This window comes from Paraburkholderia sp. 35.1, from assembly GCF_050436525.1.
Classification (GTDB): Bacteria; Pseudomonadota; Gammaproteobacteria; order Burkholderiales; family Burkholderiaceae; genus Paraburkholderia; species Paraburkholderia tuberum.
The window spans coordinates 2,119,795-2,177,465 of the sequence record NZ_JBNDMJ010000003.1; the positions used below are offsets into that span (position 1 = coordinate 2,119,795).

At 62.5% G+C, this 57,671-nt stretch carries 39 protein-coding genes and 5 pseudogenes (1 of these 44 running past the window's edge); 23 read left to right on the forward strand and 21 right to left on the reverse strand.

The window, feature by feature from the left end; all coding sequences use genetic code 11:
• The 3 genes from OKW27_RS29935 to tnpB (OKW27_RS29945) form a co-directional block, all read left to right on the forward strand.
• Window positions 1-1,289: the 3' portion of a DUF2357 domain-containing protein gene (locus tag OKW27_RS29935; protein WP_429335621.1), read on the forward strand. The gene continues 862 nt to the left of window position 1, outside the view; 1,289 of the gene's 2,151 nt are visible here — the last part of the coding sequence; the start codon falls outside the window, past its left edge; it ends in the stop codon at window positions 1,287-1,289.
• Window positions 1,290-1,741: 452 nt separating this feature from the next.
• Entirely contained in the window at window positions 1,742-2,155 is a 414-nt protein-coding gene (tnpA, locus tag OKW27_RS29940) for an IS66-like element accessory protein TnpA (protein ID WP_429335622.1), read from the forward strand.
• Entirely contained in the window at window positions 2,152-2,319 is a 168-nt protein-coding gene (gene tnpB, locus OKW27_RS29945; protein ID WP_429335623.1) for an IS66 family insertion sequence element accessory protein TnpB, read from the forward strand. The genes tnpA and tnpB (OKW27_RS29945) overlap by 4 nt, the downstream gene beginning before the upstream one ends.
• A gap of 12 nt (window positions 2,320-2,331) precedes the next feature.
• On the opposite strand, the gene OKW27_RS29950 is transcribed toward tnpB (OKW27_RS29945), so the two are convergent.
• The 4 genes from OKW27_RS29950 to OKW27_RS29965 form a co-directional block, all read right to left on the reverse strand.
• Entirely contained in the window at window positions 2,332-2,739 is a 408-nt protein-coding gene (locus OKW27_RS29950; protein ID WP_429335624.1) for a hypothetical protein, read from the reverse strand.
• 190 nt (window positions 2,740-2,929) lie between these two features.
• Window positions 2,930-4,065, reverse strand: a protein-coding gene (locus OKW27_RS29955) for an IS3 family transposase (RefSeq protein WP_429333642.1) whose coding sequence is annotated in 2 segments (ribosomal slippage) — window positions 2,930-3,801 and window positions 3,801-4,065 — 1,137 coding nt in all. Because the reading frame shifts where the segments join, the coding sequence is not laid out codon by codon here.
• A 35-nt stretch (window positions 4,066-4,100) separates the two neighbouring features.
• Window positions 4,101-5,714: a recombinase family protein gene (locus OKW27_RS29960; protein ID WP_429335625.1), complete on the reverse strand. Its 1,614-nt coding sequence runs from the start codon at window positions 5,712-5,714 to the stop codon at window positions 4,101-4,103.
• Complete coding sequence (locus OKW27_RS29965) at window positions 5,692-5,889, reverse strand: hypothetical protein (protein ID WP_429332308.1); 198 nt, start codon at window positions 5,887-5,889, stop codon at window positions 5,692-5,694. The genes OKW27_RS29960 and OKW27_RS29965 overlap by 23 nt, the downstream gene beginning before the upstream one ends.
• A gap of 300 nt (window positions 5,890-6,189) precedes the next feature.
• Here OKW27_RS29965 and tnpB (OKW27_RS29970) point away from each other — a divergent pair, with 300 nt between their 5' ends.
• The 5 genes from tnpB (OKW27_RS29970) to OKW27_RS29990 all read left to right on the forward strand — a co-directional run bounded on the left by tnpB (OKW27_RS29970) (window position 6,190) and on the right by OKW27_RS29990 (window position 18,482).
• The gene (gene tnpB, locus OKW27_RS29970; RefSeq protein ID WP_429335626.1) at window positions 6,190-6,408 is read left to right on the forward strand and encodes an IS66 family insertion sequence element accessory protein TnpB; all 219 of its coding nucleotides are present in this window, start codon (window positions 6,190-6,192) and stop codon (window positions 6,406-6,408) included.
• A 41-nt stretch (window positions 6,409-6,449) separates the two neighbouring features.
• Window positions 6,450-7,991, forward strand: a complete 1,542-nt coding sequence (gene tnpC / locus OKW27_RS29975) for an IS66 family transposase (protein ID WP_429335627.1) — start codon at window positions 6,450-6,452, stop codon at window positions 7,989-7,991.
• A gap of 2 nt (window positions 7,992-7,993) precedes the next feature.
• Window positions 7,994-8,587 carry a plasmid pRiA4b ORF-3 family protein gene (locus tag OKW27_RS29980; RefSeq protein ID WP_429336606.1) on the forward strand — a complete coding sequence of 198 codons (594 nt, stop codon included), beginning with the start codon at window positions 7,994-7,996 and terminating at the stop codon, window positions 8,585-8,587.
• 137 nt (window positions 8,588-8,724) lie between these two features.
• Complete coding sequence (locus OKW27_RS29985; protein ID WP_429335628.1) at window positions 8,725-12,222, forward strand: STY4851/ECs_5259 family protein; 3,498 nt, start codon at window positions 8,725-8,727, stop codon at window positions 12,220-12,222.
• 8 nt (window positions 12,223-12,230) lie between these two features.
• Window positions 12,231-18,482 carry a DEAD/DEAH box helicase gene (locus tag OKW27_RS29990; RefSeq protein WP_429335629.1) on the forward strand — a complete coding sequence of 2,084 codons (6,252 nt, stop codon included), beginning with the start codon at window positions 12,231-12,233 and terminating at the stop codon, window positions 18,480-18,482.
• A gap of 114 nt (window positions 18,483-18,596) precedes the next feature.
• Here the strand turns inward: OKW27_RS29990 and OKW27_RS29995 are convergent.
• Window positions 18,597-18,800 (reverse strand): annotated as a pseudogene (locus OKW27_RS29995) (transposase domain-containing protein); the annotation flags it as partial.
• Between the two features lie 22 nt (window positions 18,801-18,822).
• Between OKW27_RS29995 and OKW27_RS30000 the strand changes: the two are divergent.
• Window positions 18,823-19,029: pseudogene (locus tag OKW27_RS30000) on the forward strand (transposase domain-containing protein); the annotation flags it as partial.
• Window positions 19,030-19,228: 199 nt separating this feature from the next.
• Entirely contained in the window at window positions 19,229-21,190 is a 1,962-nt protein-coding gene (locus OKW27_RS30005) for a hypothetical protein (RefSeq protein ID WP_429335630.1), read from the forward strand.
• Window positions 21,191-22,488: 1,298 nt separating this feature from the next.
• Here OKW27_RS30005 and OKW27_RS30010 read toward each other — a convergent pair.
• The gene (locus tag OKW27_RS30010) at window positions 22,489-23,421 is read right to left on the reverse strand and encodes a restriction endonuclease (RefSeq protein ID WP_429335631.1); all 933 of its coding nucleotides are present in this window, start codon (window positions 23,419-23,421) and stop codon (window positions 22,489-22,491) included.
• Window positions 23,422-23,642: 221 nt separating this feature from the next.
• On the opposite strand from OKW27_RS30010, the pseudogene OKW27_RS30015 reads away from it, so the two are divergent.
• Window positions 23,643-24,106, forward strand: a pseudogene (locus OKW27_RS30015) (recombinase family protein); the annotation flags it as partial.
• A 183-nt stretch (window positions 24,107-24,289) separates the two neighbouring features.
• On the opposite strand, the pseudogene OKW27_RS30020 reads toward OKW27_RS30015, so the two are convergent.
• A pseudogene (locus OKW27_RS30020) lies at window positions 24,290-24,458 on the reverse strand (methyl-accepting chemotaxis protein); the annotation flags it as partial.
• Between OKW27_RS30020 and OKW27_RS30025 the strand changes: the two are divergent.
• The gene (locus tag OKW27_RS30025; RefSeq protein WP_429336651.1) at window positions 24,394-24,534 is read left to right on the forward strand and encodes a hypothetical protein; all 141 of its coding nucleotides are present in this window, start codon (window positions 24,394-24,396) and stop codon (window positions 24,532-24,534) included. The pseudogene OKW27_RS30020 and the gene OKW27_RS30025 sit on opposite strands and share 65 nt — an antisense overlap.
• 299 nt (window positions 24,535-24,833) lie before the next feature.
• Entirely contained in the window at window positions 24,834-25,757 is a 924-nt protein-coding gene (locus OKW27_RS30030; RefSeq protein ID WP_429335632.1) for a helix-turn-helix domain-containing protein, read from the forward strand.
• Between the two features lie 6 nt (window positions 25,758-25,763).
• Here the strand turns inward: OKW27_RS30030 and antC are convergent, their stop codons facing one another.
• Genes antC through antA form a run of 3 tightly spaced genes read right to left on the reverse strand, consistent with a single transcriptional unit; the run spans window position 25,764 to window position 28,684 of the window.
• Entirely contained in the window at window positions 25,764-26,792 is a 1,029-nt protein-coding gene (gene antC / locus OKW27_RS30035; protein ID WP_429335633.1) for an anthranilate 1,2-dioxygenase electron transfer component AntC, read from the reverse strand.
• A gap of 15 nt (window positions 26,793-26,807) precedes the next feature.
• Window positions 26,808-27,296: an anthranilate 1,2-dioxygenase small subunit gene (gene antB / locus OKW27_RS30040; protein WP_184026235.1), complete on the reverse strand. Its 489-nt coding sequence runs from the start codon at window positions 27,294-27,296 to the stop codon at window positions 26,808-26,810.
• Entirely contained in the window at window positions 27,293-28,684 is a 1,392-nt protein-coding gene (gene antA / locus OKW27_RS30045) for an anthranilate 1,2-dioxygenase large subunit (RefSeq protein ID WP_429335634.1), read from the reverse strand. Before antA ends, antB begins: the two co-directional genes overlap by 4 nt.
• Window positions 28,685-29,017: 333 nt before the next feature.
• Here antA and OKW27_RS30050 point away from each other — a divergent pair, with 333 nt between their 5' ends.
• Window positions 29,018-30,550 carry a sensor domain-containing diguanylate cyclase gene (locus tag OKW27_RS30050; protein ID WP_429335635.1) on the forward strand — a complete coding sequence of 511 codons (1,533 nt, stop codon included), beginning with the start codon at window positions 29,018-29,020 and terminating at the stop codon, window positions 30,548-30,550.
• Between the two features lie 149 nt (window positions 30,551-30,699).
• A pseudogene (locus OKW27_RS30055) lies at window positions 30,700-32,008 on the forward strand (solute carrier family 23 protein).
• Window positions 32,009-32,070: 62 nt separating this feature from the next.
• Here the strand turns inward: OKW27_RS30055 and OKW27_RS30060 are convergent.
• Complete coding sequence (locus tag OKW27_RS30060) at window positions 32,071-33,726, reverse strand: Na+/H+ antiporter (RefSeq protein WP_429335636.1); 1,656 nt, start codon at window positions 33,724-33,726, stop codon at window positions 32,071-32,073.
• A 314-nt stretch (window positions 33,727-34,040) separates the two neighbouring features.
• On the opposite strand from OKW27_RS30060, the gene OKW27_RS30065 reads away from it, so the two are divergent.
• Both OKW27_RS30065 and OKW27_RS30070 read left to right on the forward strand, forming a co-directional pair.
• Complete coding sequence (locus OKW27_RS30065) at window positions 34,041-35,327, forward strand: EAL domain-containing protein (protein WP_090802732.1); 1,287 nt, start codon at window positions 34,041-34,043, stop codon at window positions 35,325-35,327.
• A 35-nt stretch (window positions 35,328-35,362) separates the two neighbouring features.
• Window positions 35,363-36,079, forward strand: a complete 717-nt coding sequence (locus OKW27_RS30070; RefSeq protein ID WP_429335637.1) for a copper homeostasis protein CutC — start codon at window positions 35,363-35,365, stop codon at window positions 36,077-36,079.
• Between the two features lie 17 nt (window positions 36,080-36,096).
• On the opposite strand, the gene OKW27_RS30075 is transcribed toward OKW27_RS30070, so the two are convergent.
• From OKW27_RS30075 to OKW27_RS30110, 8 genes are all read right to left on the reverse strand, one after another.
• Window positions 36,097-39,684, reverse strand: coding sequence for an indolepyruvate ferredoxin oxidoreductase family protein (locus tag OKW27_RS30075; RefSeq protein ID WP_429335638.1), 3,588 nt, complete (start codon window positions 39,682-39,684; stop codon window positions 36,097-36,099).
• Window positions 39,685-39,927: 243 nt separating this feature from the next.
• Complete coding sequence (locus OKW27_RS30080; protein WP_090802736.1) at window positions 39,928-40,890, reverse strand: ion channel; 963 nt, start codon at window positions 40,888-40,890, stop codon at window positions 39,928-39,930.
• 226 nt (window positions 40,891-41,116) lie between these two features.
• Window positions 41,117-41,362 (reverse strand): hypothetical protein, encoded by a 246-nt coding sequence (locus OKW27_RS30085; protein ID WP_184051250.1) that lies wholly within the window; start codon window positions 41,360-41,362, stop codon window positions 41,117-41,119.
• Window positions 41,363-41,438: 76 nt separating this feature from the next.
• Window positions 41,439-41,669, reverse strand: coding sequence for a hypothetical protein (locus OKW27_RS30090; protein ID WP_018419210.1), 231 nt, complete (start codon window positions 41,667-41,669; stop codon window positions 41,439-41,441).
• A 153-nt stretch (window positions 41,670-41,822) separates the two neighbouring features.
• Window positions 41,823-42,731 (reverse strand): carbohydrate kinase family protein, encoded by a 909-nt coding sequence (locus tag OKW27_RS30095; RefSeq protein ID WP_429335639.1) that lies wholly within the window; start codon window positions 42,729-42,731, stop codon window positions 41,823-41,825.
• Window positions 42,728-44,029, reverse strand: a complete 1,302-nt coding sequence (locus tag OKW27_RS30100; protein ID WP_429335640.1) for an AGE family epimerase/isomerase — start codon at window positions 44,027-44,029, stop codon at window positions 42,728-42,730. The genes OKW27_RS30095 and OKW27_RS30100 overlap by 4 nt, the downstream gene beginning before the upstream one ends.
• Window positions 44,026-45,012, reverse strand: a complete 987-nt coding sequence (locus tag OKW27_RS30105; RefSeq protein WP_429335641.1) for a LacI family DNA-binding transcriptional regulator — start codon at window positions 45,010-45,012, stop codon at window positions 44,026-44,028. Before OKW27_RS30105 ends, OKW27_RS30100 begins: the two co-directional genes overlap by 4 nt.
• Window positions 45,013-45,381: 369 nt before the next feature.
• The gene (locus OKW27_RS30110) at window positions 45,382-46,407 is read right to left on the reverse strand and encodes a bile acid:sodium symporter family protein (protein WP_429335642.1); all 1,026 of its coding nucleotides are present in this window, start codon (window positions 46,405-46,407) and stop codon (window positions 45,382-45,384) included.
• Between the two features lie 554 nt (window positions 46,408-46,961).
• On the opposite strand from OKW27_RS30110, the gene OKW27_RS30115 reads away from it, so the two are divergent.
• The 4 genes from OKW27_RS30115 (at window position 46,962) to icmF (ending at window position 53,671) form a co-directional block, all read left to right on the forward strand.
• A complete protein-coding gene (locus tag OKW27_RS30115; RefSeq protein ID WP_429335643.1) occupies window positions 46,962-47,498 on the forward strand; it encodes a hypothetical protein in 537 nt (178 codons plus the stop codon).
• Window positions 47,499-48,002: 504 nt separating this feature from the next.
• On the forward strand, window positions 48,003-49,088 hold the full coding sequence (locus tag OKW27_RS30120; protein ID WP_429335644.1) for a porin: 1,086 nt from the start codon (window positions 48,003-48,005) through the stop codon (window positions 49,086-49,088).
• Between the two features lie 151 nt (window positions 49,089-49,239).
• Entirely contained in the window at window positions 49,240-50,172 is a 933-nt protein-coding gene (locus OKW27_RS30125; protein WP_429335645.1) for a LysR family transcriptional regulator, read from the forward strand.
• Window positions 50,173-50,290: 118 nt separating this feature from the next.
• The gene (gene icmF / locus OKW27_RS30130) at window positions 50,291-53,671 is read left to right on the forward strand and encodes a fused isobutyryl-CoA mutase/GTPase IcmF (RefSeq protein ID WP_429335646.1); all 3,381 of its coding nucleotides are present in this window, start codon (window positions 50,291-50,293) and stop codon (window positions 53,669-53,671) included.
• A gap of 38 nt (window positions 53,672-53,709) precedes the next feature.
• On the opposite strand, the gene OKW27_RS30135 is transcribed toward icmF, so the two are convergent.
• Window positions 53,710-54,669 carry an NAD(P)H-dependent flavin oxidoreductase gene (locus OKW27_RS30135; RefSeq protein ID WP_429335647.1) on the reverse strand — a complete coding sequence of 320 codons (960 nt, stop codon included), beginning with the start codon at window positions 54,667-54,669 and terminating at the stop codon, window positions 53,710-53,712.
• Window positions 54,670-54,954: 285 nt separating this feature from the next.
• Between OKW27_RS30135 and OKW27_RS30140 the strand changes: the two genes are divergently transcribed.
• Window positions 54,955-55,845, forward strand: coding sequence for an alpha/beta fold hydrolase (locus OKW27_RS30140; protein ID WP_429335648.1), 891 nt, complete (start codon window positions 54,955-54,957; stop codon window positions 55,843-55,845).
• A 49-nt stretch (window positions 55,846-55,894) separates the two neighbouring features.
• On the opposite strand, the gene OKW27_RS30145 is transcribed toward OKW27_RS30140, so the two are convergent.
• Entirely contained in the window at window positions 55,895-56,365 is a 471-nt protein-coding gene (locus OKW27_RS30145; protein WP_184026307.1) for an Lrp/AsnC family transcriptional regulator, read from the reverse strand.
• Window positions 56,366-56,477: 112 nt separating this feature from the next.
• Here OKW27_RS30145 and OKW27_RS30150 point away from each other — a divergent pair, with 112 nt between their 5' ends.
• Window positions 56,478-57,416, forward strand: a complete 939-nt coding sequence (locus tag OKW27_RS30150; protein WP_429335649.1) for a DMT family transporter — start codon at window positions 56,478-56,480, stop codon at window positions 57,414-57,416.
• Window positions 57,417-57,671: the final 255 nt, after the last annotated feature.

Sequence of the window (57,671 nt, forward strand, 5' to 3'; positions counted from 1 at the left end):
GCGAGGGCTACAGAGATATCTTTAAAGCCTATGTTGAGACCGAGTTTGCGGCTCGTCTTTCCTGGCAGTCTTCGCCTGAGGATTTTGGCGCGGGCCAGCGCGATGTCGCAACGCTCTACGAATACTGGGCATTCATTCAGCTGTCGCAATTAGTGGGTGAGTTGGTTGGACAGACGTTTGATATGAGCCCGCTGGTGCGATCTCGGCCGGACGGTCTGACAGTTGGAATCCGAACCGGTGTGGAAACGGTTCTAACTGGGACAGTCGAACGCTTCGACCGGCGCATGACAGTAGAGCTTTGCTTCAATCGAACCTATCGCCGCGGTACATCGCGCAATGCATCATGGAGTAAGCCAATGCGTCCGGACTATTCTCTATTGATCAGCCCGGCTAACGGAGAACCCGCCACATTCGAACCAATTGCGCTGCATTTTGATGCGAAGTATCGGGTGGATTTCGTCAAAGAGATATTTGGCTCGGATGACTATGAGGGGGTCGTTGACCCCGTCCGGACACCGGAGAGACTAGAGCGTGGGGGGGCCTTGAGGGCGGACTTACTGAAGATGCATGCTTACCGTGATGCGATTCATCGAACGGCAGGTGCGTATGTGCTGTATCCCGGGGGTGACAAGGAAGAGAGCGGTCTCCAGTATCCGGAATACCATGAGCTTCTCCCAGGGTTAGGAGCCTTCGTATTGCGACCGACTGAGACCGGTCTCGCGAGCGGTGCGTTGTCGCTAAGGCGATTCATCAGCAACGTGCTGGATCATGTTGCGACCCGCCTGACGAAGCATGAGCGCAGCCGGTACTGGCTAGAAGATGCATATGGACAGTTGCTTCCTGGTCAACCGACTCGTGCGCTTGCACCATTGCCAGATACAACCGTACTCTTGGCATTTGTGAAGAGCCGCGAGCACTGGAATTGGATTCGTGATCGTAAGGTATACAACGTCAGAGCCGAAGGAAGACGTGGTGGCGTTCACGCTGGTGCGGCACTGCTGCAAAGCCAATTGCTACTCCTCTATTGTCCGGCCTTGGGTGAGGTTGGACTTGCGCGCATTGTCTCCGATGCAGAAGAAATTTCGACAGCTGGGATGGCTGCGATGGATTATCCGGAGCCGCGTGGAAACTACTGGTGCGTGCAGTTGCAGTGGTTTGAGCAGGCTCCGTGGACACGAGGACTCTCTCCATACTCGATTGACGCGTATGTTCGGAGTCTCGGGTTGGCGTACGGCGAACCCGCCAGCGCGTTATGGGGCGAGGTGCGGTCGCTTACTCACGGTGAGTGATTGTTTTGACATGCTTGATTTTCTCTCACTCATGGACGAGCCTGCGCAATATGGATCAATTTCGACACCCAGGTCGCGCAGGCTATCGCATGGCCGAGGGGACAGGCTTCCCCAACAGGTCGGCATTATGTTGAGAGATGAGAAACAGGCCGACCCGTTGATGCAGCGGAATCGGGGTCCACGGCAGATCGACGTGGATCAGTGCGCTGCATTGCTCCTGAAGGTCGATACCCTCGCCAACCGTTGAGCTGAACTGGATTTGCTCCGGATAGATTGCTTTATACAGAGCGACCCAAATCCGATTTGCGCCGGCAACCGGTTGCGAAGTGCGTGTACGATTTTGTGACCGTGCCTGTGGCAGTATGGTAAGCGTCATTTCGAGGCCGCATCGACAGGGTACTCGCGTGAGTCCAAAGTGATGTCCATCACTTCGAGTAGTGGGGACCACTTTGATGACAGAAATCGACAGTGCCGGGAGCCGCAAGGGGCGACCGAATTACGCACCTGAATTCCGGCGTGAAGTTGCGATAGCCGCGTGCGAGCCGGGCATCTCGGTGGCGAAGCTCGCGCAGTCGCACGGTCTGAATCAGAACATGGTGTTCAAGTGGCGCAGGCAGTACCGGGCCGGTCTGCTGGACAACAGGACGGCGAGCGAGACGGCCGTGTTCGTTCCGGTGTCGATATCGCCGGATGATCCGATGGCGGTTTCGTCACTACCGGGGCCGACAGCGCAATTGCCATTGCGCGCGCAGGAAGCCGTGACTTCAGGGATCGAGATCGAGCTCAATGGCGCACGCGTGCGCGTGAACGGGAAGGTAGACGCGGCCCAGTTGCGTCTGGTGCTGCATTGCCTGAGGCCGGCATGATTGCGCTACCGACCGGCACCCGCATCTGGCTCGCTGCAGGCGTCACCGACATGCGCCGTGGCATGGATGGTCTGGCTGCACTGGCGCAGATGGCGCTTGAGCAAGACCCGTTCTCGGGCCACGTGTTCGCCTTCCGTGGTCGCCGGGGGAGTCTCGTGACATAGTGCATCCTTTGGTTAAAAGCCGGGCAGTTTGAGTGACTTATCTGCTTCCTGTCGGGCCTTGAAGTGAGGTGGGCGCCGTTCCTTGATAGCCCGTACACCTTCCCTGACGGCTTCGGAATCGAGTGCAGCAACAGGAACCTGCCAGGGCGCCGAGGGCATGAGCTGGGTCGCCGGCAGTATTCCCTCACGTATCAGGCGGTGGATCGAGCTCCCGTAGATTCCCAGTCGTCGTGAGGCCTCTTCCACGCTGATCGTCTCCACATGCGATGCCCTCGGATCGAATGGCGCAATTCCTAGCCGTTCGCGCAGTTCGGTAACACGGACCGTGGTCCAGGTCTTGCCGTCTGGCGATTTGCATCGCATGCGGTTCATGGTCACCGCAAGCTCCCTGTCCGGCCACTGCCCACCGAGCTTGCGCATGACCTCAACAGCACTGAAGTGTTGGCTGGATGGATATCGACCAACATTTACCCGTGCGACGCGCAGCTCAGTGTGCCGACCACCCGTCCAATGAACGGTTGCGACCGCTTCATTCGTGATGTCGTCCAGAGAGGTGGCCTCGTTCGTTCAGACAGGATCTGCGAGTTTTTAAGTGGAATCGCTGAGGCAGTCAAGCTGCCGATTTTATCGCTGGCAGCGTCGCGAAGTATGCTTCATCCGGTGTCTGGTCGGCGAGCTTCGAATGAGGCCGGTTCTGGTTATACCAGTTCAGGTAATTGCCGATTGAGCGGCGGGCGTGGCTGACCGAGTCATATGCTTTCAGATAAACCTCTTCATATTTGACGCTGCGCCACACCCGTTCGACGAACACATTGTCACGCCAGGCACCCTTTCCATCCATGGACAGAAGAACGTTCCGGCTGAGTACCGCGTCGGTGAATTCGGTTGCGGTGAACTGGCTGCCTTGATCCGTGTTGACGATCTCAGGCAGCCCGTATTTCGCAAACGCTTCCTCCAGCGCCTCGACAGCATGGCAACTCTCCAGTGTGATCGCCACCCGGTGTGCCAGCACCCGACGGCTCGCCCAGTCCACTACGGCTGTCAGATAAACGAAGCCGCGCGCCATCGGGATGTAGCTCGTATCGAGTGCCCAGACCTGATTGGCCCGATCGATCTTCCTGTTGCGCAGCAGGTACGGCCAGATCCTGTGGGCCGCATGCTTGCGGCTCGTGTTGGGCTTGCGATACAACGCCTCGATGCCCATGCGCTTCATCAGGGTGCCGACGTGCCTGCGTCCGACCTTGATGCCTTCGCGACGCAGCAGCCGTGCCAGCATTCGCGCCCCTGCAAATGGATGCTCAAGGTGAAGCTCGTCAATCCGGCGCATCAATTTCAGATCCGCTTCGCTGACGCCACGCGATCGGTAATAGACGCTCGACCGGCTGATGCCTACCAGCCGGGCCTGCTGTGTCATCGGCAGGGCGTGATCACGATCGATCATCGCCTTACGCCCAGCAGTCCCGCCTTGCTGAGCGCGCTTTCTAAAAAATCGTTCTCCAGCGTCAACTGCCCAATCTTCGCGTGCAGCACCTTCACGTCAACGGGCGGTGCCGCCGACGCCGCGTTGCCCGCTTCGAACACATCGGCAACCCGCTCCTGCAGTTGCTTCTTCCAGTCCGTGATCTGGTTTGGATGGACATCAAACTGCTGGGCCAGTTCTGCCAGCGTCTTGTCGCCCTTAAGCGCCGCGAGTGCCACCTTTGCCTTGAACGCCGGTGAGTGTGTCCGTCGGTTTCGTTTCGTCATCTTCTGGTTCCTTGTCGCCGGCCATTATGACCGACTCACGCCCCAGCTTTTCCACTCAACGAACTGTCCGAATTCTCGGCGCCACCTCTCAGATCAATCACGACTTCCTGAATGAGAATACGCGTCAGCCGCTGCTTTGTCCGCATGTCGGTGCCTGGCGCATTCCACGTCGCTGGAAGATCGTGCGCAAGCGTCATCAGCTGTGCCTGGTCGATCGCGGGTCGGCCTGCAACTTCGCGGTCCAGAAGCGCTGCGCGCTCCTCAAGGTGGGCGACACGCTCAAGGGCCGCGTTCCAGCGCGCTTCAAGCTCGCGTGCGACCAGCCGCTTCGTCGGATCTACAACCTCATACCGGCGTGCGGCGAGAGATGCATCGTAGCGCGCTTCCTCGAGCTCGCAGGCCAACGCGCGACGCACATCGTCATCTGCGCGCGATGTTTGCTGTGCAGCACGAATGGCCGCTTCCACCGCGTGCTCCGAAACCACTTCGAGAATTGCGGCCGCCACTGCTTTGTCGACACGTACTCCACCGATTCCGATACAGAGAATCGCTCCGACATGTGCCTCGTCGCCGCGGCAATAGTAGCGATGCGCGTGACCGGCTCTCATACCGTAGTTGACTCGCATCATTCGACCGCATCGGCCACATCGCGCAAGGCCAGTCAGCAAGGCCCGCCCGCCGCGCGAAGATCGGCGGGAGGCCCGCTTCTTCATGTGTGTGTTCTCGGCAATCATCCTTTGATGTTCCTCGAACTGATCCCACGTGATATACCCGGGGTGATGGTCCCGCAACAGGACGCTCCATTCCTTCATCGGCTTGGAGTGGCCTTCAGTCTTACGAGCCCGTCCGTCGACGACGGCAGTGCGTTGGGTCGTCCTTCCAAACACATAGGCCCCAGCATAGACCGGATGTTCCAGGATCTGGACTACCGTGTGATATGCAGGCCGGCTCCATTCGATCCGGATGCCAGCAGGGCCGTGCCGTGTTACGGGCAGCTTCACGTCGGATTGTATGGCCCATAGCAGCACCTGACGGGCACTGCCGAGTTCGCGAAACTTACGGAATAGCACCCGGATGGACTCGGCAACCCGTTCGTCTGGATCCATCTCTATCTGCCCGAGCTCGTTCCAGCAATAGCCGGGAGGTAGCGCAAAGCGCAATTCCCCACGCCGGGCCTTCGAATCCCGGGCGGCAATGCCGCGCTGCCGCAGCAGACTGAGTTCGTACTCCGACATCGTTCCTTTGAGTCCAAGCAGGAGTCGATCGTTGACCAGCCTGGGGTCATAAATACCGTCGTGATCAACCACGACCGTGCCGACCAGTGCGCAAAGATCAATGAGATGGTGCCAATCGCGGCCGTTGCGTGCAAGTCGTGAAGCCTCGAGACAGAACACGGCGCCGACGGATCCTGCGCACACTGACGCGACCAGCTTCTGGAAACCAGGCCGCTCGACACTGCCGGACCCCGAACGTCCAAGATCATCGTCGATGGTTGTTACTGGAGCAAAGCCCATGGCTCGCGCAGATTCGGCGAGCGCGTACTGACGATTCTGGCTCTCCGTGTGCTCCACCACCTGGCTCATGGTTGACTGCCGGACATAAACGACTGCACCGCGGCAAAGATGCTCAGCGGAAATCTTCTGGCTCATCGCGATCTCCTGGGTCGTTTGTGCTTACCGGTCTGCCCAGCGCTTCCAGCAGAAGTGCTGCGAGCGCTTCGATCACTTCCTCCCGTCGATTCCCCACGATGGCTGCGTTGAAGGTTGGATCCAGGTGCAGTTCCAGCGGAAGTTGTACGCCCGGTTCTCTTTGCGGTCGTTTCATCAGAATTGCCCTCCGTTGACAGAGGTTTCGATGATCCTCCTGTGGCGGAGTGACGCCTTCGATCAGACAGGATGCTGCACAGGAGCGCGAGCGCTTCTGCGCTCACTTGCGGCTTGCCGAGCGACATTGCCGAGCATATCGACGCATCGAGCATCCACGCTGGCAATTCGCGTGAGATCTGTTGCGGAACGTCGAGGTGGACCATCTGATTTCCGCGGCGCCCCGTACGACGGACCAGCCGATATTCCTGGGCATAGGCCGGGTGCCAGCGGTATGCGATCACAACGATTTGCGATCGGTATGTTGAATGTCGTGCGGCTTGGCGATCTGGTCAAGCTGCTGTGGTGGAGTGGCGATGGAATGAACCTGTACGTCAAGCGCCTGGAGCGAGGCCGTTTTATCTGGCCGCAGGCCGACGCGGGATCCATCCATCTGTCGGCGGCACAACTGTCGATGCTGCTCGAAGGCATCGACTGGCGACGCCCCGAACGGACGTGGAATCCCACATGCGCCGCGTAAATTTGCTCCCACTTCTGAATGTGCCTGGTAAACTCCCAGACATGCCAGTCAACCGACTCCCCGACGACATCGACACACTCAAGCGCATGCTTGTTTCGCGCGAAGAAACCATCGCGCGCCTGCTCGCCGAGATCTCGCGTCTGAAGCGCTGGCAGTACGGGCGCTCGTCGGAACGCATGGCAGAACTGACGGGACAATTGCAGCTCGCACTGGGTGACGGGACACTGCCGCCACAGGGTGCCGTGCCGGCATCGGCGCCAGAAGCGGCGTCGGATGAATCCGCAGACACGACAGCGCGGGTGGTTCCACTGCGCCGCCGCTCGCGCGAATTCCCTGCGCACGTGCCACGCGAGGTGGTGGAGCACAGGCCACAGGGCTGCGACTGCCCCGAATGCGGTGGCCGACTGCGCAAGCTGGGTGAAGACGCCTCCGAGATGCTGGACTACGTGCCGGGGTACTTCCGGGTGATCCGCCATGTGCGCCCCAGGCTGAGCTGCAGCCGTTGTGCGAAGGTCGTCCAGGAGGCGGCGCCGTCGCGCCCGATCGCACGCGGCATGGCCGCAGCCGGCCTGCTGGCACAGGTGATGGTCGCCAAGTACGCTGACCATATGCCGTTATACCGGCAGGCAGGAATCTATCGCCGTGCCGGCATTGAACTCGACCGTGCCACGCTGGCCTCGTGGGTTCGCGAGTGCGCCGCACTGCTGCAGCCGCTGGCGGATGCCGTTGGCCGGTATGTGCGTGAGGCGCAGAAAATCCATACGGATGACACGCCCGTCCCGGTGCTGGAACCCGGACGCGGCAAGACACGTACGGCACGCTTGTGGACGTATGTACGCGATGACCGGCCGGCGGGCAGCCGGGCACCCCCGGCAGTCTGGTACCAGTACTCGCCCGACCGCAAGGGAGAGCGACCTCGTACGCATCTGCAGGGCTGGTCGGGCATCCTGCAGGCAGATGCCTTTAGTGGCTACGATGCGCTGTACCGCGATGGCACGATCATCGAGGCAGCATGCTGGGCGCATGTGCGGCGCAAGTTCTACGACCTGTACGAACTGGAGCGTTCGCCAGTGGCGCAGGAGGCACTCAGCCGTATCGCGGCCCTGTATGCCATCGAGCGCGAGGTGCGCGGCCGCAAGCCGGAGGTCCGGCAGTCCGTGCGCATGGCGCGGGCATTGCCGCTCGCAGGCACACTGAAGGACTGGCTGGAACATACGTTCGCGCAGGTCTCGGCGAAGTCGGGCCTTGGCAAGGCCATCCGGTATGCGCTGGGGAACTGGCACGCGCTGGTGCGCTACTGTGAAGACGGGCGCATCGAGATAGATAACAACACCGCGGAGCGATCGATCAGGCCGCTGGTTCTGGGCAGGCGCAACTATCTGTTCGCAGGTTCTGATGGCGGTGGACAGAGTGCCGCGGTCATCTACAGTTTGATCGGTACGGCACGCCTGAATGGCATCGAACCGTATGCATACCTGCGCACGGTGTTCGAGCGCATCGCCGAACATCCCATCAACCGGATCGACGAGTTGCTGCCGTGGCGTTTGATGCCGATGGAGCAACCGGTCCAGCAGGCGGCATGACGATGGCATCGACTCGCAAACCCGCGTTGCGCGCGGTCAATTCACCGGTACCGGTCTACCAGCTGCACATCGAGCTGAAGTATCTGAAGCCGGCGGTCTGGAGACGGGTGCTGGTCCCTGCCTCTATCAAGCTGCCGAAGCTGCATGGCGTGCTGCTGTGGGCGATGGGCTGGGATGGCGGCCACCTGCACGAATTCGTGTTCGGCGACATCAACTACGGTGTGCCCGATCCGGACTTCCCGAGTGACCCGCCGATGCTCAACGAAGCACGGGTGACCCTGGGCCGTGCGCTCGGTGCACTGAAGTCATTCACCTATATCTACGATTACGGTGACAACTGGCAGCATCGTGTGAAGCTCGAGAAGGTCCTGCCGCCTGATCCCGAGTTGCGCTCGCCCATCTGCCTGGACGGCCGCAATGCCTGTCCGCCGGAAGATGTTGGCGGCGTACCCGGCTACGTCGAGTTCCTCGACGCGATCATCGATCCTGCTCATGAAGAACACCAGCGGTTACTCGACTGGTGTGGCGGCAGTTTCGATCCCTCTGCCTTTGACCTTCCGGACGTCAACGAACGCCTCTTCGAGATCAAATTCTGATCGTCAAGACGGCCGCCAAATGTCGCTTACGCAGTATGTAGCGAATATGAACACACGGAATGCCCGCGCGCCACTGGCAAAACGCGTCGTACAATATCAGTGAATGAAGGTCATGGGCACGCTGATGCAGCGGGCATATGGCCGCGTTGAGCTGTCGCAGTATGCGTGCTGCATGCGGGCAAACCTCCGCACGCGTAACGAGCAAAACGCTGCTCGCGACGTCAGAGAAAGACAATATCCGCATATTTGGTTTTCACGACCACAAGAGCGGGAGGAAACGAGGGGTCGAAGGTATGTCGCAGATATCGAGAGCAGTGTCACCCATTCGAGCGTGGCTGACGGAATTTCTGTTCGTCCGGGAGATTTTAAGGGAGCCTCCCGGTTGGCCGTTATACCGCTACCAGGTCACGCCTGATGAGTATCGCGAGCTTGAGAAAATCCTGCGCGACCACCGGTCGCATGCCGTGCACCCAACGTACGGCCTTTCGTGGGCAGCAGCATTTTGCCTCTTTGTGGCCGAAAGTTTCCGGCGTGAGTACGACGCGAAAGACGGCGGATGGGCCTGGGCCCGTTTCGAAAACCGTCTGAACTGCAGGTTTACGCCCCAGCAGCACGGCGAACTGGCGCGACAGGGGCTTAGCCATTACTGGAAACGCCCGATTCGACAATATCTGGGTGGCAGGGACAACCTCCTCGGCTCCCTGTTCACGGAGGGCGGACTACCATGGCCCCTAGTGCAAAGCGAGTCCCACGGTTTCGGTCGCGTCGTTCGAAAGGGCCTCAAGTTCTTTTACCGGACGGAAGGCGGGCTCCGTACGACTGCCGATGTGCTGGCTGACTTCGAGCACGAGCTTCCGCAGACATTCCGCACCCTTGAGGCGCGGCAGCTCCTCGCCGGTATCGTCGAGCAGCTGATGTTTCTGGCCACGCAGTATGAGCTCCGGGGAAAAGCCGACCCCGCGCAATATCTGGACGAGGTCGCACCGCACTGGTGGCGCGACTTTCCGCTGCCTCTGGACGAGGATAACGCGCGCCGCCTGATTAGCGACTGGCTCCGCGACGCAAGCCGTCGCCGGGCGGAACGCGAGGCTGAACGCGCAGAGGCTGGCACATTCTCGTGCGCACACCGCCTGGTCGAGCAGTTGCATAGCTGGCGTATCCGCACCGAGGTAACAATTCCGCGCGAGGCACAGTTTCCCGTCGACTCCCTTATCGCCAATACGACACGCTTTGAACTGGTCTTTTTCGAGGGCGAACGGCTCCTCGCAAGAGCCGGCAGCGCGTATGGCCACCAAAGCATTGACCAGTCCGCCCTGTCGGTACGCTTCCTTCGCACCCAGCTTTCAATTGACCGGTCGCGGCCATGCGACGAGCTCACACTGCGGCTGCTTGCAAACGGCAGGTCCGCCTACATCGTCCGCTTTGAGCAAGGCGCGCTCGACGAGCAGGAACTTCCCCTCGTCTTCGAATGCATTGGCGATGAATGGTGGTTCATTGCCAGCGCGTCGTGTTCAACCACCAGCGGCCGCGTGCGCGTACACCTTCCGGGACGATTCAGTTATTCGTGTGATGGCGCCGTCAACGTTCAGAGGAGCGCAGAGGGCACACTCTGGCTTGAAACATCCGATAACCTGCAGCTCACTTCAGATACGGGCGACCGCTACACAATCAGGCTGAGAACCAACCCGGAGCGAAACGGTCAGCCGGTCCTGAAGGGCAACATAGCGTATTTTGTGTCGGTACCGCAGGTGGTGTACCTGGGCTGGCCCCGGCTGGACGCCTCTGCGGATGCCGCGGAATCCCGGGCGCGAATCCGGGAGGTTGCAAATCGCCAGCCGCTCTCGCGCATAAATGGCGGTGAACCGCTGGGTGGTATCCGTTATATCGCAAGAAATGCACTTGGTGAGGTTCTGCTCCAGCGACGCTTTGGCGTGCTTCCCGCCGGTTTCGCGATTCAGGCTTTTCCCGCCTCACCCAGCAAACCCGCCCGCCTTGTGTTGAAGAACGCGCGTCCGCTCGGCCTGCAGGTTATTGATAGCACAATCAAGAGCCGTGTCGAGGTCGGCGACCAGGACACCGTTATCACGCTCGAACCATTGGGTAATGAGCCACCGTCATTCCTGACGCTTGAAGTCAGGGGACGCACAAGTTCCGGAAGCGACCCGATTCAGCTCAGGCTGGCGTATCCGTACCAGGGCGCCCGGCTACTGGGTTCCGATGGTGCAGCAATTTCTCGGCGCAACTTTACGCTTGCAGAACTTCTGGGCCTTCGCATTGCACTGGGCACTTCGGCGTCGAATGGTACCGAATTCTGCCTGCGCCTTGAACTGGCGAGCCGGGAAGGTCGATGTGCCCGCCACTATTTTGTCACGGCCGGCAACACGCCAGTGCTACTCAGCCTCTTCAGCTATCAGGCGGACATGCTACAGATACTCGGCGCGGTCGACGACCAGGATGCCTATCTGCGCGTCACGGTGGAGACGAATCAACCACTCCTGCGCTTCGACGTCCGGCGCTATAACGGCGCCATTCGATGGGAAGACAAGGACACGTTCAGCCTGATGAACCCGACTGGTGGCCCGCTGCATACGGAGGTGACCGTCGAGGCGATGCTCCTCACCGACCCGAAACAGGCACACGTCGACATTTCTGAAATGACCAGTGAAGGAGCAGGTACCGGACGGTTCCGGACGCCACTATCGATGCACCGCGACGGACCGTGGCTCATCTATCCCGCAACCGGCTCATCAACGCAGTTCCGCCCCGTACTCTACGTACCTGAACAGATGTCCGGCACCGACATCCCAGCCGAAATCCACTCACTCCATACCGCTGCGCGTGTTTTTCACCCCGTAAGCCAGCCAGATGCCATCAATCGGCAGATAGCCGATATGGCAACGGACTTGGACCACAGCGGCTGGCAGTATCTCGCCGACCTCCGGCAGCACTACCGTCATCTTCCCCTTTCCGTGTTCGAATCCTGGCTGGCGCTGTCACGCAACCCGTCAGCACTTGCAACTGCTGTATTCCGACTCGAGTTCGACGAAGTGTTCTGCGAGCGCATCCGTGACGAGCTCGCGGTGATATGGGAATGCATCCCGCTGCCAGGTTGGGCAACCGCCTATGCCCGGTTTCGCGATTGGCTCGTTCGGCAGGGTGTTCCCGAAATTCTGCTGGATAGTTTGCTCAGGAATCGCCGGGCCATGCTCCCTGCCGTCGTGTCGGGCTTCAAGGAAGTCGGCAATTATCTGGAAACCGCTGACCCGACCAGCCTGCCCAGGCTTCCGGTTGAATTCATCCTGCCGGACTGGTACCAGCAACTGCGCCGAACCCACGAGGGCAACAACCGCTGGCCAATTGACCTGGGTTTTCCGCTCAAGGAATGGATAAGGAAGCAGCCGCTACCAAACCAGATAATCAACCTATCGATGGTCGAATTTACAGACGCCGTGACCTACCTACCAATATTCATGGCCCACGTCACGGCCGGGATGGCACATATCGAAGAGCTCAAGGAGAGACGTTCATATGTGAAGTTCGCCATCAAGATGGTTTCCGATTTTGACCGGAGCAACTGGTATACCCCGGTTCACGGAATGATGGTCTCCTATCTACTCGCATCTGCACGGGCCTGAGGAAGCGAATGAAGTATTTTACCAACCTTATTGAACAAAGTCTGAATCGTACCCGGGAGGCCACGCTGAGCGTTCTCGGTATCAACGACGAGAATCTGCGACGGCATCTTGGCACCCAGATGAACGGCGAGCTTGGCTCCGACGGGTGTTTTCTGGCACCGCCCGTTTTCGAACATACCTTTGGATGGCAGGAAGTCGAGGAAACGACGCTGAATGACCTGAGGGGAAATCTGCTGTCCGCAAGTCTGCTCGATACGCTCCATACTGCAGAGGGGACCTACCGCTTCGCAGCGAACGCTCATCCTTACGTCCATCAGTTGAAGGCATGGGAAACACTTCTGGCACCCACACCCAAATCCGCAGTTATCACGAGCGGGACGGGCTCCGGAAAGACAGAGTGCTTCATGGTGCCCATACTAGAGGACCTAGTCCGTGAACGCGAAAGGACAGGACAACCACTCGTTGGCGTACGCGCGCTTTTCCTCTACCCACTAAACGCCCTTATCAATTCGCAGCGCGAGCGCCTCCACGCCTGGACGCGGCCATCCGGCTCCGACATCCGCTTTTGCCTCTATAACGGCAAAACCGTGGAAAGTGCCAGTGAAGTACGCAAGCTGCAGCATGAACGGCCCAACGAAGTCTTGTCACGTGAGGAACTGCGCAGACAGCCGGCGCCTGTGCTGATGACCAACGCGACCATGCTTGAATACATGCTGGTCAGACAAGTTGACGCGCCGATTCTCGAACTGTCACGACAACAGCAGTCCCTGCGCTGGATAGTCCTGGATGAGGCGCACACCTATGTCGGCTCCCAGGCGGCTGAACTCGCACTGCTGCTGCGACGCGTGGTTCAGGCGTTCGGAAAGCGCCCCGAAGAAATCCGCTTTGTCGCGACCTCGGCCACCATTGCCGACAGCAATGCAAATGAACGGCTTCAGCAGTATCTCGCAAGTCTGGCCGGGGTGCGCCCGGAACAGGTAGTCGTGGTGGGAGGCTCACGCAAGGTACCAGACGTCGTGTGCACCGGGACACCCGACCCACGAAGCTATGAAGCGGCATGCTCAGTTGACGCCGGCCAGGAAATATCGGAGGCCCGCTTTTCCGTACTCGCCCATCATCCAGTGGCCAGCACGCTTCGCCACGGCATTGTGAGCAAAGGGCGCCCGCTTGGCCTGAACGAGCTCGTTGACATCGTCGGCAACAGGCTGATGGGCGAGACTCTCGCTGAGCGGCAACAGGAGGTGCTTGGGTGGCTCGACCTGATGAGCGGGACACGGCGTGTGGCCGACGAGCCACCGTTCATCAAGCTGCGCATACATCTATTCCAGCGCATGCTGCATGGCCTGTGGGCCTGCATCGACGCCCGTTGCAGCGCCAAACCGGTGGGGCTTGAAGCGTGGCCATTTGGTAATGTCTATGTCACGCAACGCTCTCGTTGTGAGTGTCATGCTCCGGTGTACGAGCTTGCCTTCTGTGACGAGTGCAAGACCCCGCACCTCCTCGCGGAAGACCAGGCCGGGCAACTGCTGCAACGCAGTCCGTACGCAAGCGATGAATTCTCGCTCAGCTACGAAAGCCCGGCTGAAGACGAACCGGATGTCGACCTGTCGTCCAGTCATTCGAACCGACAATCCGTCGAGAAATTTGTCATTGCGCCGGCAGTGACCCAACGGGAACCCTATTTCCCGCTGCAGGTCGACCTCTCGACGCTCAACGTGGGCGCCCTCCCATCATCGCACACAAGAGAGCTCATCGTTGCTCCGGAGTCTCTGGCCACCTGCAGCGGGTGTGAAACAAGCTTCGCCGGCTCTCCCGGGCCGCTTCGCAAGGCCTATCTCGGCGCACCGTTCTATGTGGCGAACGCGGTGCCCACGGTCCTCGAATTCTGCCCTGACCCAATGCCTGAAGATTCCGAGGGAAAGTCACCGGAGGAACTTCCCGGACGAGGCCGCAAGCTCATCACGTTCACCGATAGCCGTCAGGGGACCGCCCGCATGGCAGTGCGGATGCAACAGGAAGCCGAACGCTCCCGGCTTCGCGGACTCGTATTCGAAATACTGCGTAACGCCCAGGCGAAGCTCGATGTCAAACCCAAGGATATTCCTACGGTCGGCTACGAGGAGCTCACCGAACAGGCAAGACGCCTTCAGGCTATGGGCATGAACGAAATGGCCACGCAGCTGTTCCAGAAGGCGGAGGCGGCCAGGTCTGGGGTATCCACAAACGGGACCAGCGAACTTTCCTGGTCCGACATGGTCACGGAACTTGCAACCTCAAGAGACATCTCGCTATCGATTCGCGACTACAACAAGTACGCGAATCCTGAACTCTTCGAGGGACAGGAAGGTGCCATTCCAATGGCCCGTCTGCTGCTTGCCCGCGAATATGCGCGGCGCCCCAAGAACCAGAACAGCACGGAAACGTTAGGCCTAGTCCGCGTGGGCTACCGGGGTCTCAACGGCATCACTTCGGCTCCAGCTTTGTGGCTTGACCGAAAGGCTGCGGCCCTCCCGGGCGAGACCGTCTCCGGTAATCTGACGCTCCAGGACTGGCGGGATTTTCTCAAGGTAGCGCTCGACTTTCACGTTCGCGAAAATACGTTCATCCGCCTCGACCCCACGATGCAGCGATGGATGGGTGCACGGTTTACCTCGAAAGTCCTCATGCCATCAAAGCGGGAAGCCGCGGAGAGCGCCACTTTCAAGAAGTGGCCGCAGTTCAGGCAAGGCCGGGGGCATCGGCTCGTTAAATTGCTCGAGCAGGGGTGCAATCTTGACCGGAGCCGCCCCGATGACCAGGACATCATCAACCATCTTCTCGAGCAGGCATGGAACGCCCTGGTGGGCGCGACGATACTCGAGCAGTTTGAGGGGGGGTACGCACTCAACCTCAACACCTTGACCTTCTCGCTGCCCACTACCGCCTGGGTGTGTCCGCTCACTCACCGCATGTTCGATACGGTGTTTCGTGCGCTTACGCCCTATATGCCGGACCGTTTTCGTGAGGGTGATTACCGATGCCGAAAGGTGCAGCTACCCACCTTCTCGCTGCTGTCCCCGGGGGGCGATCCCGAGGCTGCGCGGGTTCAGGTTCGCCGGCTCATCGCGGACAATCCGCAGGTCCAGCAGCTAAGGTCACAGAACCTCTGGACCGACCTTTGCGACCGGACTGCGGAGGGTGGATTCTATTACCGCACGGCCGAGCACTCGGCGCAGCAGTCCTCGACCCGGCTGGAAACCTATGAGGACATGTTCAAGCGCGGCAAAATCAACGTGCTGAACTGCTCGACCACAATGGAAATGGGGGTCGACATCGGTGGTATCTCGGCCGTCGTGATGAACAATGTCCCTCCGCATCCGGCCAACTACCTGCAGCGCGCCGGGCGCGCCGGACGCCGCAATGAAGCCCGTTCAATCGCGTACACCCTGTGCAAGGCCGACCCGCACAACCAGCGGGCATTCCGGGAACCAAAATGGCCGTTCATCACGGCCATTCCCGCGCCCGGCATCACGCTCAGTTCGGAGCGAATCGTACAGCGGCACGTCAACGCTGCGCTGCTCGGCCGGTTCCTGCGAACATTGGGCAATACTGGAACGGACCGGACGAAACTCACGTTGAACTGGTTCTTTGGTGGCGCCCCGTCCGCCTGCACGCGTTTCATCGACTGGATGCAAGGTAACCCCGAGGGCCTAGACCAAAGCATCGCTGATATCACGCGTGGCACCAGCCTGGCGGCACGCTCGCTGAACTCTCTCATTGACAATGCCGTCGCGAGCCTTCTGCCAATCGAGTCCCGATGGTGCTCCGAGCATCACAAGCTGGTTGAGCTCCTGGCCTGCGCCGTGGACGCACCATACCGGAAAGCACTCGGGTTCGAGCTCAAGCGTCATGAGGACGAGTACCTGCTGCGCGACCTCGCTGCGCGAGCCTTCCTGCCCGGTTACGGTTTTCCGACCGACGTCGTGAATCTGAATACCTATAACGTTGAGGATTTCAAGGAGCGCAGCCGGCAACGCGAAGAAAGGAGTCGCGAAGATAACATCTTCACGTCCAAGGAGCAGCCCACTCGCGGGCTGAGCATCGCGATTCGTGAATACGCGCCCGGCGCCCAAATCGTGATTGATGGCCGGGTGTATCGCTCTGCCGGCATTGGGCTGCACTGGCACTCGGGCGGGGCGAGGCACGAGGCGCAGAAATTCGACATCGCCTGGCGATGCCGTCATTGCGGAACGGCCGGAGTCACTGAAAACGCGTACTCCAATAGCGACAACATTCGCTGCACGCGATGCGACCATCTGGTTCCCGTGACCGAACGGAAGCTCATCCTGCGTCCGTCAGGTTTTGTGACGGACTTCTACGAATCGACAACGAACGACATCAGCACACAGAAGTTCATCAGGGTGGCAGCACCCCGAATCCAGCTCGACGGGGAAATGCTGGCACTGCCGGACAGCCGCTGCGGGTACCTGCACTTTGGCCACAATGGCAGCGTCTTTTATCATTCGTCTGGCGAGCATGAAAGCGGATATGCCGTGTGTCTCGCCTGTGGTCGTGCGGAATCCATGACGCACGACGGCGAAATTCCCGCGTCGCTCCGGCCGGACAAATTCCATCGCCCGGTCGGAGGAGCGACGGGCAGCCAACGGGAGAGGACCTGCTCAGGCGCAGCAGTGAAGCCCAACATTCATCTCGGCTATCATACCGCGACCGACGTCCTCGAGCTTGTCCTGAGGAGCCCGACGACCGGCGAATGGCTTGGGGACTCCCCGGAAGAATCTATCGTCGCAACCACCCTGGCCGTGGCTTTGCGCGACGCCATCGCGGACGAGATTGGCGTCGCGAGCACGGAGATGGGTTTCGGAAGCCGGCTCGACAGGGATACGGCAACCGGAAAAGTCAGGACGATCATCCAGCTTTTCGACCAGGTCAGTGGAGGAGCCGGATTTGTATTGGCCGCATTGCCGCAGGTGATAAATCTGCTTGCTCAGGCTGCCCGCAAGCTCGATTGTCCTCAGGAATGTGAAAACGTCTGTTCTTCGTGTCTTGCAAGCCGCGACAGCCGTGTCGAACAGGAAGAACTTGACAGGCATGCCGCAAAGCGATGGCTCGACGACAACGAATTCCTGAACCACCTTGAGTTACCGGGCCAGTTTCGGAACATTCCCGGCGCTACTTACTGTTCGTTCAGTCCCGAACGCTTCATTCGCGAAAGCATTAACAGAGGGGCAACGGGAATCCAGCTGATACTGAAAGGCGACCCGAGGGAGTGGGACCTCGACCATCCGTCGTTCCGCGACAGGGTCCTGACCTGGAAAGTGAAGGACTCGCTTGACGTGCGTCTTGTCGTGCAATCGGTTAAGGCTCTCACAGCGGAGAACCGGCGCAGTCTGAGCTTCCTGGGAAAACTCGGTGTGCGTGTGTGTCAGCATGATGCCGCAGCCGATGCCTTTGGAGTTGCGGCCATCGTGCAGGTTTGCAGTGGTGAAACCGCGCAGACACTTTTTACGGGTGCAGAGGTCGCAGGTCTTCCGGGGGAAAACTGGCTAGGGACGAGCGATAGAAGCATCTGGGTGTCCACCGGTCAGGTCAACACTTTTCCGCTCACTCCAATTGACGTTACTGGCTGGGATATCCGTGAATCAGGCGTCACGGTCCTCGAGGTTGTGACGGAACTCAACGGACCGGTGTCATCTTTGGCAGCGCGACTGCGCGGACTAATCAGTGAAAAGATACCCGCACTCGCGAACCTGATGGCACACGACCATGCAACCGAAGTGATTTATAGCGACCGGTATCTCAAGTCGCCGTGGTCGCTCTTGCTGGTCGGTGGCTTCCTTTCAATATTCAAGAATAGCGAACTCCGACGCCTCGAAATAGCGACTCTCCGCCCTCAGGCCACCCAGGTGAGCAACCACATCAAACATGATTGGAGTCGTCAGGAAGACATGCGCGAATTGATGAGCGCATGGCTGCAGACCATGGTTTCTGTCGAACCTCAAGTCACGATGGTTGAGAAGCCCTATGATTTGCAGCATAGCCGCGTCGTCTCCGTGTCCTGGGCATCAGGCAGGAAGACAAAACTTATTCTGGACCAGGGTGTTGGCTACTGGCAGCCGAAGACGGCATATCGGGACCAGACATACTTCGATTTCAACGAGAGCGTCGAGGCGCAGGGCAGCCGCATGGTGGAACAGTACAAGCTTGCCAATATGGTTAATGGCGGAACGTGGCCGACATTCCTGTCCATTGTCTCGGAATAGCCATCGCCCCGGTGAACTGGTGATGTTCCCAGTGCGGATATCGCCAGCACCGGATATTTTCGGTTCCGTTCGCAAGGCGGTGAGCGGCCAGCAAACCCGCGTCGACGGATTGGTTTAACCGATGGTCACAGTCGGTTGCCAGCGATGAGGCAGCAATGCCTCTATGTCGGAGGCCCTGTGGATCGGCAGTCGCGTGAGCATGTCCTTCAGATAGGCGTGAGGGTCGAGTCCGTTGAGTTGAGCGGAGCGTATCGGGCTCATGATAGCGGCTGCACGTTGGCCAGCGCGCAATGATCCGGCGAATAACCAGTTGGACCTGTTATGCCGAGATCAGCATAATCGACATAACTATCTGTTTACTGGACCTGACTCCGGCGGCGAACGTACCGCTATAATTGGTAGCCTCGTTGGCACCGCAAAACTCAACGGCATCGATCCTGATGCGTATCTGCGCTTCGTGATCGCACGCATCGCCGGCCACGCGATTAACCGTATCGACGAACTCGCACCGTGGGTCGTCGCCGATCAGCTCCGCACCGCAGTCTGAAGATCGCGATCTCCAGTGAAGACGTCGCTAGCGCCACGCTTACGCTCTATCGAGCCACGCCGCAAATGCCGAAAAAAAGCATCAGCTTGTGGAAGGCATTTTCCCGTATGCTGGTGTGGCTACCTCACCGTCGAGCCATGCGTAACGGCCGTGTTGTCTAAACCCGCCTCACCATCCTGCTTTCAGATCCGGAGCGATCATGCTGACTACGCCCGTGTTTCGTCCATGGCGCCCGATCTGGGACGTCACACTCAGCAATAAAACGCAGGGGCTCGACGAACTAGCTCAACGTCGAAACAAAGGTCGACACATTCCACCGCCGGTGGGTGACCCCGAGGATGCATGGCGAATAGTGAAGGCATTACGCCTTGGCTCTGGTGCGGAATCCTCGTTTGACTTTCTGAATCGAAAAGTAAAACCACTGCTCAAAGCATGCGTGTGGCCACGCTGGCTTCTTCTTGAGTCCGCCCTTGACCACGCGGCCATCGCCGGCGACCTGTCCTTAAGCGCCATCGTTCTGAGAACTCAAATCGAGGAACTCGATGTCTTAAAGGTTGCGACGACGATACTTTCGCATCAACGAGACGACACGTGGGACGACGATGCCATGGCCTTCGCCATCGACGTTTTACTGGATCGCGTGCTTCCTCGACTGCAAACGAAAACCGCTGAGGATTTACGCCTTCGGGCATCAGACAGTCGGTTAGCGAGAAATCGCTTCGAACCATTGCAGCAAGCATATGACCAACTGAGCGAGTTCGTCCATCCCAATTACGGAAGCCACGTTCTGTCAATACGGCCTTACACCGTTGAGGTGGCGGAGGTCTTTTCAACGGCTTTCGTCACTGTGTACGAAGCCTTCCTTTCCTTGCCGTGGGCAAATGAAAAAGGCACGCACCGCGAATCTAAAGCGCTGCAATCGCCCGCCCCACAACCGTCAGTCAATCCATTTCTCGTCTTGACCGACAAAACTGCTCCCGGCCTGGAATCATCCTCATTCCTTGCTAACGCTGAAAGATGGAGCAAAGCCGTCGAAGTTTTTACGCAATGTGCTCAGTCGGAAGAAAGCTGGGACTTTTCGGACGATCAGCTATCGAACAATGTTGAAGCCATTGCAGCACTGACAACCCATGGCATTCTTTTCGACGATGGGCCGAAGGCATTCACGAGCACCTCGAAAAGAAACCGGTATGCGTTTCTGGTCACTCAGGAGCATCAATTGGCAACCGATGCGTCGCAATTGCCCATCGAAACCCGGCCAGATACCGACGGCGAACGACTCCCCCTGCTGGTCTCGGCGCTGAGTTTTTCGATTAGCCTCGCGGAATACAAACTTGACTCGCTTGCACGCCACGCGGCTCACTTGCTAAACGACACGAACGTACTAGGAGCGGCCCTGTCCGTCCGCTCCATGCTTGAACATCACGCCATTGCAATTGCTTTGGGTAACAAATTGCAAGAGTTGTGGGCGCACGCAGAACAACATGCGCCGAATGAGCCGAAAGTCAACGCGACGTTCAAGGAAGCGGAAAAGCAAGTCGCCCGGGTCCTCGCAGGGAGTTCAAATTCGTCAGGCGTCTCGTCGGCGTGGCGTGAACTCTGGCATGAAACGGTTCGAGGGCCCTACAACGTCCTCGAGCCGATAAAAAAAATGGACGAGGTAGAACCTGGGTTCCTTCAGACCTACGATTTCCTCTCTCACCTCACGCATGGAAGCGTTGGCACGGGCGGCGATCTCCTCGGGCTTGGCGGAGCGACGTGGAAAACAGGACATCAAACACTGGCTGCCCAAGTGACCCTTATCCTCTCGGACCTGTGCGGCTTTGATCGGATGATGGATCGGCACGCTAGAACCATGGCCGCCGCGCATCGACTTCACGTCGTACAAGGCTCATCGGAAAAACCTGGGGAACGTATCAAGACGATGCGACTTCAACCCAAACAAATGCTCAAGCAGGGGCGAGACATCTTCGGATCAGGAACCGAAGAGGACCCGTTTCGTTTCCGCGACGGCCTCCTTTACCACTCCGCCTATCGACACTACCTTGAACAAGAAATGATCTCGGTCGCTAAACGGGAGCTTGCGCGACTGGGACAAGGTATCGGCGACCGTGTTGAAGCAGAAGACGGTCGAACTCTATTTTTCCTTGATCGACAGTAGCGTAATCCAGTGAGTGAATTCAGGATCACTTGGCGCCGAGAGCGCAGCCATTCTGGCAGAAGATGGTTCACCGCTCAGTACAGGGCGTCGGCGCAACGTCACTTCCTTGACCGTCGGCTCGACAACTTACGATGGGCGATGTATTCCGCCGCCTTTCGCGACAGTCGCGGATCCGTTCCTTGGTCACGATTTCCTCGTTATGCGGCAACATCACTTTGTCCACGATACGCGACAAAATGTTTGTTCTAAATCGACGCCTCGACACGAACACTCACCCCCACGTATCTCGCACCTCGCGACGCATAGCCGTGCTCGGAGCGGCATTGGATTAGGCGCGACGGATTGCGACTGAAACAACGGCGCCGCGCAGCCGGGCTTAGGTACCTTATGCGCTGCCTGGTCCACGGTAGAGAAGCCAAGATCGAATGGAGGATTGGCGGGGCACTTTGCGTGCATCGTGTCCTTGGCCTCGTGCGTTCTCGGTATCGGCGGTTTCGACGCGCAGTTTTGGTTTCGTGAGAAAAGCCGATAATATGCCGGCGCGCCGATCACGATCTGGTTGCGTGTGGATCCGAAGCGGAGATTGGAGTACGCTTTTTGTAGCGATGACTGCGGCACCGCGGCAATGGCAGGCGGCGCAACTGTCGACCCGGTCGGAATGGTCGTGAGTTTGATTGCCCGTTTCAGTGAGTTCGCGCCAAGCCCTCCCGTGGGGGCATTTCTGGAGTCACTGCGAGCCTCTCTGCCGCGCCCGGTGTGCCTTAGCGAAATTATTCGATCCTCCTCCTCAATTCGCAATCGCCTGCATCTTAACTGGCGAGGCAGTGCACTATGGGCGCGCATGTTTGGTCTGATCACTGCTGCGGGCGCAGTGAGTTTTGCACTCAATCCAGCATCCGGTGTGATCGCGTTAGCGTCCCTCATTCATTTCACCCCGTGTCGTAGTGCACCCTCTCTCAAGATCTAAATCAATTCGAGGCTGATTTCAGGCGGCGGCGCACGGCGTTCCAGCTGGAAGCCGAGTGTTGCCGCACTGCGCTACTGTTGCTGTTCTTCATAGAGCGGCTACCCCTGTTGTGTCCGGATTCATTCTGACGGTCGTGGCGCCGCCGTGGATAGCGGTTCCCGTCAAACTAAGCGACGCAAGTGTGGACAATCGGCAGACGCCGGCTTACACAGCCGGCTCACGCTCCGTCTGGTAAAGATAGCAGTACCATTCGGGACGTCACTTGAGAATCGAGGTCAGGCTGCAGTCTGGCGCAAATCTTATCATCGAGGTGACCCAGCCCGCGAATTCATCAAAGCGCTTCGCCCTCAAAGTAATCCGAGTCAATCTTCTTGATCTCGAAGCTGGTGAGGGGAGAGACACCTACGTTGTGATCTGTCATCAGTTTGACCAGTTGCGTGCCATCGACGAGGATGACCCTCGTCGAGATTAGCCCCGCATATTCCCTGGCTTCGCGGCTGAATGTGGCCGTCGTAATAAATACGCCTTTGTGGGCACGCTGTCCCTGTAAGGCACCCGCGAATTTCTGGATCTCAGGCCGGCCGACGGTGCCATCCCATTTCTTCGCTTGCACATAGATAACGTCGAGGCCAAGCTTATCTTCCTTGATGGTACCGTCGATGCCACCATCCCCACTACGTCCGAGTACCTGTCCGGCGTCGGCGCGAGAACCACCGTATCCCATCGCGACCAAAAGGTCGATAACGAGTCTCTCGAAAAAGCTAGGCGTACAGGATCTGACCTGTGACAGCAATTCAGCTTCAAGATTCGCCCGCAACCTTTCGTACGCTTGTGCGAACGATTCCTCGGGCGTTGCCTCGCCGACAATCGTTGAATTGGCGAGTTGCGTGCCGTTTGCGGTCGCCGATGTATCCGTGACCTTTCTTTGACGGAAGGCGGCGAATTCCGGGTAACGGTCAAGAGTACCGTTGTCGATCCGTGAGGGATTTTGCGCAAGGAGGTCCCTGCCGCGATCAGTGATACTGAAAAAGCCACGCCTTTTCGACTCGACCACGCCGGCTTGCTTGAGATAGGTGCGAGCCCAACCGACCCTGTTGTCGAAAAGGGGGGCCGTCCCGCTCGGAAGGCGGGTCGCCCGCTCGTTGTCAGTAAGTTTGTATTCACCGGCCAACGCCTCGACGACGTCCCGAAAGCGATGTTCTTGACCATCGGCAGCAATACGTAGAACTGGCAGCATCAGGGTCTGGTAGTCGGGAATCGGCATCGGCGGTGGACCATGTGTTCATGCTTATGCGCCATGCTACAGGACACCAGGTGGAATTTCATTGTTTGCCGCTCTGGCAGCGCGAGCTCGTACGAAACCGGTCGGCAACGTACATCTCGAAAAGGGCTGCACGAAAAATTGCCTTGAAATGTTTGGTACATGACCGACCACTCGTACATGGTCTTTGTACACCATCCATCTACGTTTGAGGGAGTCCCATCATATCTACGGTCTTTGCATACTGCCGCGTCGGCGCGCACGACCAGAGGATCGGGAATCAGCGCCGCGAGATCGAGGCCGCTGGCTTCGCGCTGGACAAGCCCCGCATCGTGGAGGACTCTGTCAGTGGGGCAGTCGCCGTAAAAGACCGGCCCGGTTTCGCCAAAATGGAGGACCGGATGGAGGACGGCGATGTCTTGGTGGTGACCAAGTTGGAGCGTTTGGGCCGCAACGCAATGGACGTGCGGGCGACCGCTGAGCGGCTGCCGGGCATTGGTTTACGTGTCCAATGCCTAGCCTCGGCGGGGTCGATCTAACATCGCCCGCGGGCCGTATGAAGATGCAGGTCTTGTCGGCGGCGGAGTTCGAGCGCGACCTCTTGATCGAGCGCACGCAGGCAGGACTGGCTCGTGTGAAGGCGGAAAGCAAGGCGCCAGGTCGCAAGCCGGCACTCACGGCGGTGCAGTAATTCGAGCCCCGCGCGCGCTTTGCGCAGGGTGACTCATCTTCAAAAAGCAAAAAAAACCGCCTCACGCCGTCGCCTCACACCGGTTTTCGTTTTTTCTACATCGAGAAACGCACGTCGTTATTGCCCCGATGCACGCGTTGACCGCACGACGCGCCGCCCGGAGCAGCAGACGCGACGCGCCACGGCGAAACCGCGTCCCTGCTCGCCGGCGCGCGCCACTTCGACGGCCGCGTCCAGCGCGCTGAGGTTGGTCTGGAACGCAATGCCTTCGATGATCCCCCGTGATGTCCCCGATCTTCGTCGAGCTGTCGGTGATGTCCTGCATCGTGCTGACGACCTGGCCGGTTACCGCGCCGCTTTTCTGCCCAACCAACTACGCAATGGCCGAAGAAAATAGAAGCTTGCACGGCTTTGCGCGCACGTAATTGCGTGATGATTGGCTTTGCATTTCCTTTTAATTTTAGCTCCATTTCAGTGGGCAGCGATTCTCCATGCCAGCACAGCGGTGCTTTACCGGAGGACAATGTTTTATTCATCCACCCGGAGCGACCACGGTTGAGGTAGGCTTAGCCAATCCCCTTATGTCCCCCGTTCTGCGCCCTGATGGACTGTCTGCCCTCGGGACGCGCACCTCAATAGCTCGTCTCCAGGTATGTCAACTCCGGACCCCAACAACCGCGATCTCCGTGCCGCCTTAAGCGACCTAGACGGCGCCCGCAACTGGATGGCGTCCATCTGCGGCCCCCACGGCCTGCAGGTCAGTCATCCAGAGCGCTTGCGCTTCCACCAGTCCGGCACCGTACTTCGTTCGATGGCGACGACGATAGGCTACGTCGAATACGGCACCGACGTGACGGTCGCGGTGAGCAAGAGCAGTCCGCTGAACTGCTACAGCGTGAGCCTGCCGATGGTCGGTCAGCAGGAGCTCGCAGCACACGGCAAGAGGTGGTTGTCGGATCAGGATTGCGGTCTGATCGTCAGTCCGCAGGAATCGCAGGATCTCGCGATCACCGGCAATTGCCGCAAGCTGCACGTCGCGATTCCGCGCTCCGCGCTCCAACAGGTACTGCAGACGATGCTGCAACGCCCCGTCGAAGCGCCGCTCGTGTTCCAGCCCGACATGGATGCGGCCGCCGGCGATCAGGCATCGTGGTGGCGCATGGTCAAGTTCCTGGCCGGCGAGATGGAGCGCTCGGGACCGTCGCTGGGGCAGCTTTACATGTCCAGCGAGTTCGAACTGACGTTGCTGAAGGGGCTGCTGCTGTCACAGCCGCATAACTATTCGGAACAGTTGGCCAACGCGTCCGCGCCGACGCCACCGCATTATCTGACCCGCGCGCGCCAGTTCATTCACGACAACGCGCGCGAGCCGATCACGCTCGAAGACATCGAGCGCGCGTCGGGTGTGTCGCGCTTCAAGCTGTTCGACGGCTTCCGTCAATATTTCGGCTGTGCGCCGATCGCGTATCTGAAACGCTACCGGCTCGAATCGGCGCGGCGCGATATTCTCGACGACCGCTCGGTGCGCAATATCTCGTCGGTGGCGCTGGGCTGGGGGATGTCGCATCTCGGCCGTTTCTCGACCGAGTACAAGGCATTGTTCGGCGAGTCGCCATCCGAGACGCTGAAGCGCGCGGCGCGGCGTTAGAACGTCCTATCGCGCGTTGCTTTCGCCGAACTTCTCGTAAAACAGCCGGTAATCCTGAATTCCCTGCTCGGTGAGCCAGGTCTTGATCGCTTCGACCATCGGCGGCGGTCCGCACACGTACATGTCGAAGCCATTCGATTCGAGAAACGAGCGGTCGAAATGCTCGGGAATCATCCCGGTCTTGCCCGACCATTCCGGCGCCGGATTCATCACCACCGTCTCGACCGCGAATCCTTCGATGCTCGCCTTGTAGCCGTCGATGCGCCCGGTCTCGCACAGATCGGCTGCATTCGTGACGCCGTAGTACAGATGCACCGGATGCGCGACATTGCGTTTCGCCGAGATGTCGTCGAGCATGCCGAGGAAGGCAGAGAGTCCCGTGCCGCCCGCCACCATCACGAGCGGACGCTCGGCCTGGCGCAGATAGAACGCGCCGAGCGGCGCCTCGAACTCGACCGTATCACCGGCCTTGCAACGTTCGCGCAGATAGTTGCTCATCATGCCGTCGGGCAGCAGACGGATCAGGAATTGCAACTCGTTGCGCGCGTTCGGATGATTCGCGAACGAGTACGAACGCCATTCTTCGGTGCCGGGCACCTTCACGCGCGCATACTGGCCCGGCAGAAAATCGAGCTGACGCACATGCGCGCTCGCATCGACACGCAGAATCGCGGTCGTCGCCGACACCAGCTCGACGCCGACCACGCTCGCGCACACGGTGCTCGTGCCGGCGCCTTCGCACAGCGTCGAGTCGAAGTCGAAATAGAACGACGCATCCGACTTCACGCGCGTCTGGCACGAGAGGATCTTGCGCTGCGCGAGGTCCTCTTCGCTGAGCGTTTCCTCGTCGACGTAATCGAGCGTGTAGTCGCCCGATTCGCAGCGCCCATGGCAGGTGCCGCACACGCCTTCGCGGCAGTCGAGCGGAATGTTCACGCCGTTCTTCAGCGCCGCGTCGAGCAGCAACTCGTTCGGGCTCACATCGAAGAACGCGGTTTTGCCATCGGCGAAGCTCAACGCGACCTTATGTTTCATCGTCGTGCTCCCGGCTTACAGATGGTAGAAATCCAGCACCGCGTTGATGTGGTCGTTCAGCAGCAGCACGTGCTTGCGCTTGATCTTCCAGCTATCGCCCGACGCTTGCAGGTCGTACACCGCGCGGCCGTAGAAGTAGTCGGTCGAGCCGTGACGCGTGTACAGCGTCGACCAGTTCACGTTCGCTTCGACGCTCGAATCTTCGCGCTCGCTCAGGCGCACGTTGCTGATCTGATGCATCGTGCGCGGCAGCGGCGTCGACGCGGCTGACTTGCCGGTGCGCAGCCGGAACACGCGGTCTTCGAGACCGGCGCGATCCGAGTAGTAAATCAGCGACATGCCTTGCTTCGGATCGGTCGTGTACACATGCTCGGAATCCCACTGCGGCACATGAAACACGCTCTGCGGATCGAATAAATCGAGGTATTCGTCCCATTGCTGTTTGTCGCACAGATCGGCCTTCAGATACAGAAACTGCTCGACGGAGTGTTGGAGTTGGCTCATGCCTGCTCTCCCTGCGATTCGATGGATTTGTCGAGACCCTTGAGGATCGTGTCGCGCCAGGTGCCGTGCTGGTTCACGTAAAGCCCTTCGTGGGTCAGCTCGGTGCCGGTCAGATTCGGCTCGATGCCGAGCAGCGTGGTGTTCGCGGTCGCGCCGCTGGCCCACTTGTGATGCCCGCGCGAGATGTCGCTCCAGCGTTCGAGGCGCGCCTGGAAGCCGCGCTGCTGCTCGCGGAACTCGACGAGATCGTCGGGCGTGCCCATGCCGGACACGTTGAAGAAATCTTCGAACTGACGGATGCGGTTTTCGCGATCCTTCGCCGACTCGCCCTTCACGCCGATGCACTGGCTGATGACCTCGGTCTTGTTCCACGCGAGCGGCCGCACGATGCGCAGTTGCGAACTGATCTGGTCCATGAAGAACAGGCTCGGGTAGACATTCAGATTGCGCAGCCGGTGCATCATCCATTCGGCCTTGTCCTGGCCATAGGCTTCGACAAGCCGCGGCATCACGCTCTCGTAGCCGGGACGCACTTGCGGATTCGGCATGTCGCTGAACAGCACGCTGTGGCCATTCCTGAACGCGAACCAGCCGTCGTCGGTTTCGCTGTCGCCGGCGCCGAGCTTGCTGTAGTCGAGCGTGCCGCCTGGGTTATCCCCTTTCTTCGCATTCGATTCGATGCGGTGCTGCACGGTCGCCACGTAGTTGTAGTGCACGGTGCTCACGTGATAGCCGTCGAGACCGTTCTCGTTCTGCAGCTTCCAGTTGCCGTCGAACGTGTAGGTCGACTTGCCGGGCAGCACTTCGAGCTCGCCGGTCGGCGACTGCGCGACCATCATGTCGAAGAAGATGCGCGCGTCGCCGAGATAGTCTTCGAGCGTGTCGATGCCGTCGACGTCGAGGCTCACGAACACGAAGCCCTTGTAGCTCGCGATGCGCGCTTTCTTCAGGCCGCGCACCGATTTGTCGAAGTCGTCGCAGTATTCGCCCGGCGCCTTCACCTTCACGAGCCGGCCGTCGTTCTTGTAGCACCATGCATGGAACGGACACGTGAAGGTCGACTGGTTGCCCTTGGTCATACGCGTGAGTGTCGCACCGCGGTGCTGGCACGCGTTGATCATCGCGTTCAGGTTGCCGGCGCCGTCGCGCGAGATGATCAGCGGCTGGCGGCCCGCGCGCATCGTCAGGAAATCGTTCTTGTTGGGGATCTCGCTTTCGTGGCACGCATAGATCCAGGCCTTCTCGAAGATGTGCTCCATCTCGAGCGAGAACAGCTCGGGCTCCGTGAACATTTCGCGGGCAATCCGGTACACGCCTTCCGCGGGGCGGAAGTCCAGACAGCCGCTGACGAATTCGCGCCATTCCGAGGCGCTGCGCTTCTCGCTCATGATGTCTCTCTCTCCTTGTGTTCAATCGTTTGAACGTGACAGGCTCGATTGAATACCCAAGTGGCGAGGCCAACTATCCAGCCAATTCGCATTTGCTATCCGAATAATTGGACGGCGCCTGGATAATCTGGCGATCGGGCGCAACCCCCGCCGGACGGGACTTCTGGCGTGCCCTTCTGGCGCAAGCGGGCAAAAACCCGGCTACGCAAACGTTTGCCTGTGCGCCATGTCTGCTACGCTCACGTTTTCGTAGGTCGCGTTTTTGACGGTGATTGCCGAGACGCGGCCGCTTCTTCACGCGCGACGTTCAGCGCATGTCAGAACCAAAAACGCATGGTGACGCGCCGACCGAACAACGTGATTGCGATCAGTGTCTTACTGGCTGGCGCGATCCTCGCGATCGCCGTGTCGCTGCTCGCACAGATGCGCGAAGATGCGTTGCGGCGCGCGCAGGACTCCATCGCCAACATATCCCTGCTGGTCCAGCGCGACGTGTCGCGCAATCTCGAGATCTACGACCTGTCGCTGCGCGCGGCGATCGACGGACTGAAGCAGCCGGGCGTGCTCGATCTGCCGCCGGAGATCCGCCAGATGGTGCTGTTCGACGGCTCGATCAGCGCAAAGGACATGGGCTCGGTATTCGTGCTCGACGAGAACGGCAACGTGCGCTTCGATTCACGCGCGTGGCCGCCGCGCGCAAGTAACCATGCGGACCGCGATTACTTCAAGGCGCAGCGCGCTTCGCCCGACGTCGGCCTGTACATCAGCCATCCGTTCAGCCCGAGCGGCACCGACGACGACCTGCGCATCGCGCTGAGCCGGCGCATCTCGAGGCCGGACGGCAGCTTCGGCGGCGTGGTAGTCGGCACGCTGCGCCTCACGTATTTCCATCGGCTGTTCGACGGCATGAAGCTCGGGCCGAGCGGCTCGATGGCATTGATGCTCAGCGACGGCACGATGTTGATGCGCCGTCCTTACGATTCGAAAACGATCGGCATCAACCTGACCGGCTCGGCCAACTTCTCGCGCTTCATCAAGCAGCCGAGCGGCGACTTCTTCGGCACGGCGGCGATCGATCGCGTCGAGCGCTGGTATGCGTTCCGCCATATCGACGGCTTTCCGCTGATCCTCGACGTCGCGCTCTCGACGCGCGACGTCTACGTCGAGTGGCGGCGGCGCGCATGGATCATCGGCACGCTGATCGGCGCGCTCGACGTGACGATCATCGCGCTCGCGATCCTGTTCTCACGCCAGTTGCGTCTGCGCCGCGCGGCCGAGGAAGAGTTGCGCGAACTGGCGCGCACGGACGGGCTGACCGGCCTGAACAACCGCCGCGCCTTCGAGGAGCACGTGAACGACGAATGGCGACGCGCGCAGCGCACCGGCCGGCCGCTGTCGCTGCTGCTGATCGATGTCGACAACTTCAAGGGCTTCAACGACCTGTACGGCCATTCGGCCGGCGACGAAGCGCTGATCGGCGTCGCGCGCTGTATCGCGCAGAACGTGCGACGTCCGGGCGATACGGCCGCGCGCTTCGGCGGCGAGGAGTTCGCGGTGCTGCTGCCGGACACCGACGCGACGGGCGCGCAGCGGATCGCCGAGCAGATCCGCGCGGCGGTGCAGGCGCTGCAATGCCGCCATGTGGCCAGCACGCATCACGTGCTGACGGTGAGCGCAGGCGCTGCGACCGCGCAGGGCGCGGCGCTCGCGACGAGCCGCGCGCTCGTCGACGCCGCCGACGAAGCGCTGTATCGCGCGAAGGATGCCGGCCGCAACCGGGTGATGCTGTACGGCGCGCCGACGGACCACTCCGCGCGGGACGGCGCCGCGGTGACGCCGGACCCCGACCCGCGCCGCGCGAATTGACGCGCTTCCAGGGCTCGTTTCCCGAGCCACTTGTCGGCCCGCTTGCCAGCCCTTATTGCTCTCCGTAAACTCGCGCGTAACTTTTGCCGGACCCACGCCGCAGCGCGTGATCGGCACACACCACGCCGACCCTGAGGAGAATCCCCGCGATGGCCGCATCCTATTTCCCCCGCTGGCGCCGCCAGCCTGCCGGCGCCGAAGGCGGCATCGTCGGCATCGACGAACGGCTCGGGTGGCCGCAGATGTTCGCGATGGGCGTCCAGCACGTCGTCGCGATGTTCGGCTCGACCGTGCTCGCGCCGCTGCTGATGGGCTTCGATCCGAACCTGGCCATTTTCATGTCGGGGATCGGCACGCTGCTGTTCTTCGTGCTCGTCGGCGGGCGCGTGCCGAGCTATCTCGGTTCGAGCTTTGCGTTCATCGGCCTCGTGATCGCGGTGACCGGCTACGGCGGACACGGCGCGAACCCGAATATTGCGGTCGCGTTGGGCGGCATCATCGCGTGCGGCGTCGCGTACGGGGTGATCGGCCTGATCGTGGCGGCGGTCGGCACGGGCTGGATCGAAACGCTGATGCCGCCGGTCGTGACCGGCGCGATCGTCTGCGTGATCGGTCTGAACCTCGCGCCGATCGCCGTGCATGGCGTGAGCGGAAGCAATTTCGAGTCGTGGATGGCGCTCGTCACGGTGCTGTGTGTCGGCGCGGTCGCGGTGTTCACGCGCGGCATGCTCCAGCGTCTGCTGATCCTGGTCGGCCTGCTGCTCGCCTACGTCATTTACGCGATCGTCACGAACGGCCTCGGCATGGGCAAGCCGATCGATTTCTCGATCGTCGCGAACGCCGCGTGGTTCGGCATGCCGCACTTCATGTCGCCGGTTTTCGACCCGCACGCGATGACGCTGCTCGCGCCGATCGCGGTGATCCTCGTCGCCGAAAACCTCGGCCACATCAAGGCCGTCAGCGCGATGACGGGCCAGAACCTCGACCGCTATATCGGCCGCGCGTTTCTCGGCGATGCGCTCGCGACGGTCGTGTCCGGCTTCGCGGGCGGTACCGGCGTGACCACGTACGCGGAGAACATCGGCGTGATGGCGGTCACGAAGATCTATTCGACGCTGGTGTTCGTGATCGCCGCGTTGATCGCCCTCGTGCTCGGCTTTTCGCCGAAGTTCGGCGCGGTGATCCAGACGATTCCGGGACCGGTGCTGGGCGGTGTGTCGATCGTCGTATTCGGGCTGATCGCGGTGACGGGCGCGCGCATCTGGGTCGTCAACAAGGTCGACTTCTCCGACAACCGCAATCTGATCGTCGCGGCCGTCACGCTCGTGCTCGGCGCCGGCGACTTCTCGCTGAAGCTCGGCAGCTTCGGGCTCGGGTGGCATCGGCACCGCGACGTTCGGCGCGATCATCCTGTACGCGCTGCTGAGAAGAAAGCCGACGCAAGGGCCGGTGGCCTGAGCGTCTTTTATCGGCACTGGCATTGCAAGCGCCGGTGCCGATGCCGATGCGGCAGCCAACTCCTACCTTTTGCGCGCGGTCAGCGCCGTTTCCGACAGATCCACCTCGCGCATCAGCTTGTACAGCGTCTCGTCGTTGATGCGCTGGGTGTCGCGCAGGTCGAGCAGCGTCTTGCGCTCGGCGCGCATCGCCGCGAGCTTCATGCGGAATTCGAGCGCATCGGCACGCCGCGCGAGTTCGCGTGGCGCCTGTTCGTCGTCGAGCGTCGCGAGGCGGCGGCGGTACAGGTCCATTACCCGCGCGGTTACATCGGTCGCGTACGCCTGAGCCGATTCCTCGAGGTCCGCGCATTCCGTGTCGTGCAGATGATCGATCGCGCGAATCGCCGACTGCGCGGCGAGCGTACGCGCGAGTGCTTCCTCGGCGGCATGCGGGTCCTTGCCGCGCCGCCAGCCGCGCAGCAGCAGCGGCAACCCGGCCACCGCCACCAGCAGCGACACCAGGATCACCCCCGACGCGATGAAGATCGCGAGATCGCGTCCCGGCAGCGGCGTGCCGTTCGGCAGCACCTCCGGCAGCGACAGCACGCCCGCGAGCGTCACCGCGCCGCGCACGCCGGCCACCGTCGTCACCGACACCATGCGCAACCCGGGCACTGCGTTCGCGACGCCGTGCTTTGTCGCGCCGCGGCTCGCGAACCAGCGCAGCAGCCACACCCACGCGAAGCGCATCGCGTACAGCGCGAGCGCCACCGCAACGATATAGCCGATCAGCAGCGCGACCTGCGCGTCGTTGGTTTCGTGCGCGTCGAGCAGCGCGCGGCCGAGGATGCGCGGAAACTGCAGGCCGAGCATGATGAACACCATGCCGTTGAACACGAACTCGATCATCGTCCACGTGCTCGAGGCCCGCACGCGCGAGGCGACCTGCCATTTTTCCGTGATGCTCGCGTAGTTCATCATCATGCCGGCGGAGACCGCGGCGAGAACGCCCGACAGCTCGAAGCGCTCGGCGGTCAGATAGGCGGCGAACGGGATCAGCAGGGTCATCACGACGCCCGGCGCGGGATCGCCTTCTTCGGTGAGATTCAGGAAGCGCGCGGACACGAAGCTGAACACCGCGCTCACCGCCGCGCCGACCGCGAGGCCGCCCACCGCGATGATCACGAAGCTCACCGACGCGTCACGCAGCGAGAACGCGCCGGTCAGCGCGGCGGCGATCGCGAACTTCAGCGCGACGAGGCCTGACGCGTCGTTCATCAGCGCCTCGCCTTCGAGGATATGCATCAGCTGCACCGGAATCTTGCCCTTGCCGGCGATGCCGGACAGCGCGACCGCGTCGGTCGGCGACAACACGGCGGCGAGCGCGAATGCGACCGGCAGCGAGATCTGCGGCACCAGCGCGTGCACGAAGTGACCGACCACCAGCACCGTCATGAACACGAGGCCTAGCGCGAGCATCAGGATCGCGCGGCGCGCCATGAAGAACTCGCGCTTCGGGATGCGCCAGCCGTCCGCGAACAGCAGCGGCGGAATGAACAGCAGCATGAAGATTTCCGGATCGAACGCGACGTGCAATTCGAGGCGCGGCCACGCGAGCATCGCGCCGATCGCGATCTGCACGAGCGGCAGCGGCAGCTTGAACGGCAGCGCGCGGGTCAGCATGCCGGACGCGGCGACCGCGAGTAGCAGGATCAGGACGGTAAAGACAATTTCCATCGTGTTGTTTCGGGGGATGCAGGGGTTGTCCCGGGAGAGGGCGCGATGCGCAGGGTCGAGTGTAGCCCGGCGGCGCGCGCCGTTGCCGCGAGCTTCGCCGCGACGCGGCCTGCGGATCGGTGCACCGCAACGGTGCGCGCGACGCCCACGGGCGGCGCACGAGCGCTGTCGCCGGTGCAATGTTTCGGCCGAGTTACAGCGCAGTGTGCGCCAGCGTGCGCATGGACCTTGCTTAACCGGTAACGATGACGCACATTTTGAGAGCTCGTTGCCGGTCGCGTTCGGACCGGCCGGCTCTCGCGTGAGAGGATTGCATGACGATTGCGCAACAGGACAGGGCGGCGAGCGTGCCGCACGGCTTCGAGGTCGAGGTGAGCTCGGGCCTTCAACGCTATTCGGTGCAGCACGGCGAACTGACGCTTACCAGCGTGTTCCAGCCGATTTTCAGTCTGTCGCACCTGCGCGCGGTCGGCTATGAGGGCTTGCTGCGCGCGCACGACGCGCTCGATCGCGCGGTGTCGCCGCTCGATGTGTTCGGCGAGGCCGCGCGCCTCGGCGACGCGCTGCAGATCGACCGGCTGGCGCAGACGCTGCATCTGGAGAACTTCAAGGTGCTCGGCGCCGAGCGCGAATGGTTGTTCCTGAACGTGCACCCGGGCGTGCTGACCGACCCGTATCTCGCGGCCGCTTTGCTCGCCAATCTGCGGCGGCTCGATCTGTCGCCGCGGCGCGTCGTGCTCGAAGTGCTCGAGCAGAGCGCCGAAGATCTCGATCGACTCGCCGACGCGGTGCGCGAGTTTCGCGAGCGCGGCTTCCTGATCGCGCTCGATGATTTCGGCGCCGGCCATTCGAACATCGAGCGGATCTGGCAACTGAATCCCGACATCGTGAAGCTCGACCGCGTCATGCTGTCGCATGCCGCGCATCGCGCCGACATGGCGACGATCCTGCCGGGGCTCGTGGCGATGCTGCATGAAGCGGGCAAGCTCGTGCTGATCGAGGGCATCGAAACCGAGCACGAAGCGCAGATGGCGCTCGCCTGCAATGCCGACTTCGTGCAGGGCTTTTTCTTTGGCCGGCCGAATCCGGGTGTTGCCGATCCGATCCACGCGGCGGTTTGCATCGGCGAAGTCACCGAGCGTTATCGTGAGCAGGCCGAGGCACGCGAGCGGCGCAGCGCGAGTCGGCTCGCACCGTATCTGCGCGCGTTCGAGCGCGCCGCGGAGCGTCTCGCCGCCGGTGAGCCGCTCGACGAGGTGTGCTGGAATTTCCTCGCGCTCGATCACGTGGCGCGCTGTTTTCTGCTCGACGCGAAGGGGCGCCAGGCCGGCCGCAACGTCGTGCTGCGCGCCGATCGCGCGGCGCACGAAACGCGCTTTCTGCCGCTCGCCGACGCGCAGGGCGCGAACTGGCTGCGTCGTCCGTACTTCAGCGTCGCGATCAATGCGCCGGAGCGGGTACACGTGACGCGGCCGTACCTGTCGATCAACGAGGCGTTGCCGTGCGTGACGCTGTCGGTGGCAACGCGCGTCGGCAGCGAGACCTGCGTGCTGTGCGGCGATATCGACTGGGTCGAAGACGAACGCGACGCGCGCATCTGACATGATGTCGTTTTCAACGACACCAGGTTGCGCTCATGTCCGTGCTGCTCGAAGTGATTGCCACGACCGTCGCCGATGCGCGCGCTGCCGCGCAGGCTGGTGCCGACCGTCTCGAACTCGTGACCGCGATGGGCGAGGGCGGATTGACGCCGAGTGTGGGGTTGATCGAGGCGGTGGTTTCAGCGGTCAGCGTCCGGGCAGCCGGCGTACCCGTGAACGTGATCGTGCGGCCGCATAGCCGCGCGTTCGTCTACGACGCCGACGACTACGCGGTGATGCTGCGCGACATCCGGGCCGTCAAGGCGGCCGGCGCGAACGGCATCGTGATCGGCATGCTCGATGCCGAGCGGGCGATCGACCGCGAAGGTCTCGCGCGCGCGTGCGAAGCTGCCGATGGACTCGCGATCACGTTTCATCGCGCGTTCGACGAGGCGCGCGATCTGCGCGAAGCGCTCGACGTATTGCTCGGTTTCGAGGCGGTGACGAATGTGCTGACGTCGGGCGGACAGCCGTCGGCGCTGCGGGCGCAAGCGACGATCGGCGAATTGCTGCGGCAGGCTGCCGGCTCGCATTGCACGGTGCTCGCCGGTGCCGGCTTGACGGTCGATGCGGTCGCGGAGTTCGTGAGCAAAACGCACGTCGAGGCCGTGCATTTCGGCTCCGGCGTGCGCGTGAACGGTAACGGACTCGCGCCAGTCGATCCGGCGAAGGTGATGCAGGTGAGGGCGCTGCTCGACGCAATGCAACGGTGAGCAGCGCAACGAACCACTTACTTCGCGACCACCACCGGAATGCCGCGCAACTGCCCGGCGCCCTTCATCTCCTCGAGCGACTTCTTCACCGCGACACCCGTCGCCGCATCGATGCCGAGGCGCGCGGCGAGGTCACGCTCACCACGCTTGACCCCCGCCAGATTCGCCAGCTTCACGTGCCCATACCCGCGCACGCGCGCATGCAGCTCAGCGAGTTTCGCGACGTCGTCGAGATGGCCCGCGTCGAGTTTCGCTAGCGCACAGTGCAGCGTGGCTTCGTAATCGCTCGCGAGCTCGCGCTCCATCTTGCGCTCGAGCGTGCGGCCGAACGGATCGAGCGCAGAGCCACGCAGACCGCGCCATTTCGCGAGCAGGCCGAGCACGGGCCACATCCACTGACCATAGGTTTTCTTCGTCGGCACGGCGCCGGGCTGCGCACGCGTGAGCGTCGGCGGCGCGAGGTTGAAGCGGATCGTGAAGTCCTTGCCGGCGACGCCCTCGAACTGCGCTTCGAGCGCATCGCGGAACGCGGTATCCGTATGCAGACGCGCAACTTCGTATTCATCCTTTACCGCGAGCAGCCGATAGAACGTGCTCGCGACCGCTCGCGTCACGCGCTCGCTCGCCGCATCGACGGCGGTTTCCGCGCGCCGTGCCGCATCGACGAGCGAGCGATATCGCTTCACATAAGCCGCGCCGCCATACGCGAGCAGCCGTGCTTCGCGATGGGCGATCAGCTCGTCGAGCGTATCGACCCGCACGCTCGGCTTCGGTGCATGACGCGACTGCCACAGCGATTCGAGCGCGGCGGGATCAGCCGCGGCCATGCGCCCGATCGAGAACGCGAGCTGGTTCATCTGCACGGCGACGTTGTTCAGTTCGATCGCGCGCATCATCGCGGCGAACGACACCGGCACGAGACCGAGTTGCCACGCGAAACCGAGCATCAGAATGTTCGCGCCGATCGTATCGCCGAGAAAACGCGTTGCGAGCGCTTGCGCGTCGCACGTCGACATACGCTCTTCCCCGGCCGCGTGACGCATCTTGTCGATCAGCGCGTCGGCATGCAGCGTCGCATCCGGGTTCTGCACGAAGCTCGCGTTCGGAATCGCATGCGTGTTGACGACGATGCGCGTGCGGCCATGTCGCACCGTCTGCAGTGCATCGGCACTCGCGCCGACCACCATGTCACAGGCGAGCAGCACGTCGGCCTGCTGCGTGTCGATGCGAACCTGGTTCAGCCATTCGTCGCGGGCGGCAAAGCGCACGAACGACAGCACCGCGCCGCCCTTCTGCGCGAAGCCCATGAAGTCGAGCACCGACGCGCTCTTGCCTTCGAGGTGCGCGGCCATGCTGATCAAGGCGCCGACCGTCACGACGCCGGTGCCGCCGACGCCCGTGATGAGGATGTCGTACGGCGCGGCATCGAGTTGCGTCGCGGGAATCGGCAACGCGTCGACGTGCGTGGCGAGCGCCTGCGGATCGAACGCGTCGCCCGCGGCTTTTTTCAGCGTACCGCCTTCGATGGTGACGAAGCTCGGGCAAAAGCCGTTCACGCACGAGTAGTCCTTGTTGCACGACGACTGATCGATGCGGCGCTTGCGACCGAGCGCGGTTTCCACCGGTTCCACCGACAAACAGTTCGACTGCACGCCGCAATCGCCGCAGCCTTCGCAGACTTCCTCGTTGATGAAGAGCCGTTTGTTCGGGTCGGGGAATTCGCCCTTCTTGCGGCGCCGGCGTTTTTCGGCCGCACAGGTCTGGTCGTAGATCAGCACGGTCACGCCGTCGGTGTCGCGCAACTGGCGCTGCACCGCGTCCATCTCGCTGCGATGGTGAAACGTCGTGCCCTGCGGAAACTGGCCGTGATGGCCGTCGTATTTCTCCGGCTCGTCGCTGACCACGACGAAGCGCGACACGCCCTCGGCTTCGACCTGTCGCGCGATCTGCGGCACCGAGATGCTGCCGTCGACCGGCTGGCCGCCCGTCATCGCGACCGCGTCGTTATAGAGGATCTTGTAGGTGATCGTCGCGTTCGCGGCGACCGCCTGGCGGATCGCGAGAATGCCGGAGTGAAAGTAGGTGCCGTCGCCGAGATTCTGGAATACGTGGCGGGTTTTCGTGAACATCGAATGCGCGGCCCAGTCGACGCCTTCGCCGCCCATCTGAATCAGCCCGGTCGTGTCGCGCTCCATCCACGACGCCATGAAATGACAGCCGATGCCTGCCTGCGCGATCGAGCCGTCCGGCACTTTCGTCGACGTGTTGTGCGGGCAGCCGGAGCAGAAGTACGGCGTGCGCTTCACGCTGTCCGCCGCATTCGACAGGATCTGCGGCGCGACCAGATCGACGACGCGTTCACGGCGATCGAGCGCCGGCTTGTGCTTCGCGAGCCAGTTCGCGAACACCGGGAGAATGCGCGACGGCCGCAATTCGCCGAGCGACGACAGCAGCAACGTGCCATCTTCGGCGTGCTTGCCGACCACGACCGGCCGTGTGCCTTGTGTGCGGTTGTACAGATAGTCCTTGATCTGTTGCTCGATGACCGGGCCTTTCTCTTCGATCACGAGCACTTCGGACAGACCCGACACGAACGCGTCGATGCGCGTCATCTCCAGCGGAAACGACAGCCCGACCTTGTAGATGCGCACGCCGGCCGCGTCGAGATCGGCGACCGTCAGATCGAGCCGGCGCAGCGCTTCCATCAGATCGAGATGCGCCTTGCCGCAGGTGACGATGCCGACATTGGCGTGCGGGCTCGGCGCGATCCATTTGTCGATGCTGTTCATGCGCGCAAAATGGCGCACCGCGTCGAGCTTCGCGTGCAGACGCGCTTCGATCGTCAGGCTCGGCAGATCGGGCCAGCGGTTGTGCAGACCGCCGGCTGGTGCTTCGAATTCCGGTGGCGGTGTCCATTCGGTTTGCAGCGCGTCGAGATCGACGGTCGAGCCCGATTCGACGGTCTCCGAAATGGCCTTGTAGCCGACCCACGCACCGGAGAAGCGCGACAACGCCCAGCCATACAGGCCGAATTCGAGCATGTCCGCGATGTTCGACGGATTCACGACCGGCATGTGCCAGCCGATCAACGCGAAGTCGCTCTGATGCGGCATCGACGACGACACGCAGCCGTGATCGTCGCCCGCGACCACCAGCACGCCGCCGTGCGGCGACGAGCCGTACGCGTTGCCGTGCTTCAAGGCATCGCCCGCGCGGTCGACGCCCGGGCCTTTGCCGTACCACATCGCGAATACGCCATCGACGGTGCGCTCGGGATCGGCTTCGACGCGCTGCGTGCCGAGCACGGCGGTGCCGCCGAGTTCTTCGTTGATCGCGGGCAGAAAGCGGATGTCGCTCGCGGCGAGCAGTTTTTTCGCCTTCCACAACTGCTGATCGACCATGCCGAGCGGCGAGCCGCGATAGCCGCTGATGAAGCCGGCCGTGTTCAGGTTGCGGGTCTTGTCGAGCGCGCGCTGCATCAGCGCGAGGCGCACGAGCGCCTGCGTGCCGGTCAGAAAGATCCGGCCGCGCGTCGCGGTGAGATTGTCGGAAAGCTTGTAGTCGGCGAGTGCGGGCGTGCCGTCGATGGGCAGGCGAGCGGTCATGGGGGAGTCTCCAAGGTTCTGGCTTCGCGCGCGGGCGGTGGGGTCACGCATGCCGCGCAGCGAAAGAGACTCTATTTTTTAGCGCTCGAGAGAGTGAATTATTTCTTCTTTAATCGGGCGTGCGCGAATGGGCGCGACGAGTCGCGCGTTTCGGCCCGCTTTTGAGCCGGATTTGCCACGCGGCGGCGCGCTTCGGGTATGCCCTGGGGTATCGTGAGGCGGCGAATGGGACGATGGCTGTTGCTATTGCGCCGTGTTCGCCGCGATGTCCGGTTGGAGCGGTGCCGCATCGAGCGGCACGATTTCGTCGAAGTGCGCGTAGTCGATGTGGCTCACGCCGTCGCGCTCACTCATGATGTCGACGAACCGGTGCTGCCAGACGATCTGGTCGCAGGTCCACATGTGGCGCGCCTGCATGGTTTGCGACGTCGATTCGTCGATGCCTTCGAGCGTGAGCAGCAGCGAAACGTCGCGGCCTTTCAACGATTCGGCGTTTTCGCCGAACAGCGGGCTCGCTTCGTCGATGATGTGCATCAGCGTCCAGCCGAGCTTGAAGACCGGGTGCTGGTCGCGCACCAGCGCGAGGTCGTAGAGCTTGCGCAGCGTAAAGCCTTCGATCGAGGTCTCCAGGCGCATGATGCGCAGCCGCGCGCGTGCCTCGGCGATCACGTTCTGACGCGCGTTGGCCGAACGCACCATCAACGTCATGCGGCCGTCGATCGGCCGGATCACCGCGTAGCGCGCGAACATGATCTTCGCGTGCGGCCGCGAAAAGCGCGCGAAGATCAGCCCGGTCGCCAACGCGATGCTCGACATGCCGATGAAGATTTCGAGCGTCGCGATCCAGTGCGCGTAGACGGTTTGCGGATGCATGTCGCCGTAGCCGACCGTCGCGAGGGTTTCGACGCTAAAGAAGAACGCGCCGGCGAAGCCCTTCGGAAACTGATTCGCGATCGGAGCGTCGCCGAGCATGTAGAGCATGGCGAACACGATGTTGAGCAGCAGGAACAGCAGCGCGAGCGACACGAAGAACCCCGGCCAGCGCACGCCGAGCGCGCGGTGATACAGGTCTTGCCACAGCGGCGTCGGCATGCCGTGCGCGATCACCACGCGATCGTCGAGACGCATTTCGCGACTGCCGCGCGCGCGGCGCCTCGCGTCGGTGTCGCCGAGCGTGGAAAAACGGTCTGACGGTTCGCTTGCCATCACGCGCTCGTGGGAATGAAGACGTGGACAGCGTAGCATGGCGCGCTGCGCGAGTTCCCGCGCGGTGCGAAGGCGGCGCGGCGCGATGTATCGCCAGGGTGCGAGGTTGCGCCATGCCGTCGTTGAAATGCTTTCGGGCGCGTCCCGGAATTCAGGCTGGGTCAGGTCGCATCACGCGCGGCGAGCGGGTCGGGCGCAGCCGCGCACCACACCCACCCACCCGCCGTCACGGAAACACGTGCGGCTTCGGAATTCCCGCGCCATGCTCGATATCGTCGACGGCCTGCCGATGCGCACTTTCCACCGCTTCGGCCTGCTCGGCATAACCCGCGTCGCCGCCGACCGTGGTCCACGCCTTGACGGCCTTCTCGCGATGACGGATTTCGTATTCCGCGTCCCAGCGCGCGCCACTGAGTTCGAGCGGACGAACGTGAATCGAATACACGCCGTATTGGAACAGCTGTTCAGCCATGATCGCCTCCAGCCGGCCGATCCGGCAGCGGCGCGCCGATGCGCGAGGACGCGCGACGCGCTGCCCCTGGTTCGGCCTACAGTTCGATTTCCCCGAGGATACGATGTGCGAGCGCTTTGGCTTCTTCGAGCGCTTCTCCCGGCGTCGACGACGTCGAGTCGACTTCGTAGAGCGTGGTTTCCTGATCGGCGCTGGGTTCGCCTTCGTCGCGCGCAAGGGTGACGACACCTTGCCAGGCGTCATGTGCGACTTCTCTTATCGACGCGGTGGCCGTGTAGAGCCCTTTGGTGTAGGTGACGTCCTCCATGGCCTCGCTCCTTTTCGCAAAGGTTTCGATGTTTTCATCCTAGCACGGCGTGGCGGGATCGGTTCCCGCCCGGGGCAGCTTCGCGCCGCGCGACGTGCTCGACATCCGTTACGCTACGCGCGCCCCAAGGCAGCAGAATTACAGCGCCGCGTGTTATAGCAGCGCGACCACCTCGTCGAGCGTCGGCGCGTGCGCACCGGCGTGGCCGCAAGCCGCCGCGCCGGCCGCGAGCGCGAACGCGAGATGCTCGGGCCACCCGCGTTGCGGCGCGCTCATCAGGCTGAACAGCAGACCGCCGATCGACGCATCGCCCGCGCCGACCGTATCGACCACTTCGACGCGCGGCGGCTTCGCCTCGATCACCGCGGCGCCGTTTAGCAGCATCGCCGCTTCGGGGCCGCGCGTGACGAGCACGGTGGCGGCGGGATTCATCGCGCGCAATTGCGCGAGCGCGGCGGCTTCGTCGCTGGTCTTGAAGATCATGCGCAGGTCTTCGTCCGATACCTTGATCAGATCCGCGAGCGCCGCCATCTTGCGCAGCGTCGGCTCGTAGCCGTGCTCCATCTGGTTGCGATAGTTCGGATCGAAGCTGATCTTCACGCCGTGCGAACGCAACTCGGCGGCGAGTTTCGCCAGTGTGTCGCCGAGCGGCTGACGCACGAGGCTGATGCAGCCGAAGTGCGCCCACTTCACCCCGTTCATCCAACCGGCGGGCAGCTTCGCCGGCTCGAACGCGAGGTCGGCGCTGTTCTCGCCCATGAAGAAGTACGCGGGCGGATGCGTCTGATGCACGATCGCGAGCAGCGGCGGGCGCTCGACGCGCTGCAGGAAGCGCATGTCGAGGCCGGCCGCGACGCTCGCGTCCCACAGCTCGTCGGAAAAGTTATCGACGCCGAGCGAGCCCGCGCACGCGGTCGGCAGGCCGAGCCGCGCGACGCAGCGCGCGGCGTTCCAGCCCGCGCCGCCCGGACGCGACAGCCAGTGCGATGCGCCGGTGCGCACGAGATCGGTCAGGATGTCGCCGGCGGATACGAAAACGGGGAGGTTGGTCGCCGCGCTCATTGTGCTTTCTCCGCGGAAGCCGCTGCGGCGGGAGCGGCTGATTCAGCCGCAGCGTTTTCGCCGAGCGCGTGGGCGAGCACTTCGTAGCACGCGCCCATCGTGTGATAGTCGGTCTTGCCGGCCGGGCTCTTTTCGTCGCTGTACTTGCGGTTGTCGCAGGTGAGGATGCGATACCAGGCGCCGTACTTGTGGTCCACGAAGTGCGTCCAGCCATAGCGCCAGATCTCGTCGTACCAGTCCCAGAAGCGCTCGTTGCCGGTGCGCTTGCCGAGCAGCGCGGCGGTCGCGAACGTTTCGGCCTGCACCCAGAAGTACTTGTCGTGATCGCACACGGTGCCGTCGGGGCCGAAGCCGTAGTAGAGGCCGCCGTGGTCTTCGTCCCACGCGTGCGTCATCGCGGCGTCGAACAGTTCGATCGCGCGCGGCAGCAGCCACGGCAGCGGACGGAAGCGTTCGAGAATCAGCAGCAGCTTCGCCCATTCGGTCTGATGACCGGGCTGGAAGCCCCACGGACGGAAGATGTTCGAGCTGTCCTCTTCGTTGTAGTGCCAGTCGACCGACCAGTCCGCGTGAAAGTGCTCCCACACGAGCCCTTGCGACAGCTTCGCCTGGCGCAGCGTGATATTCGAGGCCACGCGCTCGGCGCGATCGAGATACACCAGATGACCGGTCGCTTCGTGCGCGGCGAGCAGCGCCTCGGTGGTATGCATGTTCGCGTTCTGCCCGCGATACGTGCTGACACGCCAGTCGGCCGACGCGTCGTCGGCATAGAGGCCGGCGGCGGCGTCCCAGAAGCGGTGCTCCATCAGCTCGAAGGTCGCGCCGATCATCGGCTTCGCTTCCTCGATGCCGGCCATCGCCGCGTGCGAGTACGCGAGCAGCACGAACGCGAGGCCGTAGCAGTGGCGCGTCGCGTCGAGGGTGCGCTGTTTGCCGTCGCGCCATTCGATTTCCCAGTCGTAGCCCTCGTGCTGCGAGTCCCAGTGCGCGTCGCGCAGAAAGCGCAGGCCGTGGCGCGTGTATTCGAGGTGCTTCGGGTCGCCGAACTGCCGGTACGCCATCGCGTAGTTGAACACGTAGCGGCAACTGCTGACCAGGTGGCGCGTGGTGCGGTTGTAGATCGAACCGTCGTCGCGCAAGAAGTGGTAGAAGCCGCCGCTCGGGTCGAGCACGTTCGGCGCATAGAAGCGCAGCGTGTCTTCGATGTGCGCGAGCAGAAACTCGCGCTTGCGGAAGCTGGCGAACGGCGGCGCTTTCGCGGCGTCGCTGGAAAGTTGAAGCGGATCGGTTAGCGTCATGGCGTTTTCACCAAAGTACTGGCACGGGCAACGAGTTGAACGGGCAAGCGGACTTCGAGTTCGGGGGGCGAGTCTTCGAGCAGCAGTTCGACGCCGCGTCGGCCGAGCGCTTCCTTGTCGACCGCGATCGTCGATAGCGGCGGGGTAGCGTGGGCGGCGGCGGGGATGTCGTCGAAACCGATGATCGCGATGTCGTCGGGCACGCTGAAGCCGCGCGCGAGACACACGCGCAGCGCGGCAAGCGCGGCGGCGTCGTTGAACGCGAATACGGCGTCGGGGCGCGGGCCCGGCGCGTCGAGCAGGCGCTGCATCGCGCGCGCGGCGCCGGTGTCGGGATCGAGCCCGGCGTCGATGTTCACTTCGAGCGACGGATCGAACAGCAGCCCCGCTTCGAAGAACGCGCGCCGGTAGCCGAGCGCGCGCTCGGCGATGCTGAAGTGCGCGAGCGAGCCGCCGATGAACGCGACGCGCTTGCGCTGCTGCGCGAACAGATGGCGCATTGCGAGCGTGGCGCCGCCGGCGTTGTCGAGATTGACCGAGCGCAAGCCCGGCGACCATAGATCGATCAGCACCAGCGGGCGTTGCATCGCGACCAGCGTGGCGAGCGTTTCGGGCTCGACGAAGCCGGCGATCGCGACGGCGTCGGGCGCGTGCAGGCGCATCTGGTGAATTACGTCCTCGGTCGGCCCGGCAGTCAGCACCGACGGCACGATGCCGCGCTCGCGGCACGCGTCTTCGACACCGTGCAGCACGTGCGAGAAGAACGGGCTCGCGGCGAAGTTGTTGTGCTGACGATGCAGCAGGAAAGTTAGCCGGCGGATGCGCGGACGCAGCTGCGCCGAGTCGTAGCCGAGCTGGCGCGCCGCTTCGACGACGCGTTCGCGCGTGGCCTCGGAAAGGCCCGGCTGATTCTTGAGCGCGCGCGACACGGTGCCGATCGAAACGCTGGCGGCGCGGGCGACGTCGCGGATGGTTGTGGCCATCGAATGAAGCTGCCGCGCGAGGCGAGGCAGCACGGGTTCAGGTCGGGCGATTGTATAGTAAAACGCAGCTAAAGCCGCTCGCAAAACACCAGCATGACACCAGTAAATACCCGTATTTTATGGACTTGTTGGAAATTAAGTTGTTTAGTAAAAATGCCTAAACAGTAGGCGGGCCGCCGTTTTCGACGGTTCGAGAATCGTCCTATGCCATCCGGCCGAGGCGACAGCGAGAGCGTTTGCGCGTGAAATAACGACAAGGGCCAGTGAAGAGCCAAAAAGAAAAGCCGCCCGAAGGCGGCTTGCTTCACACGATCAAAACGACGCTCAGGGAGGGCGCTTATGAATGTCCTGTTTGCATTGCGTGTGTTTTCAACGGCGCGCGACGGCGGCGGTGGGTCGCCGCGCCGCGGCATTGCTCTCGCCGCTGAGGTCGCGCGCGCCCCAGCGTTGCGCGAGCGCGGCGCAGACCATCAACTGGATCTGGTGGAACAGCATCAGCGGCAGCACCACGGCGCCGACCGCATGCGACGCGAAGATCACCTTGGCCATCGGCACGCCGGCGGCGAGGCTCTTCTTCGAGCCGCAGAAGATGATCGTGATCTGGTCCGCGCGGCTGAAGCCGAGCCGCTTGCTCGCGAAGATCGTCGCGGCCAGCGCGAGCGCGAGCAGCACGGCGTTTACCACGACGAGGCCGCCGAGCGCGGACAGCGGAATCGTGTGCCACAGGCCTTCGGTGACGGCCTCGCTGAACGCGCCGTAGACGACGAGCAGGATCGAGCCCTGGTCGACGAACTTCAGCACGCCGCGATTCTTCTCGATCCACTTGCCGATCAGCGGGCGCAGCAGTTGGCCGGCAACGAACGGCACGAGCAGTTGCAGCACGATGTTGCCGATCGTATGCCACGGCGACGCACCGCCGCTCGCGGCCTGATTCGCCACGATGACGCTGACGAGTGCTGGAGTGACGAAGATGCCGAGCAGGCTCGAGGCGGACGCGCTGCATACCGCGGCCGGCACGTTGCCTTTGGCAATGGACGTGAACGCGATCGACGACTGGACCGTCGACGGCAGCGTGCAGAGGAAGAGGACGCCGGCGTAGAGCGACGGCGTGACCAGCGGCGAAAGGACCGGTTTAAGCGCGAGGCCGAGCAGCGGAAACAGCGCGAACGTGCTCAGCAGCACCACGAGGTGAAGGCGCCAGTGCGTCGCGCCCGCAATGATCGCCTCGCGTGACAGCTTGGCGCCGTGCAGGAAGAACAGCAGGCCGACCGCGATGTTCGTCACCCAGTTGAACCCCACGGCGGCCTGTCCATGAACGGGCAGGAAGCTGGCGAGGATCACGGTGCCGACGAGGCACAGGGTGAAGTTATCGGGCAGGAATTTCGGGCGGGCCATGTCGCAATCTCGATTCAATGACGCGGTGTAAGCATTGGACGGGTCTGTCAGGCGTGGTCCATGCCAATGGAAAGCGGCTATTGTTGTCGAAAGCCGATTGAAAACGCAAATTCATTTGCCGAATCGATTAATGAAGTTTGCGCATTGACTCCCCAATCAGGCCGAGCCCATTCGTGCGACGCGCCAGGTTTCAGTATTGGCGAGGTGCTTTCTCGCGACAAACCGTTTAACCATTGACGTTGCAAGCGGCGTTTATTTGCAACAAACGGCGCCCGCGCGGGCTAGGCGAAAACGCCGGCCAGCAGCCGCCGAGGCGCGTCCGCACGAGGCCTCCGGCGCGGAAAAACACCGCAGTAACAGGGTGTTACATCCACCGACGAGACCTAACACTTTTTGGCTCGACACCCTCTGCCCCCGACCATAAATTACTCGTTCAAAGGCCGCAGGGATGCCCTGCGCCGCGACAGGAACGCGGCGCTTTTCTCCTCCCGCAACAGGTCCATCGCAGCTCGAACGGTGGATTTCAGGCAAGTCTTCGGGCGTGAGAGTCACAGGTGGACGGGTTGTCGAGAACGAGGCACTGGGCGTGGGGCGCGGTCATCGCCGTGCTGTGCTCGTTCGCCTATGCGAAGGAGCCGGGTGGGCCGCATGGCGGCGGTGCCGCCGCGGGCGGCGCTTATTCGCGCGACACTGCCGGGCGCGCGCCGCGCATGGAGATGCGTGGTGTCGGCCGTTATGCCGGTGCGGGCGGCGCACCTGCTCCGGGCGGCTCGCGCAATGCGATGGCTTCTCGTGACGCACGCGCGCAGCGCGGCAACCCGAATATCGCGGACGCCAATTTCGGTTATGGCCTCGGCAGCTACGAGTCCGGCATGCGCCGTGTCGGCGATCCGTCCGGCTATGCGGGCGCGATCACGCCGGTCAGCGCGGAGTCGCGTCCGGTGCCGCATCCCCCGTCCAACATGCCGATGCGCAACGGCTCGATCCGCGCCGACGTCGCCCGCTACAACGAAGAGCGTGGCGCAGCGCGCCCGATGCAACGCCCAGCCGACGATCCGCGTCAGCCGGGCGGTTCACCGTACCGGAATTAGCTGAGCGCGATTTCGCAAACCACCGCACCGCCCCAACCGCAGTCCCGAAACCCGTCTTCCAGATCCTTCCCGCGATCCCTCGCGCGGCTTCGCGCGCCTTCGTCTGCGCCATAGCCCCGAATCTGACGTTTCGACGCCACACTTTTTTGAAAACACCCGGCATCGAATTACCGGTCAGCGTCAAATCTTGGCATTCTGCCGCGTCGCGTCATCGGCCCGTCATTTAAGGCGTTCACTCCCGCTGTGGCGCGCGGTTCGCCGCATGCCGCATTGCGTCCAGGGGGCGGCGCTAGTCCGCTCTGAAGCGTCATATCAAGCCGATAACCAACCAAACTAATCAGACCGATATACCCGCAATAAGCAGCGATATTTTTGTTTATAAAAATGGTCCGCAAAGATGGGACCCGCCCAGATTGACTCGACGATCGAACGGATAACAACGACGTTTCGTGCGAGCGCCCCCTTTCGCACAGCCACACCCTTTTGACAAAGAATGGAGAATCCATGAACACAAGCCTCAGCAGCGCGCTGAAGACTACTCTCAAGGCCACTGCATGCGTCGCCGCGCTGGCGGGCGCGTCGTCGGCGTTCGCGCAATCGAGCGTGCAGCTCTACGGCCAGGTCGACGAATGGGTCGGCTCGCAGAAGTTTCCGGGCGGCCAGACCGCGGTGGTCGTGTCGGGCGGCGGCATGTCGACGTCGTACTGGGGCTTCAAGGGGACCGAGGATCTGGGCAACGGCTACAAGGCGATCTTCACTATCGAAGGCTTCTTCCGCGCGCAAACCGGCGAGTACGGCCGCTTCACCGGCGACACGACGTTCTCGCGCAATGCGTACGTCGGCATCGAATCGCCGTACGGCACGGTGACCGCCGGCCGCCTGACGACGCCGCTGTTCGTGTCGACGATCCTGTTCAACCCGTTCGTCGATTCGTACGTGTTCTCGCCGATGGTCTATCACGTGTACCTCGGCCTCGGCACCTTCCCGACCTACACGACCGACCAGGGCGTGACCGGCGACTCGGGCTGGAACAATGCGGTGTCGTATACGTCGCCGAACTTCAACGGCCTTTCGGCGACCGCGATGTACGCGCTCGGCAACACGACCCAGAACGGCGCGAAGAAGTGGAGCGGCCAGGTGCTGTACTTCCATGGCCCGTTCGCGGCGACGGCGGTGTACCAGTACGTGAACTTCAACAACGTGCCGGGCGACCTCGGCAGCTTCGAAACGTCGGGCGTGCCGGGACTGCGCAGCCAGAGCGTCGCGCAGGCGGGCGTGTCGTACGACCTGAAGTTCGTCAAGCTGTACGGCCAGTACATGTACACGTACAACGACCAGCAGGTCACGAGCTGGCACGTGAACACGGGACAGGGCGGCGTCACGGTGCCGTTCGGGCCTGGCTCGGTGATGGCTTCGTATGCGTATTCGCGTAACGGCGGCGGTTCGAACCAGACGCGCCAGACTGCGGCGGTCGGCTACGACTATCCGCTGTCCAAGCGCACCGATGTCTATGCCGCGTACCTGTATGACCACATCACCGGTCAGTCGAGCGGCAATACATATGGCGCGGGGTTGCGCGCGAAGTTCTGATCTCGGCCCACGGTGTCACCGCAAAGCCCGCGTTCCGCCCGGAACGCGGGCTTTGTCGTTTTCGGGTGCCGCCGAATACGAGCGTTTGCTGCCGTCCTTTTGATAAACCCGGCAAAATGACGTCGATTGATTCCTGAAGCGAGCGACTGAGATGGACACCCTCGTCAGCATGAAAGTGTTTCGCCACGTGGTCGAAGCCGGCAGTTTCGTCGGCGCGGCGGACAAGATGGAGATGTCGGCGGCGATGGCGAGCAAGCATGTGATGCATCTGGAGCAGCAGCTCGGCGCGCGGCTCCTGAACCGCACCACGCGCCGCGTCGCGCCGACCGAGGCAGGCCGCGAGTACTACGAGCGGCTGAGTCAGGCGCTCACCGAGCTCGACGAAGCCGGCCAGGCGGTCGGCGCGGCAAGCGTCGTGCCGCACGGGCGGCTGCGGGTGTCGTCGCTGTCGGCGTTCGGCCTGAATCACGTGATGGCCGCGGTCGCGGACTACGCCGCGCAGTATCCGCAGGTCACCGTCGATATGACACTGTCCGACCGCGTCGTCGAGCTGATCGACGAGGGCTTCGACGTCGCGATCCGCGCGTCGCCGGGCGGGCTCAAGTCGTCGTCGCTGATCGCGCGGCAGATCGCGACTGCGCATCTGGTGCTGTGCGCATCGCCCGCCTATCTGCGCAAGCATGGCACGCCGAAGAGCGTCGCCGATCTTGCGCGCCACAACTATCTGCAGTACGCGGGCGTATCGGCGCTCGAAGTCGCGACCGGCGACGCGGACTCGCGTGTGCGCCTGTCGGGCAACCTGATCGTCAATCAGCTCGAGGCCCAGCGCGTGGTCGTGCTGCATGGCGCGGGCATCGCGATGCTCGGCACCGAGGTGATCGGCAGCGATCTCGCCGAAGGGCGGCTCGTGCCGCTGCTCGTCGACCAGGTGCCGCCGCGGGAGCTGCCGATCCACGTCGTCTACACGAGCCGACGGCATCTATCGGCCAAGGTGCGCTCATTCGTCGATTTTCTGGCGGCGCGGTTCGCAAACGAATCGCTGTGGCCGTCGCTCGACCAAATCAAGGCGTTGGCGGTGCGGTAGCGTTTCGCGAAGCACCGAGCATACGTCGCCAATCGCCCGCCCCGTGCCCCGGCGCCGTGTTACCCCGTTTCTATATACTGATTGTGAGCACCCATCAGTTAAATGATCTGGGGGAGACATGACCGATCTGTCCACGCCGCAGCGTGCCGGCAGCCACGAACTGCCCGCGGGCCGGCGCCTGCGCTTCGTCACCGCCGCCGCACTGTTCGACGGCCACGACGCGTCGATCAACATCATGCGGCGCATCCTGCAGGCAAGCGGCGTCGAGGTGATCCACCTCGGCCACAACCGCTCAGTCGCCGAAGTCGCGACCGCCGCGCTCAACGAGGACGCCGACGGCGTCGCCGTGTCGAGCTATCAGGGCGGCCACAACGAATACTTCCGCTACCTGGTGGATTTGCTGCGTGCAAACGGCGGCGAGCGCATCAAGGTGTTCGGCGGCGGCGGGGGCGTGATCGTCCCCGAGGAAATTGCCGCGCTCGAACGCGACGGCGTCGAAAAAATCTACTCGCCGCGCGACGGTCAGCGGCTCGGTCTGCAAGGCATGATCGACGACATGATCGCGCGCTGCGTCGAAGGCGCGCGCGCGGCCGACGCGGCGCGGCCGACGCCGGTGCGCGAATGGCTCGCCGAGCTGGCCGGGCGGCCGTTGCCGCGTTGCGGTGAGGCCCATGCTCCGCACGCTGGCACTGCTGCTGGCTCGCACCCCGCCGATTCCGCCGTGCCGATCTTCCGCCGCCTCGCGCAACTGATCAGCGCGTTCGAAACGAACAGCGTCGACGCCGCCGCGCGCGACCAGCTAGCGATGCTCGCGCAAGCGCCACGCATCCCGGTGCTCGGCATCACCGGCACCGGCGGCGCGGGCAAGTCGTCGCTGACCGACGAGCTGATCCGCCGCTTCCGGCTCGACTACGGCGACACGCTGAACATCGCCGTGCTCGCGATCGATCCGTCGCGCCGAAAATCCGGCGGCGCGCTGCTCGGCGACCGCATCCGCATGAATGCGATCGGCGATTGGGGCGACGGCGCCCGCATTTATATGCGCTCGATGGCGACGCGCGAGGCATCGACCGAACTCTCCGATTCGCTACCCGCCGCGCTGATGCTGTGCAAGGTGGCGGGCTTCGATCTGATCGTCGTCGAGACGTCGGGGATCGGTCAGGGCGATGCGGCGATCGTGCCGTTCGTCGACGAATCGCTGTACGTGATGACGCCGGAGTTCGGCGCCGCGAGCCAGCTCGAGAAGATCGACATGCTCGACTTCGCGAGCTTCGTCGCGATCAACAAGTTCGATCGCAAGGGTGCGCAGGATGCGCTGCGCGACGTCGCGAAGCAGGTGCAGCGCAATCGCGGGGACTTCGCGACATCGCCCGACGCGATGCCGGTGTTCGGCACGATCGCGGCGCGCTTCAACGACGACGGCGTGACCGCGCTGTACCGGCGCATCGCTAATGCGCTGCGTGCGCACGGCCTGCGTGAGGGCGGCGCACGGCTCGGCGCGACCGAAGGCCTGCGCTTTTCGAGCAACCTGCATGCGATCGTGCCGCCCGCGCGCGTGCGCTATCTGGCCGACATCGCGCAGACGGTACGCGGCTATCGAGCGCGCGCCGACGCGCAGGCGCAAATCGCGCGGGAACGCTGGCAGATCGTCGAGACGCGCCGCATGCTCGGCGAGGCGGGCAGCGGCGCCGCGTCGCTCGATGCGCTGATCGACCAACGCGGCGCCGCGCTCGGCGAGCGCGAACGCAAGCTGCTCGACGCGTGGCCGCAAACGGTGGCCGCCTATGCGGGCGACGAACATGTGGTGCGCATCCGCAAGCGCGAAATCCGCACCGCGCTGACGGTCACGACGCTGTCCGGCTCCGAAATCCGCAAAGTGTCGCTGCCAAAATTTGTCGATCACGGCGAGATCCTGCGCTGGCTGATGCTCGACAATCTGCCCGGCTATTTCCCATTCACCGCTGGCGTGTTTCCGTTTCGTCGCGAGAACGAGGACCCGACGCGCATGTTCGCGGGCGAGGGCGATCCGCAGCGCACGAATCGTCGCTTCAGGCTGCTGTCGGAAGGCATGCCGGCCAAACGGCTATCCACCGCGTTCGACTCGGTGACGCTGTACGGTGAGGAGCCGCACGAGCGCCCGGACATCTACGGCAAGGTCGGCAATTCGGGTGTGTCGGTCGCGACGCTCGACGACATGAAGACGCTGTATGACGGCTTCGATCTGTGCTCGCCGGATACGTCGGTCTCGATGACGATCAACGGCCCCGCGCCGACGATCCTCGCGATGTTCTTCAACGTCGCGATTGACCAGCAGATCGCGCTGGGCGAGCAACAACAAGGCCGCCCGTTGACCGAAGCCGAACTCGCCGCAACGCGCCGCGCCGCGCTCGAAAACGTGCGCGGCACCGTGCAGGCCGACATCCTGAAAGAAGACCAGGGGCAGAACACCTGCATCTTCTCGACCGAATTCAGCCTGAAGGTGATGGGTGACATTCAGGCGTATTTCGTCGAACACGGCGTGCGCAATTTCTATTCGGTGTCGATTTCCGGCTATCACATCGCCGAGGCCGGCGCGAACCCCATCTCGCAGCTCGCGTACACGCTCGCGAACGGCTTCACCTACGTCGAGGCGTATCTCGCGCGCGGCATGTCGATCGACGACTTCGCGCCGAATCTGTCGTTCTTCTTCTCGAACGGCATGGACCCGGAGTACACGGTGCTCGGCCGCGTCGCGCGACGCATCTGGGCGGTCGCGATGCGCGAGCGCTATGGCGCGAACGAGCGTAGTCAGAAGCTCAAGTATCACGTGCAGACGTCGGGCCGCAGCCTGCACGCGCAGGAGATCGATTTCAACGACATCCGCACGACGCTGCAGGCGCTGATCGCGATCTACGACAACTGCAACTCGCTGCACACCAATGCGTTCGACGAAGCGATCACGACGCCGACCGAGGAATCGGTGCGCCGCGCGGTCGCGATCCAGCTGATCATCAATCGCGAATGGGGGCTCGCGAAGAACCAGAATCCGAATCAGGGCAGTTTCGTGATCGATGAATTGACCGACCTGGTCGAGGAGGCTGTGCTCGCCGAATTCGAGCGGCTGACAGAGCGCGGCGGCGTGCTCGGCGCGATGGAAACCGGCTATCAGCGCGGACGGATTCAGGACGAGTCGATGCTGTACGAGCATCGCAAGCATGACGGTTCGTATCCGATCGTCGGCGTCAATACGTTCCTGAGCGCGCATCCGCATGAAGCGCCGCGGCCGTTGGTGCTGGCGCGTTCCACCGACGCGGAGAAGCAGAGTCAGCTGCGGCGGTTGCGCGACTTCCAGGCGCGCCACCGCGACGCCGCGCCTGAGGCGCTCGAACGCCTCAAGCGCGCGGTGATCGACGACGGCAACGTGTTCGCGGTGCTAATGGACGTGGTGCGCGTGTGTTCGCTCGGGCAAATCACCCACGCGCTGTTCGAGGTGGGCGGGCAGTATCGGCGGAATATGTAGGCCGCGAGCGGGCGCCCCGGCCCGCCTCGTTCTTCACCTCAGCGCGCGATGCCGAGCCGCGCCTTCGCGTCGTTGTATTCCTTCTTCAGACGCCGCACGAGTTCGGCGACGTCCGGCACGTCGTCCATCAGGCCGACGCCCTGGCCCGCGCCCCAGATGTCCTTCCACGCCTTCGCCTTGTCGCCGCCGAAGTTCATCTTGGTCTTGTCCGATTCGGGCAGCGCGTCGGGATCGAGCCCCGCGTTCGCAATGCTCTCGCGGATGTAGTTGCCGTGCACGCCGGTGAACAGGTTCGTGTAGATGATGTCCGACGCCTTCGCGTTGATGATCGCCTGCTTGTAGCTGTCGACCGCGTGCGCTTCTTTGGTGGCGATGAAGCGTGTGCCCATGTACGCGAGGTCCGCGCCCATCGCCTGCGCGGCGAGAATCGAGCCGCCGTTGGCGATCGAGCCCGACAGCACGATCGGGCCGTCGAAAATGCGCCGCACCTCGCCGACCAGCGCGAACGGCGAGGTGGTGCCCGCGTGGCCGCCCGCGCCCGATGCGACCAGAATCAGCCCGTCGACGCCGGCTTCCAGCGCTTTCTGCGCATGACGCAGATTGATCACGTCGTGCAGCACGATGCCGCCGTAGCTGTGCACCGCATCGACGATCTCGCGTGCCGGCGCGCGCAGGCTGGTGATGAAGATCGGCACCTTGTGCTCGACGCAGACGCGCACGTCGTGCTCGAGCCGCGCATTCGACTGGTGAACGATCTGATTGACCGCGATCGGGCCGATCACCGCATCCGGGTTCGCGGCCTTGTGCCTGGCGAGTTGCGCCTGGATCTGCGTCAGCCATTCGTCGAGCAGCTCGGCCGGGCGCGCGTTGAGGGCAGGGAACGAGCCGACGATACCGGCCTTGCACTGCGCCAGCACGAGTTCGGGATAGCTGACGATGAACATCGGCGAAGCGACGACGGGCAGCGCGAGGTTTTGCAGAACGGCGGGCAATGCCATGGTGCGAGTCTCCAGGTTGGGCCAACCGGTGCGACGTGCGCCCGGCGAATAGATGAATGAGTTTAGCGGCACACGGCTTGCGGCGTGTTGACCGGCGAATGCGTGTGGCAGTCGAACGATACCGGCATGCCGAAGTCGCGCCAAACATTTAAGAACGGTCGTTCGATTATAGGCGAAGTGGGTTCGAAGGAGTATTCAGGTTCCATGTCTGCGTGGGATATCCCACCTCGCACGGACCTGTTGGCCTTCTACAATGCACGGACCTCAAACGATCAACGAGACGTCATGGCCTTCGAAAATTTCACGTCTTTTCGCGTCGCCGTGGGCGATGTCGACATTTTCGGAGTGAAGGGCGGCGCCGGGCCGCCTCTGCTTCTGCTGCACGGTCATCCGCAATCGCATCTGATCTGGGAACGCTGCGCCGCGCCGCTCGCGCAGCACTTCACGGTGATCGCAACCGATCTGCGCGGCTATGGCGCGTCGGGCAAACCGCCGAGCGATGCCGCGCACGCACCGTATTCGAAACGCGTGATGGCCGCCGACCAGGTCGCGGTGATGCGCCACTTCGGCTTCGAGCGCTTCCTCGTCTGTGCGCACGATCGCGGCGCGCGCGTTGCGCACCGGATGGCGCTCGATCACGCCGACGCGGTCGAGCGTTTGATGCTGCTCGATATCGCGCCGACACTCGCGATGTACGAAGCCACCGACCGCGCGTTCGCAACGCACTACTTCCACTGGTTCTTCCTGATCCAGCCCGAGCCGCTGCCCGAAACGTTGATCGGCGCAAATCCGGCTGCCTATGTCGACGCGGTGATGGGCGGACGTCATGCGGGTCTCGCACCGTTCGATCCCACCGCGCTCGACGCGTATCGGGCGGCGCTCGCGCAACCGGGTGCGGTGCACGCGATGTGCGAGGACTATCGCGCGTCGGCGAGCATCGACCTCGAACATGATCGCGCCGATATCGAGCGCGGCAACAAGATCGGCTGTCCGCTGCGGGTGCTGTGGGGCGACAAGGGCGTGATCGAAAAATGCTTCGATGCGCTCGACGAATGGCGGCATGTCGCGCGCGACGTGAGCGGCCGCGCGCTATCGTGCGGGCACTATCTGCCTGAGGAAGCGCCGGACGAACTGGTCGCCGAGATGCTGTCGTTTTTCGAGACGCTCGAACAATAAGCGCCGGGCTGCTTCGCGCGACCTTCGTTTGACCAGCGATGGACCTTCGTTAGCCGAGCGGCGGCAGCCGTCGCGCGACCGGCGTCGACTTGACGATCGCCGTGCTGGTCTCCGCGCGCTCGGTCACTTTCGACAGGATCTCGTCGAGCTGTTCGATCGAATGCAAGTACAGGCGGCAGATGAAACAGTCGTCGCCGGTCACCTTGTCGCATTCGACGAACTCCGGAATGCGCCGGATCACTTCCTCCACCAGATGCAGCTGCCCGGGCAACGGCTTCACGCGCACTACCGCCTGCAGCGTGAAGCCGAGCGCGCGCGGATCGATCTGCACGGTGAAGCGCTCGATCACGCCCTGCGCTTCGAGCCGCCGCACGCGTTCGGCCGTGCTGGGCGCCGATAAGCCGACGACGCGCGCGAGTTCGCTGACCGGCTGGCGCGCGTCCTGCGCGAGCGCGGCGAGCAGTGCGCGGTCGGTGTCGTCGAGTGCGACCGGCGTGATCGATGCAAGGCGTTTGCTCATGACGGCCTTCGTTTATGAGGTGAAAATGCGGTAACGCTTAAGTTTAGCCATGTATTCGCGCGGGTGGATTAATTAGACTGCCAGTTATGCAGTCACAATCCGGGATCGAATCATGGCTTCAAACAAGGCTTCCGTCACGACCTCGAGCAGTTCGCCCAGCGACATCCGCCGTGGCGCGGCGGAGATGAGCGTCGCGATGCTGATGTCGGGCACGATCGGCTGGCTCGTCGTGTCGTCGCAGCAAAGCCCCTTCAACGTGGTGTTTTTCCGCTGCATTTTCGGCGGCGCGACGCTCGCGCTCGTGTGCGCCGTACTCGGCCTGTTCCGCCGCGAGCTGTTTTCGTGGAAGATGCTCGGCCTCGCGTTGCTCGGCGGCGCGGCGATCGTCGTGAACTGGGTATTGCTGTTCGCCGCGTATTCACGCGCGTCGATCTCAATGGCGACGGCCGTCTACAACACGCAGCCGTTCATGTTGGTCGGACTCGGCGCGCTGGTGTTTCGCGAGCGCATCAGCGCATCGACGATCGCGTGGCTCGTGGTCGCGTTCGTCGGGCTCGTGTTCGTCGTGAAGGTCGAGCCGGCCGTGCTCGCGGTGCCGGGGCAGTATCTGGTCGGCGTCGCCTATGCGGTCGGCGCGGCGGCGATGTACGCGGTGTCGTCGATCATCACGAAGCGGCTGAAGGGCACGCCGCCGCATCTGCTCGCGCTGATCCAGGTATCGCTCGGCGTGCTGTTGCTCGCGCCGTTCGTACGCTTCGACGCGTTGCCGGCAAACGGCGCGCAGTGGCTCGAACTGGTCGTGCTCGGCGTCGTCCATACCGGTCTCATGTACGTGCTGCTATATGGCGCGATCCAGAAGCTGCCGACGTCGATGACGGGCGCGTTGTCGTTCATCTATCCGGTGGTCGCGATCATCGTCGACCGGCTCGCGTTCGGACAGACGCTCGCATGGATTCAGGTGCTCGGCGCCGCGCTGATTCTGCTGGCGGCGGCGGGCGTCAATCTCGGATGGCGGATCGTGCCGCAGAGAAAGCGCTTATCGTCCACGTGATGCCGATTCGACATTCAATCGGATATTGCTACGGATCCCGGAACAACGCGCAAGCGTTCAAGCGCCTAACGCCGTTTGATGACAGATCATGTATGCATTCGTAAAACGTGGCGTCTAATTTCTGTAGGGAAATCACCGATGCGATGCAAAAACCCACACGCGTATCATCGACAGCGACGCTGATCACGTCCAACAGATGTTCCGCCGCTCGCTTCGTCGAGCGGTTTTCTTTTTAGGAGCACGGTTTTGCGTTCC

What these genes read in the sequence shown, in the direction of transcription:
- tnpA (WP_429335622.1), top strand. Translation starts at nt 1,742, where the DNA reads ATGACAGAAATCGACAGTGCCGGGAGCCGCAAGGGGCGACCGAATTAC.
- tnpB (WP_429335623.1), top strand. Translation starts at nt 2,152, where the DNA reads ATGATTGCGCTACCGACCGGCACCCGCATCTGGCTCGCTGCAGGCGTC.
- OKW27_RS29950 (WP_429335624.1), bottom strand. Translation starts at nt 2,739, where the DNA reads ATGCGCAAGCTCGGTGGGCAGTGGCCGGACAGGGAGCTTGCGGTGACC.
- OKW27_RS29960 (WP_429335625.1), bottom strand. Translation starts at nt 5,714, where the DNA reads ATGAGCCAGAAGATTTCCGCTGAGCATCTTTGCCGCGGTGCAGTCGTT.
- OKW27_RS29965 (WP_429332308.1), bottom strand. Translation starts at nt 5,889, where the DNA reads ATGAAACGACCGCAAAGAGAACCGGGCGTACAACTTCCGCTGGAACTG.
- tnpB (WP_429335626.1), top strand. Translation starts at nt 6,190, where the DNA reads ATGTTGAATGTCGTGCGGCTTGGCGATCTGGTCAAGCTGCTGTGGTGG.
- tnpC (WP_429335627.1), top strand. Translation starts at nt 6,450, where the DNA reads ATGCCAGTCAACCGACTCCCCGACGACATCGACACACTCAAGCGCATG.
- OKW27_RS29980 (WP_429336606.1), top strand. Translation starts at nt 7,994, where the DNA reads ATGGCATCGACTCGCAAACCCGCGTTGCGCGCGGTCAATTCACCGGTA.
- OKW27_RS29985 (WP_429335628.1), top strand. Translation starts at nt 8,725, where the DNA reads ATGGCCGCGTTGAGCTGTCGCAGTATGCGTGCTGCATGCGGGCAAACC.
- OKW27_RS29990 (WP_429335629.1), top strand. Translation starts at nt 12,231, where the DNA reads ATGAAGTATTTTACCAACCTTATTGAACAAAGTCTGAATCGTACCCGG.
- OKW27_RS30005 (WP_429335630.1), top strand. Translation starts at nt 19,229, where the DNA reads ATGCTGACTACGCCCGTGTTTCGTCCATGGCGCCCGATCTGGGACGTC.
- OKW27_RS30010 (WP_429335631.1), bottom strand. Translation starts at nt 23,421, where the DNA reads ATGCCGATTCCCGACTACCAGACCCTGATGCTGCCAGTTCTACGTATT.
- OKW27_RS30025 (WP_429336651.1), top strand. Translation starts at nt 24,394, where the DNA reads ATGTCCCCGATCTTCGTCGAGCTGTCGGTGATGTCCTGCATCGTGCTG.
- OKW27_RS30030 (WP_429335632.1), top strand. Translation starts at nt 24,834, where the DNA reads ATGGCGTCCATCTGCGGCCCCCACGGCCTGCAGGTCAGTCATCCAGAG.
- antC (WP_429335633.1), bottom strand. Translation starts at nt 26,792, where the DNA reads ATGAAACATAAGGTCGCGTTGAGCTTCGCCGATGGCAAAACCGCGTTC.
- antB (WP_184026235.1), bottom strand. Translation starts at nt 27,296, where the DNA reads ATGAGCCAACTCCAACACTCCGTCGAGCAGTTTCTGTATCTGAAGGCC.
- antA (WP_429335634.1), bottom strand. Translation starts at nt 28,684, where the DNA reads ATGAGCGAGAAGCGCAGCGCCTCGGAATGGCGCGAATTCGTCAGCGGC.
- OKW27_RS30050 (WP_429335635.1), top strand. Translation starts at nt 29,018, where the DNA reads ATGGTGACGCGCCGACCGAACAACGTGATTGCGATCAGTGTCTTACTG.
- OKW27_RS30060 (WP_429335636.1), bottom strand. Translation starts at nt 33,726, where the DNA reads ATGGAAATTGTCTTTACCGTCCTGATCCTGCTACTCGCGGTCGCCGCG.
- OKW27_RS30065 (WP_090802732.1), top strand. Translation starts at nt 34,041, where the DNA reads ATGACGATTGCGCAACAGGACAGGGCGGCGAGCGTGCCGCACGGCTTC.
- OKW27_RS30070 (WP_429335637.1), top strand. Translation starts at nt 35,363, where the DNA reads ATGTCCGTGCTGCTCGAAGTGATTGCCACGACCGTCGCCGATGCGCGC.
- OKW27_RS30075 (WP_429335638.1), bottom strand. Translation starts at nt 39,684, where the DNA reads ATGACCGCTCGCCTGCCCATCGACGGCACGCCCGCACTCGCCGACTAC.
- OKW27_RS30080 (WP_090802736.1), bottom strand. Translation starts at nt 40,890, where the DNA reads ATGGCAAGCGAACCGTCAGACCGTTTTTCCACGCTCGGCGACACCGAC.
- OKW27_RS30085 (WP_184051250.1), bottom strand. Translation starts at nt 41,362, where the DNA reads ATGGCTGAACAGCTGTTCCAATACGGCGTGTATTCGATTCACGTTCGT.
- OKW27_RS30090 (WP_018419210.1), bottom strand. Translation starts at nt 41,669, where the DNA reads ATGGAGGACGTCACCTACACCAAAGGGCTCTACACGGCCACCGCGTCG.
- OKW27_RS30095 (WP_429335639.1), bottom strand. Translation starts at nt 42,731, where the DNA reads ATGAGCGCGGCGACCAACCTCCCCGTTTTCGTATCCGCCGGCGACATC.
- OKW27_RS30100 (WP_429335640.1), bottom strand. Translation starts at nt 44,029, where the DNA reads ATGACGCTAACCGATCCGCTTCAACTTTCCAGCGACGCCGCGAAAGCG.
- OKW27_RS30105 (WP_429335641.1), bottom strand. Translation starts at nt 45,012, where the DNA reads ATGGCCACAACCATCCGCGACGTCGCCCGCGCCGCCAGCGTTTCGATC.
- OKW27_RS30110 (WP_429335642.1), bottom strand. Translation starts at nt 46,407, where the DNA reads ATGGCCCGCCCGAAATTCCTGCCCGATAACTTCACCCTGTGCCTCGTC.
- OKW27_RS30120 (WP_429335644.1), top strand. Translation starts at nt 48,003, where the DNA reads ATGAACACAAGCCTCAGCAGCGCGCTGAAGACTACTCTCAAGGCCACT.
- OKW27_RS30125 (WP_429335645.1), top strand. Translation starts at nt 49,240, where the DNA reads ATGGACACCCTCGTCAGCATGAAAGTGTTTCGCCACGTGGTCGAAGCC.
- icmF (WP_429335646.1), top strand. Translation starts at nt 50,291, where the DNA reads ATGACCGATCTGTCCACGCCGCAGCGTGCCGGCAGCCACGAACTGCCC.
- OKW27_RS30135 (WP_429335647.1), bottom strand. Translation starts at nt 54,669, where the DNA reads ATGGCATTGCCCGCCGTTCTGCAAAACCTCGCGCTGCCCGTCGTCGCT.
- OKW27_RS30140 (WP_429335648.1), top strand. Translation starts at nt 54,955, where the DNA reads ATGGCCTTCGAAAATTTCACGTCTTTTCGCGTCGCCGTGGGCGATGTC.
- OKW27_RS30145 (WP_184026307.1), bottom strand. Translation starts at nt 56,365, where the DNA reads ATGAGCAAACGCCTTGCATCGATCACGCCGGTCGCACTCGACGACACC.
- OKW27_RS30150 (WP_429335649.1), top strand. Translation starts at nt 56,478, where the DNA reads ATGGCTTCAAACAAGGCTTCCGTCACGACCTCGAGCAGTTCGCCCAGC.